General features: G+C 74.2%; 51 protein-coding genes and 2 tRNA genes (2 of these 53 only partly in view). 28 read left to right on the plus strand and 25 right to left on the minus strand.

Annotated elements, in window-relative coordinates; translation table 11 throughout:
* On the minus strand, positions 1 to 1,162 hold the beginning of the coding sequence (locus JN535_RS13475) for a DEAD/DEAH box helicase (protein ID WP_205206072.1). It extends 1,571 nt beyond the left edge of the window; the window shows 1,162 of its 2,733 coding nt (coding positions 1–1,162); it begins with the start codon at positions 1,160 to 1,162; its stop codon lies off the left edge, out of view.
* A 115-nt stretch (positions 1,163 to 1,277) separates the two neighbouring features.
* On the opposite strand from JN535_RS13475, the gene JN535_RS21590 reads away from it, so the two are divergent.
* Positions 1,278 to 1,871 carry a YdeI/OmpD-associated family protein gene (locus JN535_RS21590; RefSeq protein WP_307868708.1) on the plus strand — a complete coding sequence of 198 codons (594 nt, stop codon included), beginning with the start codon at positions 1,278 to 1,280 and terminating at the stop codon, positions 1,869 to 1,871.
* Positions 1,872 to 1,887: 16 nt separating this feature from the next.
* Here JN535_RS21590 and JN535_RS13485 read toward each other — a convergent pair whose 3' ends face one another.
* Both JN535_RS13485 and JN535_RS13490 read right to left on the minus strand, forming a co-directional pair.
* Complete coding sequence (locus tag JN535_RS13485; RefSeq protein WP_205206074.1) at positions 1,888 to 2,697, minus strand: aminoglycoside 3'-phosphotransferase; 810 nt, start codon at positions 2,695 to 2,697, stop codon at positions 1,888 to 1,890.
* Positions 2,698 to 2,744: 47 nt separating this feature from the next.
* Complete coding sequence (locus JN535_RS13490) at positions 2,745 to 3,755, minus strand: 3-methyladenine DNA glycosylase (protein WP_374100508.1); 1,011 nt, start codon at positions 3,753 to 3,755, stop codon at positions 2,745 to 2,747.
* 200 nt (positions 3,756 to 3,955) lie between these two features.
* Between JN535_RS13490 and JN535_RS13495 the strand changes: the two genes are divergently transcribed.
* The gene (locus JN535_RS13495; protein WP_205206075.1) at positions 3,956 to 4,951 is read left to right on the plus strand and encodes a DUF4190 domain-containing protein; all 996 of its coding nucleotides are present in this window, start codon (positions 3,956 to 3,958) and stop codon (positions 4,949 to 4,951) included.
* Between the two features lie 25 nt (positions 4,952 to 4,976).
* Positions 4,977 to 5,924, plus strand: a complete 948-nt coding sequence (locus JN535_RS13500; RefSeq protein ID WP_205206076.1) for a hypothetical protein — start codon at positions 4,977 to 4,979, stop codon at positions 5,922 to 5,924.
* 39 nt (positions 5,925 to 5,963) lie between these two features.
* On the opposite strand, the gene JN535_RS13505 is transcribed toward JN535_RS13500, so the two are convergent.
* Genes JN535_RS13505 through JN535_RS13515 form a run of 3 tightly spaced genes read right to left on the minus strand, consistent with a single transcriptional unit; the run spans position 5,964 to position 8,634 of the window.
* Positions 5,964 to 6,344 (minus strand): MmcQ/YjbR family DNA-binding protein, encoded by a 381-nt coding sequence (locus JN535_RS13505; RefSeq protein ID WP_205206077.1) that lies wholly within the window; start codon positions 6,342 to 6,344, stop codon positions 5,964 to 5,966.
* 55 nt (positions 6,345 to 6,399) lie between these two features.
* Positions 6,400 to 7,407, minus strand: coding sequence for an aldo/keto reductase (locus JN535_RS13510; protein ID WP_205206078.1), 1,008 nt, complete (start codon positions 7,405 to 7,407; stop codon positions 6,400 to 6,402).
* A gap of 9 nt (positions 7,408 to 7,416) precedes the next feature.
* Positions 7,417 to 8,634 carry a heparan-alpha-glucosaminide N-acetyltransferase domain-containing protein gene (locus JN535_RS13515; protein ID WP_205206079.1) on the minus strand — a complete coding sequence of 406 codons (1,218 nt, stop codon included), beginning with the start codon at positions 8,632 to 8,634 and terminating at the stop codon, positions 7,417 to 7,419.
* A gap of 140 nt (positions 8,635 to 8,774) precedes the next feature.
* On the opposite strand from JN535_RS13515, the gene JN535_RS13520 reads away from it, so the two are divergent.
* The 4 genes from JN535_RS13520 to JN535_RS13535 all read left to right on the plus strand — a co-directional run bounded on the left by JN535_RS13520 (position 8,775) and on the right by JN535_RS13535 (position 12,872).
* Positions 8,775 to 9,665 (plus strand): methyltransferase domain-containing protein, encoded by an 891-nt coding sequence (locus tag JN535_RS13520; protein ID WP_205206080.1) that lies wholly within the window; start codon positions 8,775 to 8,777, stop codon positions 9,663 to 9,665.
* A 59-nt stretch (positions 9,666 to 9,724) separates the two neighbouring features.
* Positions 9,725 to 10,507, plus strand: a complete 783-nt coding sequence (locus JN535_RS13525) for a fumarylacetoacetate hydrolase family protein (RefSeq protein WP_205206081.1) — start codon at positions 9,725 to 9,727, stop codon at positions 10,505 to 10,507.
* A gap of 65 nt (positions 10,508 to 10,572) precedes the next feature.
* Positions 10,573 to 12,075 (plus strand): glutamate--tRNA ligase, encoded by a 1,503-nt coding sequence (gene gltX / locus JN535_RS13530; protein WP_205206082.1) that lies wholly within the window; start codon positions 10,573 to 10,575, stop codon positions 12,073 to 12,075.
* Positions 12,072 to 12,872 carry an HAD family hydrolase gene (locus JN535_RS13535; RefSeq protein WP_205206083.1) on the plus strand — a complete coding sequence of 267 codons (801 nt, stop codon included), beginning with the start codon at positions 12,072 to 12,074 and terminating at the stop codon, positions 12,870 to 12,872. The genes gltX and JN535_RS13535 overlap by 4 nt, the downstream gene beginning before the upstream one ends.
* Positions 12,873 to 12,994: 122 nt before the next feature.
* On the opposite strand, the gene JN535_RS13540 is transcribed toward JN535_RS13535, so the two are convergent.
* The gene (locus tag JN535_RS13540; protein ID WP_205206084.1) at positions 12,995 to 14,182 is read right to left on the minus strand and encodes a YeiH family protein; all 1,188 of its coding nucleotides are present in this window, start codon (positions 14,180 to 14,182) and stop codon (positions 12,995 to 12,997) included.
* A 70-nt stretch (positions 14,183 to 14,252) separates the two neighbouring features.
* On the opposite strand from JN535_RS13540, the gene JN535_RS13545 reads away from it, so the two are divergent.
* Complete coding sequence (locus tag JN535_RS13545) at positions 14,253 to 15,179, plus strand: LysR family transcriptional regulator (RefSeq protein ID WP_205206085.1); 927 nt, start codon at positions 14,253 to 14,255, stop codon at positions 15,177 to 15,179.
* A gap of 29 nt (positions 15,180 to 15,208) precedes the next feature.
* Here JN535_RS13545 and JN535_RS13550 read toward each other — a convergent pair whose 3' ends face one another.
* The gene (locus JN535_RS13550) at positions 15,209 to 15,847 is read right to left on the minus strand and encodes a hypothetical protein (protein WP_205206086.1); all 639 of its coding nucleotides are present in this window, start codon (positions 15,845 to 15,847) and stop codon (positions 15,209 to 15,211) included.
* On the minus strand, positions 15,844 to 16,623 hold the full coding sequence (locus tag JN535_RS13555) for a class I SAM-dependent methyltransferase (RefSeq protein ID WP_205206087.1): 780 nt from the start codon (positions 16,621 to 16,623) through the stop codon (positions 15,844 to 15,846). Before JN535_RS13555 ends, JN535_RS13550 begins: the two co-directional genes overlap by 4 nt.
* 201 nt (positions 16,624 to 16,824) lie before the next feature.
* Between JN535_RS13555 and JN535_RS13560 the strand changes: the two genes are divergently transcribed.
* Together JN535_RS13560 and JN535_RS13565 are read left to right on the plus strand one after the other, a co-directional pair.
* Positions 16,825 to 16,896 (plus strand) — tRNA-Gln (locus JN535_RS13560).
* Between the two features lie 99 nt (positions 16,897 to 16,995).
* Positions 16,996 to 17,068: transfer RNA gene (locus tag JN535_RS13565), tRNA-Glu, on the plus strand.
* 237 nt (positions 17,069 to 17,305) lie between these two features.
* On the opposite strand, the gene JN535_RS13570 is transcribed toward JN535_RS13565, so the two are convergent.
* From JN535_RS13570 to JN535_RS13580, 3 genes are all read right to left on the minus strand, one after another.
* Positions 17,306 to 18,220, minus strand: a complete 915-nt coding sequence (locus JN535_RS13570) for a PH domain-containing protein (protein ID WP_205206088.1) — start codon at positions 18,218 to 18,220, stop codon at positions 17,306 to 17,308.
* Positions 18,221 to 18,288: 68 nt separating this feature from the next.
* Positions 18,289 to 18,456 carry a hypothetical protein gene (locus JN535_RS13575; protein ID WP_168731655.1) on the minus strand — a complete coding sequence of 56 codons (168 nt, stop codon included), beginning with the start codon at positions 18,454 to 18,456 and terminating at the stop codon, positions 18,289 to 18,291.
* Between the two features lie 222 nt (positions 18,457 to 18,678).
* Positions 18,679 to 19,398: an IclR family transcriptional regulator gene (locus tag JN535_RS13580; protein ID WP_024840729.1), complete on the minus strand. Its 720-nt coding sequence runs from the start codon at positions 19,396 to 19,398 to the stop codon at positions 18,679 to 18,681.
* A gap of 160 nt (positions 19,399 to 19,558) precedes the next feature.
* On the opposite strand from JN535_RS13580, the gene leuC reads away from it, so the two are divergent.
* Both leuC and leuD read left to right on the plus strand, forming a co-directional pair.
* Positions 19,559 to 21,040, plus strand: a complete 1,482-nt coding sequence (gene leuC, locus JN535_RS13585) for a 3-isopropylmalate dehydratase large subunit (RefSeq protein WP_205206234.1) — start codon at positions 19,559 to 19,561, stop codon at positions 21,038 to 21,040.
* Positions 21,041 to 21,092: 52 nt separating this feature from the next.
* Complete coding sequence (gene leuD, locus JN535_RS13590) at positions 21,093 to 21,731, plus strand: 3-isopropylmalate dehydratase small subunit (RefSeq protein ID WP_141391365.1); 639 nt, start codon at positions 21,093 to 21,095, stop codon at positions 21,729 to 21,731.
* Positions 21,732 to 21,913: 182 nt separating this feature from the next.
* On the opposite strand, the gene JN535_RS13595 is transcribed toward leuD, so the two are convergent.
* The 4 genes from JN535_RS13595 to JN535_RS13610 all read right to left on the minus strand — a co-directional run bounded on the left by JN535_RS13595 (position 21,914) and on the right by JN535_RS13610 (position 27,855).
* Entirely contained in the window at positions 21,914 to 22,825 is a 912-nt protein-coding gene (locus JN535_RS13595; protein ID WP_240201146.1) for an LLM class flavin-dependent oxidoreductase, read from the minus strand.
* A gap of 93 nt (positions 22,826 to 22,918) precedes the next feature.
* The gene (locus JN535_RS13600; protein WP_205206089.1) at positions 22,919 to 24,226 is read right to left on the minus strand and encodes a hemolysin family protein; all 1,308 of its coding nucleotides are present in this window, start codon (positions 24,224 to 24,226) and stop codon (positions 22,919 to 22,921) included.
* 36 nt (positions 24,227 to 24,262) lie between these two features.
* Positions 24,263 to 25,261 (minus strand): DUF808 domain-containing protein, encoded by a 999-nt coding sequence (locus JN535_RS13605; protein WP_205206090.1) that lies wholly within the window; start codon positions 25,259 to 25,261, stop codon positions 24,263 to 24,265.
* Positions 25,262 to 25,368: 107 nt separating this feature from the next.
* Positions 25,369 to 27,855 carry a leucine--tRNA ligase gene (locus tag JN535_RS13610; RefSeq protein ID WP_205206236.1) on the minus strand — a complete coding sequence of 829 codons (2,487 nt, stop codon included), beginning with the start codon at positions 27,853 to 27,855 and terminating at the stop codon, positions 25,369 to 25,371.
* 353 nt (positions 27,856 to 28,208) lie between these two features.
* Here JN535_RS13610 and lpdA point away from each other — a divergent pair, with 353 nt between their 5' ends.
* From lpdA to JN535_RS13635, 5 genes are all read left to right on the plus strand, one after another.
* A complete protein-coding gene (gene lpdA, locus JN535_RS13615) occupies positions 28,209 to 29,615 on the plus strand; it encodes a dihydrolipoyl dehydrogenase (RefSeq protein WP_205206091.1) in 1,407 nt (468 codons plus the stop codon).
* Positions 29,616 to 29,829: 214 nt separating this feature from the next.
* Positions 29,830 to 30,696, plus strand: a complete 867-nt coding sequence (locus JN535_RS13620) for a CPBP family intramembrane glutamic endopeptidase (protein WP_205206092.1) — start codon at positions 29,830 to 29,832, stop codon at positions 30,694 to 30,696.
* Positions 30,697 to 30,705: 9 nt separating this feature from the next.
* Positions 30,706 to 31,965 (plus strand): sensor histidine kinase, encoded by a 1,260-nt coding sequence (locus tag JN535_RS13625; protein WP_307868711.1) that lies wholly within the window; start codon positions 30,706 to 30,708, stop codon positions 31,963 to 31,965.
* Positions 31,962 to 32,666, plus strand: coding sequence for a response regulator (locus tag JN535_RS13630; RefSeq protein WP_205206093.1), 705 nt, complete (start codon positions 31,962 to 31,964; stop codon positions 32,664 to 32,666). Before JN535_RS13625 ends, JN535_RS13630 begins: the two co-directional genes overlap by 4 nt.
* Before the next feature lie 101 nt (positions 32,667 to 32,767).
* Positions 32,768 to 33,658, plus strand: a complete 891-nt coding sequence (locus tag JN535_RS13635; protein WP_205206094.1) for an SDR family oxidoreductase — start codon at positions 32,768 to 32,770, stop codon at positions 33,656 to 33,658.
* A gap of 72 nt (positions 33,659 to 33,730) precedes the next feature.
* Here JN535_RS13635 and JN535_RS13640 read toward each other — a convergent pair whose 3' ends face one another.
* The gene (locus JN535_RS13640) at positions 33,731 to 35,092 is read right to left on the minus strand and encodes a lytic polysaccharide monooxygenase (protein ID WP_205206095.1); all 1,362 of its coding nucleotides are present in this window, start codon (positions 35,090 to 35,092) and stop codon (positions 33,731 to 33,733) included.
* Between the two features lie 194 nt (positions 35,093 to 35,286).
* On the opposite strand from JN535_RS13640, the gene JN535_RS13645 reads away from it, so the two are divergent.
* From JN535_RS13645 to JN535_RS13670, 6 genes are all read left to right on the plus strand, one after another.
* Positions 35,287 to 36,327: an adenosine deaminase gene (locus JN535_RS13645; RefSeq protein WP_205206096.1), complete on the plus strand. Its 1,041-nt coding sequence runs from the start codon at positions 35,287 to 35,289 to the stop codon at positions 36,325 to 36,327.
* 351 nt (positions 36,328 to 36,678) lie between these two features.
* Positions 36,679 to 37,995, plus strand: coding sequence for a UDP-N-acetylglucosamine 1-carboxyvinyltransferase (murA, locus tag JN535_RS13650; RefSeq protein WP_205206097.1), 1,317 nt, complete (start codon positions 36,679 to 36,681; stop codon positions 37,993 to 37,995).
* 74 nt (positions 37,996 to 38,069) lie between these two features.
* Entirely contained in the window at positions 38,070 to 39,374 is a 1,305-nt protein-coding gene (locus JN535_RS21595) for a sensor histidine kinase (RefSeq protein WP_205206098.1), read from the plus strand.
* Positions 39,371 to 39,976, plus strand: coding sequence for a response regulator transcription factor (locus JN535_RS13660; protein WP_205206099.1), 606 nt, complete (start codon positions 39,371 to 39,373; stop codon positions 39,974 to 39,976). Before JN535_RS21595 ends, JN535_RS13660 begins: the two co-directional genes overlap by 4 nt.
* Positions 39,977 to 40,008: 32 nt before the next feature.
* Positions 40,009 to 40,734 carry a lysophospholipid acyltransferase family protein gene (locus JN535_RS13665; protein ID WP_205206100.1) on the plus strand — a complete coding sequence of 242 codons (726 nt, stop codon included), beginning with the start codon at positions 40,009 to 40,011 and terminating at the stop codon, positions 40,732 to 40,734.
* Between the two features lie 20 nt (positions 40,735 to 40,754).
* Positions 40,755 to 41,813 (plus strand): NAD(P)H-dependent glycerol-3-phosphate dehydrogenase, encoded by a 1,059-nt coding sequence (locus JN535_RS13670; RefSeq protein ID WP_205206238.1) that lies wholly within the window; start codon positions 40,755 to 40,757, stop codon positions 41,811 to 41,813.
* A 36-nt stretch (positions 41,814 to 41,849) separates the two neighbouring features.
* On the opposite strand, the gene JN535_RS13675 is transcribed toward JN535_RS13670, so the two are convergent.
* Positions 41,850 to 42,569 (minus strand): AMIN-like domain-containing (lipo)protein, encoded by a 720-nt coding sequence (locus tag JN535_RS13675; RefSeq protein WP_240201147.1) that lies wholly within the window; start codon positions 42,567 to 42,569, stop codon positions 41,850 to 41,852.
* Between the two features lie 174 nt (positions 42,570 to 42,743).
* Here JN535_RS13675 and JN535_RS13680 point away from each other — a divergent pair, with 174 nt between their 5' ends.
* Positions 42,744 to 43,103 (plus strand): DUF6191 domain-containing protein, encoded by a 360-nt coding sequence (locus JN535_RS13680; RefSeq protein ID WP_205206101.1) that lies wholly within the window; start codon positions 42,744 to 42,746, stop codon positions 43,101 to 43,103.
* A 16-nt stretch (positions 43,104 to 43,119) separates the two neighbouring features.
* On the opposite strand, the gene JN535_RS13685 is transcribed toward JN535_RS13680, so the two are convergent.
* The 4 genes from JN535_RS13685 to JN535_RS13700 form a co-directional block, all read right to left on the minus strand.
* Positions 43,120 to 44,271: a trans-sulfuration enzyme family protein gene (locus JN535_RS13685; RefSeq protein WP_205206102.1), complete on the minus strand. Its 1,152-nt coding sequence runs from the start codon at positions 44,269 to 44,271 to the stop codon at positions 43,120 to 43,122.
* Between the two features lie 152 nt (positions 44,272 to 44,423).
* Positions 44,424 to 45,638, minus strand: coding sequence for an acyl-CoA dehydrogenase family protein (locus JN535_RS13690; protein ID WP_205206103.1), 1,215 nt, complete (start codon positions 45,636 to 45,638; stop codon positions 44,424 to 44,426).
* 81 nt (positions 45,639 to 45,719) lie between these two features.
* Entirely contained in the window at positions 45,720 to 46,751 is a 1,032-nt protein-coding gene (locus JN535_RS13695; protein WP_205206104.1) for a CNNM domain-containing protein, read from the minus strand.
* Entirely contained in the window at positions 46,748 to 48,178 is a 1,431-nt protein-coding gene (locus JN535_RS13700) for a hemolysin family protein (RefSeq protein WP_205206105.1), read from the minus strand. Before JN535_RS13700 ends, JN535_RS13695 begins: the two co-directional genes overlap by 4 nt.
* A gap of 208 nt (positions 48,179 to 48,386) precedes the next feature.
* Here JN535_RS13700 and JN535_RS13705 point away from each other — a divergent pair, with 208 nt between their 5' ends.
* Positions 48,387 to 49,556, plus strand: a complete 1,170-nt coding sequence (locus tag JN535_RS13705) for a D-alanine--D-alanine ligase family protein (RefSeq protein WP_205206106.1) — start codon at positions 48,387 to 48,389, stop codon at positions 49,554 to 49,556.
* Positions 49,557 to 49,595: 39 nt separating this feature from the next.
* Here the strand turns inward: JN535_RS13705 and JN535_RS13710 are convergent, their stop codons facing one another.
* Complete coding sequence (locus tag JN535_RS13710; protein WP_307868715.1) at positions 49,596 to 50,156, minus strand: DUF3515 family protein; 561 nt, start codon at positions 50,154 to 50,156, stop codon at positions 49,596 to 49,598.
* 64 nt (positions 50,157 to 50,220) lie between these two features.
* Here JN535_RS13710 and JN535_RS13715 point away from each other — a divergent pair, with 64 nt between their 5' ends.
* The gene (locus JN535_RS13715) at positions 50,221 to 51,231 is read left to right on the plus strand and encodes a thiamine-phosphate kinase (protein ID WP_205206107.1); all 1,011 of its coding nucleotides are present in this window, start codon (positions 50,221 to 50,223) and stop codon (positions 51,229 to 51,231) included.
* Between the two features lie 9 nt (positions 51,232 to 51,240).
* Here the strand turns inward: JN535_RS13715 and JN535_RS13720 are convergent, their stop codons facing one another.
* Positions 51,241 to 51,756: a GNAT family N-acetyltransferase gene (locus JN535_RS13720; protein ID WP_205206108.1), complete on the minus strand. Its 516-nt coding sequence runs from the start codon at positions 51,754 to 51,756 to the stop codon at positions 51,241 to 51,243.
* A 168-nt stretch (positions 51,757 to 51,924) separates the two neighbouring features.
* Positions 51,925 to 52,116 (minus strand): 50S ribosomal protein L28, encoded by a 192-nt coding sequence (rpmB, locus tag JN535_RS13725; protein ID WP_024840757.1) that lies wholly within the window; start codon positions 52,114 to 52,116, stop codon positions 51,925 to 51,927.
* Between the two features lie 321 nt (positions 52,117 to 52,437).
* Here rpmB and JN535_RS13730 point away from each other — a divergent pair, with 321 nt between their 5' ends.
* Together JN535_RS13730 and JN535_RS13735 are read left to right on the plus strand one after the other, a co-directional pair.
* Complete coding sequence (locus tag JN535_RS13730) at positions 52,438 to 54,306, plus strand: DAK2 domain-containing protein (protein ID WP_205206109.1); 1,869 nt, start codon at positions 52,438 to 52,440, stop codon at positions 54,304 to 54,306.
* Positions 54,303 to 56,185 carry the 5' portion of an ATP-dependent DNA helicase RecG gene (locus JN535_RS13735; protein WP_205206110.1) on the plus strand. The gene runs 376 nt beyond the window's last position, so 1,883 of the gene's 2,259 nt are visible here — the first part of the coding sequence; the start codon lies at positions 54,303 to 54,305; the stop codon falls past the right edge of the window. Before JN535_RS13730 ends, JN535_RS13735 begins: the two co-directional genes overlap by 4 nt.

Raw genomic sequence — 56,185 nt, forward strand, 5'->3', positions numbered from 1 at the left:
CGTAGCCGGCGCGACCCGCGCGCCCGGCGATCTGGTGGAACTCGCGCGCCGTGAGGTGGCGCATGCGCTCGCCGTCGAACTTCACGAGGCTCGTGAGCAGCACGGTGCGGATCGGCACGTTGATGCCGACGCCGAGCGTGTCCGTGCCGCACACGACCTTGAGCAGGCCGGCCTGCGTGAGGCGTTCGACGACGCGCCGGTACTTGGGCAGCATGCCCGCGTGGTGCACGCCGACGCCGTGCCGCAGGAACTTGCTGAGCGTCTTGCCGAACCCGGTGCCGAAGCGGAAGTCGCCGAGCTCGGCGGCGATCGCCTCCTTCTCGGACTTCGTCGCGACGTTCATCGACAGCAGCGACTGCGCGCGCTCGACCGCGTCCTTCTGCGTGAAGTGCACGACGTACACGGGCGCGCGGCGCGTGCTGACGAGCTCCTCGATGACCTCCGTCAGCGGCTCGACGACGTAGCTGAAGTGCAGCGGGACGGGACGCTGGGCCGTGGTCACCTCGGCGACGGGACGGCCCGTGCGCTCCTCGAGCTCCTCGACGAACCGGGTCGTGTCGCCGAGCGTCGCGGACATGAGCAGGAACTGGGTGTTCGGCAGCTCGAGCAGCGGCACCTGCCACGCCCAGCCGCGCTGCGGGTCGGCGTAGAAGTGGAACTCGTCCATGACGACCTGCGAGATCGCGTCCTCGTCGTCGGCCGGGTTCTCACCGCCGCGGCGCAGGGCGATGTTCGCGAGGATCTCGGCGGTGCAGCAGATGATCGGGGCGTCGGGGTTCACGGCGGAGTCGCCCGTCGTCATGCCCACGTTCTTGGACCCGAACGCCGCGACGAGCGCGAAGAACTTCTCGCTGACGAGCGCCTTGAGCGGCGCCGTGTAGTAGGTGCGGCCGCCGCGGCCCGAGCGGTGCGCGGCGAGCGCGGCGAACTGCGCGCCCATCGCGACGAGCGACTTCCCCGAACCGGTGGGCGTCGACAGGATGACGTGCGAGCCGGTGACCAGCTCGATGAGCGCCTCGCTCTGGTGCGGGTAGAGCTCGAGGCCCTGCTCCGTCGCCCACGTGGTGAACCCCTCGTAGAGCGCGTCCGGGTCGGGGGCCTTGCCCGTCGGTGCGGGCACGTGCGCGAGGAGAGCCGGGGTGCGGCCGGTCGTGGTGGTCACGGGACGAGTCTGTCAGGTGTCGCGAGCGCTACCGCCGCATCGCGGTCTCGGCGGGCCCCTGGTCACCTCCGGGTCGACGCGGCACGCTGGTAGTCCACCGACGACGGAGGTGCACGTGACCGACGAGTTCCAGGGCAGGCCCGCCATCCACGCGGAGACGCCGCAGGAGTGGCGCGCATGGCTCGCCGCGCACCACGACGATCCCGAGCCCGGGGTGTGGCTGCTCACCTGGCGCCGTGAGAGCGGCCGGGTCACCTACGGGTACGAGCCCTGGATCGAGGAGGCGCTGTCCTACGGGTGGATCGACGGGCAGGCCAAGACGGTCGATGCCGACCGGCACGCGCTGTGGTTCACGCGCCGCCGGCGTGGCAGCCGCTGGACGCGGCTGAGCAAGGAGCGCGTCGCCCGCGTCGAGGCGGACGGGCGCATGACCGACGCGGGCCGCGCCGTCGTCGAGTCGGCGAAGGCCGACGGGTCGTGGACGCGGCACGACGACGCCGAGGCCCTCGTGGTGCCCGACGACCTCGCCGCGGCGCTCGCCGAGAGGCCGGGCGCGCGCGAGCGCTTCGACGCGTTCACGCCGGGTGTCCGGCGCTCCATCCTCGGCTGGATCGTCGAGGCGAAGCGGCCCGAGACCCGCGCGCGCCGGATCGCCGAGACCGCCGAGCAGGCCGAGAAGGGCGTCGCGGCGCACCAGCCGCGCCGCTAGGACACGTGGTGGGCCGTCAGGAGAGGTCCCAGAGCAGGCGGTAGTAGGCGATGCGCTCGGGGTCCGGGTCGATGCCGTAGCCCGCGTACACGTCGCCGTCGTACCCGGGACCGTAGTTCCACTCGGTGCTCCAGGCCGCGACGGCGAGGTCGGCCCAGCGGTCCGCGACCCCGAGCGAGCCGAGGTCGACGTGCGCGGCGAACGAGCCGTCGTCGTGCAGGAGCGTGTTGGGCACGCACGCGTCGCCGTGGCACACGACGAGCCGGTCGACGGCGGGCGGCTCGTCGAGGCGGGCCCTCGCCTCGGCGACGGTGAGGCCGCGGTGCTCGGGGAACCACTCGTGCGGGCCCGAGCCCTGGGCGAGGCGCGCGTCCGCGTTCGCCGCGCGGTCCTCGACGGCCCAGGTGAAGGGGCACGCCTCCACGGGCAGCGCGTCGTGCAGCGCGCGCAACCCTCTCCCGATCGCGACGGCGGCGGTCGCCGGGTCGGCGACCCAGCGCGGCTCGACGGCGGAGCGACCCGGGACGGCGCGCGTGACGAGCCAGGCGCCGTCGTCGTCGGAGCCCTGGGCGAGGACGTGCGGCACCCGGGCGCGGTCGCCGACCCAGGCGAGGCGTGCGGCCTCGCCGGGAAGGTCGATCTCGGGCGTGCCCGTGGGCACCCACTTGGCGAACCGGGTCCCGCCGGCGCCGTCGAGCCGGAACGTCAGCCCCCCGAGCACGTTGCGCCACACGGGGGTGAGGGCGTCGTCGCCCGCGAGCGCACGGACGGCGTCCGGCACGACGACCGGGCCGGTCGGGACGGCGGCGATCGGGGCGCGGCTCATGCGCGCGATCCTCGCACGACCTCGGGCAGCGACGTGACGGCACCGCGTCAGCGAGACGCCGGCGCACCGCCCTCGGACGCGTCCCGACCGCCGAGGAGCGCGTCGCACACGGTGAGCAGCCGTGCGCGCAGCGCCGCCCCGCGCTCTGCGAAGGCGCGCTGGTGGCGCACGTACTCGGCCTTGCCCTCGGGCGTCTCGATCGCGACGGGGTCCAGCCCGTACGACGACACGTCGTAGGGCGACGCCTGCATGTCGACGACGCGCACGTCGCGCGCGAGCTCGAAGCAGTCGAGCACGAGGTCGCCCGGGACGGCGGGGGTGAGCTTGAGGGCCCACTTGTAGAGGTCCATGGTCGCGTGCAGGCAGCCGGGCTGCTCCAGGGCGGGCTGGGTCTCGCGCGTCGGCTGCAGGCGGTTGAGCGGCCCGGCCTCGGGGGTGAAGAACCGGAACGCGTCGAAGTGCGAGCACTGCACGGGGTGGGACTCGACGACGCGGTCGGTGCCGTCGTGTCCGAGGCGCAGCGGCAGCGGGTGCCGGTGGTCGCGTCCGGCGGCCCGGTCGCGGTAGACCATCGCCCACTCGTGCAGCCCGAAGCACCCGAACCGGCCGGGACGCGAGGCCGTGGCGGAGAGCAGGGCGTGCAGGTAGCGCACCGTGTCGCCGCGCTCGGCGAGGAACGTCGCGGTGTCGAGCGTCAGGCCGTCGGGCGTCTCGCGGTACCACCGCCACGCGGCGCGCGCGGAGTACGGGTCGGCGGTCTCGGCGTCTGTGCGGGGCGCGGGCACGGCCGCGGGCGGGTGGTCCGCCGGCCGGGCGAGGACGACGTCGGGGCCCGGGTGCCAGCGGCGGAGCTGCGCGGGGCGCGTGGGGTAGTAGGTGAAGAGGAAGTCCTCGATCGCGTGCTTCTCGCCGCGCGGCTTGCGGTCCCGCCACCCCGCGGTGAACGCGTCCGCCCGCTCGGCGTGGGCGTGCTCGCGCGCGGCCCACTCCTCGGCCGCGAGCACGACGGCGCCGCCGACGGCGGTCGTGGGGGAGGCCGTGGCGGCGGTCGGGGGCACGGTTCCAGGGTACGAGAGTCGCTGCGGGGCTTCGTCGACTCGCTTTCACCCGGACGATATTTTCCCGATGTGGGCGCGAGCGGGAAGAATGCTCGTGAACGTGCTGTGAAGGCCCGGCACGCCCGACCGGGACGACCTCGTGTCGCCCCGTCACCCGACCCGTTTGGACCGATCTCGCGGCGACGCCGCGGAGGAGCACCATGTCGCAGCCGCCCACGGCACCGCAGGACCCGTACCAGTTCGACCCCTACCGGCCGCAGGGTGGCGACCCGGCGCAGCAGGCGCCGGTGCACGACGCCTGGGCGCCGCAGGGCGAGACGCCGACGCAGCCGTACGGCTCGGCCGACGCGTACGGCACCCCGGGCTACGGCGCGGCGTCGGACCAGCCTGCCTACGGCGCGGGTCAGGCGCCGGCGTACGGCGCGGACCAGCAGCAGGCGTACGGCCAGCCCTACGGCGACCCGGCGCAGCAGCCGTACCCGCAGGCGTACCCGGACCCGGCGCAGCAGCCGTACGGCAGCCCGTACGGGGGCGGCTACTCCGCGTACACCGCGCCTTCCTCGACGACGAGCACGGTCGCGATCATCGGCTTCGTCCTCGCGATCCTCGGTTTCCTGGGGAGCTGGATCCCGTTCGTCAACATCTTCGCGGCCCTGCTCGGCATCACCGGCGTGGTGCTCGGGTTCGTCGGGCTGTCCCAGGTGAAGCAGGGACGGTCGGGCAAGGGCTTCTCGATCACGGCGATCGTGCTCGGTGTGCTGTCCGTCCTGGCGACGATCCTCATGTGGGTGGTCTTCGTCGTCGCGGCCAACGAGGCGTCGACGCAGTACGAGCAGACGCTCTCCGAGATCCAGGAGGACTCCGACCGCGCGTTCGGCGAGGCCACCGAGGACATCCTCGCCAACGACCTCGGCGTCGAGTTCGGCACCTTCGAGGGCACCGCTGACGAGTTCGGCTGGGTCGAGTCCTCGCTGCCGGTCACGCTCACCAACACGTCCGACGAGCCCCTCACGTTCGACATCGATGTGGACGCGGTCGCCGCCGACGGCACCGTGATCGAGAGCGACTGGGCGTACTCCGAGACGCTGGAGCCGGGCGCCTCGGAGACGGTGGAGATCTTCGACTTCATCGACGCCGAGAACCTCGAGGCCATGAAGACGGCCACGTTCGAGGTGACCGAGGCGAGCGCGTACTGACGCCGCGCGGAACGGAGCATCGAGCGTGAAGGACCCCGAAGCACCGCCCGGGGCGAGCTCGAACGAGCCCGCCTGGGGCACGGCGCCCGGCACCGGTCGAGGCGACGCCGAGCGCGTCGCCGCGACCGGCCACGAGGACCCGGGCACGCCGCCCGGCTCCGGCGAGGACGACCGCGGGAAGGGCGACCCTGCACAGTCCTCCGCCCCGTCGCACGGAGGCGGGCGGTGGTCGTGGACCACGGCCGCGCTCGTGGCGGCGACCCTCGGTGTCCTCCTGGTCGTCGCCGTGCTCGCCACCGAGGCGGTGACGGCGCGGCGCGGCTGGGCGCACGTCGGAGGCCTCTATGCGGCGGCGGGCGCCGCGGTCGTCGCGGTGGGTGCGGTCGTGTGGCGGCGGGGCTCCCGTGGCGTGGCCGGGGCGACGCGTGCGCTCGTCGCGCTCCTGACCGGCACCGTGGTGCTCACCGCGTGGGTGACGGTCGACGTCATGACGGCTGGCGGGCCTGGGTACGGTCCCGGCAGCTCGCTGCGCGGGTACCCGCTCGGCGGAGGTCACGACGAGGGGCCCGAGATCGGCGCGGCGTCGGACCGGGTCTGGTACGGCGAGTCGGTGCGCTACACGGACGGCCTGGTCGTCTCCGTCGCGGCCCCGCAGCCGTACACCCCGACCGAGCACGCCGCGGGGCACGAGGACGGCCATCCGCACGTGGTCCGCCTGCGGGTGCGCGTCACCAACGGCACGGGCCGGGTGCTCGAGCCGGCCGGCCTCGACGTGCAGCCGGTGTCGGGCGGGCTCGTCGCCCGCAAGGTCTACGACTACGCGCCGGACGTGCTGCTCGACCGCCCGGACGAGATCGCTCGCGGGACGAGCGCCGAGTGGGACCTCGTGTACAGCGTGCACGACCCGGAGGACGTCATCGTCGGCGTCGACCCGACGTGGGCGAACTACGCCGTGGCCGTGTTCTCCTGGTGACCCCCGGGCGGTCCGTGGGTCGCCCCGCACCTGGCGGGGTCACTCCGTGCGGCCGAGGTACTCCTGCGCGAGCCACTTCGGGGCGCGGGCCAGCCACGCGTCCTGCAGCAGCTCCTCGAGCTGCGGCACGGCGACGTGGTCGAGGCGCGCGAGCACGATCGGGTAGCCGTCGAAATGGCTCGTCGTGAGGAAGACGTCCGGGGCGTCGCCGAGCAGCGCCGCCTTCTCCCCCTCGTCGGCGACGCGGAACGCGACCGGCGGCTCGGCGGGTGCGGCGTCGCCGAGCTCGTCGAGGTCCTTGGCCCGCAGGGGCCGCTCCCAGACGAACAGCTTGCCGTGCACGGTCCACTGCCGGGGCCCCTTGAGGTCCGTGCCCGGCAGCACCGCCACGATCCGCTCGACGTCGTCCCACGAGGCCATGCGTCCACGGTAGGCCGCCCGCCGACGGCGGACCACACGACCGGCCGCCGGGCCGTCAGAAGGGCGCGACCTTCCCGAGCGGCGGGAAGATCTCGTCGAGCTCGGCCAGGTCCTCGGCCGTCGGGGCCCAGGCCCCGGCCGCGGCGTTCTGCCGCACCTGCTCGGGCTTCGTCGCGCCGGCGATGACGCTCGACACCTGCGGGCGCGACAGCAACCACCCGAACGCGACCTGCACCTCGGTGATCCCCCGCACCTGGCAGAACGCGCCGAGGCGCGCGAGCGCCTCCCACGGCGCCGACTCCAGGAGGTGCGGCTTCGTCGTGACCAGGCGGCCGTCGTCGGGCCGCGCGCCGTGCGCGTACTTGCCCGTGAGCAGGCCGTTCGCGAGCGGGAAGTAGGGCAGCACCCCGAGCCCGTACGCGGACGCGGCGGGCAGCACCTCGAGCTCGGCCGCGCGGTCGACGAGGTTGTACTGGTTCTGCGCGGACACGAAGCGCACGGTCCCGGCGGCGCGGGCGGTGAACTCCGCCTCCGCGATCTGCCACCCGGCCCGGTTCGAGTGCCCGACGTAGAGCACCTTGCCCGCCCGCACGAGGTCGTCGAGCGCCGCGAGCGTCTCGTCGACCGGGGTCCGCGGGTCGGGCGTGTGGAACTGGTAGAGGTCGATCCGGTCGGTGCCCAGACGGCGCAGGGAGTCCTCCACGGCACGCACGACGTAGCGTCGCGACCCGCGCGCGTCGAAGTCGTCGCCGGCCGCGCCCCGCATCGACATGCCGAACTTCGTCGCGACCACGACGTCGTCGCGGCGCGACCCGAGTGCTTGGCCGAGCAGCTCCTCGCTCAGCCCCGGGCGGCCGCCGTACGTGTCGGCCGTGTCGAAAAACGTCACGCCGGCGTCGATCGCGGCGTCGACGACGGCGCGCGTGCCCTCGAGCGTCTCGGTCGCCGTGCGCGGGCGGCCGAAGTTGTTGCACCCCAGCCCGACGGCGGACACGGCCAGGCCGGACCGGCCGAGGCGGCGCAGGGCGGGGCGGGGTGCGGTTCCGTCGTTCGCAGTCGTCATGCCGCGACCCTACGACGGGACGCGCGCGCCCGTGACCGCGGACGCGCGCGTCGCCACCGCGGCGAAGACCCGTTCGAGCGGCCCGCGACCCAGCGCCCAGCGCCAGAGGGTCGCCACCGCGAGCGTGGCGAGGACGAGCGCGAGGAGGGGACCGTTCGTCGTCTGCTCGTAGGCCGCGTCGCCCCACGCCCAGAGCACCACGATCTGCGCCGCGTAGACCGTCAGCGCCATCGCGCCGACCGCGGCGACCGGGGCGAGCACCCAGCGACCGACCCGGCCCGCGAACAGGCACAGGCCCAGCAGCGCGACGGCGAACCCGCCGGACCCCACGACCTCCGGCAGGGTGTCGGTGTGCGGGCCGGCGAGCCACAGGTACGCGCTCGTCGGCCACGGGGCGGACCAGTCCAGCGGCTCGGGCCGGAAGCTGCTCGACCACACCGCCGCCACGTCCTCGACGGCCTGCGCCCCGCCGAGCTGGCCGGTCATCGTCGCCGAGACGCCGTACCCGATGCCCAGGGCGAGCAGCCCGCCGCCGACGAGCCCGATGCGCGTGGCGTTCGAGGACAGGTCGGAGCGCCCGATCGCGATCCCGACGAGCACGTACGCCATCCACACGACGGCGGGGTAGTGCCCGGAGACGAGGAAGTCCGTGAAGGCGCCCGAGCCGTCGTCGGGCAGGTGCAGCCGTGCGCGCGCGAGCACCTCGGGGAGCCAGTAGGCGAGCACCGGCCCGACCACCGCGACCGCACCCGCGAGCACGAGCAGGTCCCGGCGGCGCCAGCGCAGGAACGGCAGCGCGAGCACGAAGTAGGCGGCGTAGAAGCCGAGGATGAGCAGCACGCGCGTCCCCAGCAGGTCCAGCAGGCCCACGAGCCCGAGGAGCATCACGGCGCGCACGAGGATGCGCGTCCGGGTCTGCAGCGTGGGCAGCCCGTCGAGGGGCGTCCGGCCGCCCGAGACGATCGCGAGCGACACCCCCGCCACGAGCGCGAAGAGGATCGACGACCTGCCGTGCGCGAGCGAGAGCCAGCCGGAGACCTCGCCGAAGTTCTCGGAGGTGTAGCCGACGTGGGCGGTGAACATGCCGAGGACGGCGATCCCGCGCGCGACGTCGACCCCCGTGACGCGCCCGGGCCCGCCGAGCAGGCGGGCGGCGTGCCGCCGCGCGAAGCCGGGTGAGCGGGCGGGGTCGCCCGGGGACGAGGTCGTGCCGGTCGCGGCCGTCATGGGGGGATTGTCCGCGCGCGTGCGCGCTCGGACCGTGCCGCCACGCCGGTGCGGCCGGCGGCCGGACCCCGGCGCGGACCGCGCGACCAGAGTGTGAGAACGGGGTCGAGAACGGTGCACGTCCGGCCTACGGTGCGGGTATGACGCACACCCCCCACGGCGCCGACGCGGCCGCCGACCTCCACGCCGACGCCCCCACCGGGGCCGGCAGCGACCCCGCGCAGGAGTCCGAGTCGTACACGCACGGCCACCACGAGTCCGTGCTGCGCTCCCACCGGTGGCGCACCGCGGAGAACTCGGCCGGTTTCCTCCTGCCGCACCTGCGCGCGGGGATGAGCGTCCTCGACGTGGGCTGCGGCCCGGCGACGGTCACCGTGGACCTCGCCGACCGCGTGGCCGGGGGACGCGTCGTCGGGGTCGACGCGTCCGAGGCCGTCCTCGAGAGCGCGCGCGAGCTCGCCGCCCAGCGCGGCACCGCGAACATCACGTTCCAGCACGCGAACGCGTACGAGCTGCCGTTCGCGGACGGGACGTTCGACGTCGTCTACGCGCACCAGCTCCTGCAGCACCTCTCCGACCCGATCGCGGCGCTGCGTGAGATGAAGCGTGTCGCGAAGCCTGGCGGGCTCGTCGCCGTGCGCGACGCCGACTACGCGGCCATGACCTGGTACCCCGAGTCGCCGGGCCTGACCGAGTGGAACACGCTCTACCACGAGGTCACGCACGCGTACGGGTTCGAGGCCGACGCCGGGCGCCGCCTCTTCTCCTGGGTCCAGGACGCCGGGTTCGACCTCGACGGCATCGTGCCCAGCGCGAGCACGTGGTGCTACGCGACCCCCGCCGACCGCACCTGGTGGGGCGGGCTGTGGGCCGAGCGCTGCGTCGCCTCGAACTTCGCCGTGCAGGCGAAGGAGTCGGCGCTCGCGGACGACGTCGCGCTCGAGCAGCTCGCGCAGGACTGGCTGCGCTGGGCCGAGGAGCCCGCGGGCTGGTTCGCGGTGCTCAACGGCGAGGTCCTCGCTCGGGCGTGACCCTGCGTGCGGCACGGTCCCGCGCGGTCCCGCGGGCGCGGTGCGGATAGCCTGAGCCCGTGCGCATCGCGAGATTCACCACCGGAGACGACCCCCGCTACGCCCTCGTCCAGCAGGAGGGGGACCGCACGTACCTCGCGGTCCTCACGGGCGACCCGCTGTACATGCCCGTCACGCCGACGGGCGAGCGCATCGAGCTGGGCGACGGCGTCCGGCTCCTCGCGCCGGTGATCCCGCGCTCCAAGATCGTGGCGGTCGGTCGGAACTACGCCGACCACGCGAAGGAGATGGGCAACGACGTCCCGACCAGCCCGCTGCTGTTCCTCAAGCCGAACACGTCGGTCGTCGGCCCGGACGACCCGATCGTCCTGCCCGACTTCTCGCAGGAGGTCTCCTACGAGGCGGAGCTCGCGATCGTCATTGGCCGGCTCGCCAAGGACGTCTCGCCCGAGGCCGCGCCCGGCTACGTGCTCGGCTACACCGTCGCGAACGACGTCACCGCGCGCGACGCCCAGCGCACCGACGGGCAGTGGGCGCGTGCCAAGGGCTTCGACTCGTCGTGCCCGCTCGGCCCGTGGATCGACACCGACCTGAACCCCGAGGACGTCGGCGTCCGCAGTCGCGTCAACGGCGAGGTCAAGCAGGACGGTCGCACGAGCGACATGATCTTCGACATCCCCTTCCTCGTGTCGTACATCTCCGAGGCGATGACCCTGCTGCCCGGCGACGTCATCCTCACCGGCACGCCCGCGGGTGTCGGGCTGATCGACGTCGGCGACCGTGTCGAGTGCGAGGTCGAGGGCCTCGGCGTCCTGAGCAACCCGGTCGTCCGGCGCGGCTGAGACGAGGACGGGCCCGACGCCGGACGTCCGGGCGGCGGGCGGCGTCGGGCAACTACGCTGGGCACGTGATCCCCGCACCTGGTTCCTCGCCCGTCCGCGTCCGCTTCTGCCCGTCCCCGACCGGGACGCCGCACGTCGGGCTCATCCGCACCGCGCTGTTCAACTGGGCGTACGCGCGGCACACCGGCGGCACGTTCGTCTTCCGCATCGAGGACACCGACGCCGCGCGCGACAGCGAGGAGAGCTACCAGCAGCTCCTCGACGCGCTGCGCTGGCTCGGGCTCGACTGGGACGAGGGCGTCGAGGTCGGCGGCCCGCACGAGCCGTACCGGCAGTCGCAGCGCGCGGACATCTACCAGGACGTCATCGCGCGGCTCGTCGAGGGCGGGTACGTCTACGAGTCGTTCTCGACCCCGGAGGAGTCCGACGCGCGCAACGCCGCCGCGGGGCTCAAGACCAAGGGGTACGACAACTTCGACCGCACCCTCACGGACGAGCAGAAGGCCGCGTTCCGCGCCGAGGGCCGCGAGCCCGTGCTGCGCCTGCGCATGCCGGACGAGGACATCACGTTCACCGACCTCGTCCGCGGCGAGATCACGTTCAAGGCGGGCTCGGTCCCGGACTACGCGCTCGTGCGCGCCAACGGCCAGCCGCTCTACACGCTCGTCAACCCGGTCGACGACGCACTCATGGGCATCACGCACGTGCTGCGCGGCGAGGACCTGCTGTCGTCCACGCCGCGCCAGATCGCCCTGTACCGGGCGCTGCTGGAGATCGGCGTGGCCGACGTCATGCCGGAGTTCGGCCACCTCCCGTACGTCATGGGCGAGGGCAACAAGAAGCTCTCCAAGCGCGACCCCGAGTCCAACCTGTTCCTGCACCGCGAGCGCGGGTTCACGCCCGAGGGCCTGCTCAACTACCTCGCGCTGCTCGGCTGGTCCATCTCCCCGGACCACGACATCTTCACCGTCACGGAGATGGTCGAGGCGTTCGACGTGCACGACGTGCTGCCGAACCCGGCGCGCTTCGACCTGAAGAAGGCCGAGGCGATCAACGCGACGCACGTGCGCCTGCTCGCGCCCGAGGACTTCCGCGACCGCCTCGTCCCGTACCTGCACGCGGGCGGACTCGTCCCGGCGGACTCGTTCGCGGACCTGTCGCCGCGGAACCAGGAGATCCTCACGGCGGCGGCGCCGCTCGTGCAGGAGCGCATGGTCCTCCTGGGCGAGTCGGTCGGCATGCTCGGGTTCCTGTTCGCGGCCGACGACGCGGTGACGGTCGAGGACGACGCGCGCGGCGCGCTGCGCGAGGACGCGAAGGAGATCCTCGCCGCCGCGATCGCCGCGCTCGACGTGCTCCAGGACGGCGAGTTCGTCACCGCGGCGATCGAGGAGCGCCTGCGCGACGCGATTGTCGAGGGCATGGGCGTCAAGCCGCGCTTCGCGTTCACGCCGCTCCGAGTCGCGCTCACGGGCCGCCGCGTCTCCCCGCCGCTGTTCGAGTCCATGGAGCTGCTCGGCAAGGGCTCGACGCTGGAGCGACTCGTGCGCCTGCGGGACGCGCTGTGACGGACCTCGAAGCCTCGGCGGCCCCCGCGCCGCTCGAGGGCGTCCTGTTCGACGTCGACGACACGCTCGTCGACACGCGCGCCGCGTTCGCGGAGGCGATCGCCGCCGCGTCGCGCGTGTGGCTCCCGCACCTGCCCGAGGACCGGTATGGCGAGGTCCTCGCGCTGTGGCGCGCCGACCCGAACGGCCACTACCGCGCGTACACGCGCGGCGAGGTCGACTTCGACGCGCAGCGCATGGCGCGCGCCAACGAGCTCCAGGCGACGTTCGGGGGCGAGCTGCTCGACGACGCCGCGTACGTCGACTGGAAGGATCTCTTCTGGGGCACGTTCGAGGCCTCGTGGACGGGGTTCGAGGACGCCCGTCCGGTCGTCGACGCGCTCGTCGGTGCGGGGGTCCGCGTGGGGTCGCTCTCGAACGCGCGCGTCGAGCTCCAGACCCGCAAGCTCGCCGCGGCGGGCCTGCCCGACGTCCCGCTGCTCGTCGGCGTGGACACGCTCGGGTTCGGCAAGCCGGACCCGCGCGTGTTCGCCGAGGCGTGCGCGCGGCTCGGGACGGACCCGGCCCGCACGGCGTACGTCGGCGACGAGCTCGACGTCGACGCGCGCGCCGCGCGCGCGGCGGGGCTGGTCGGGGTCTGGCTCGACCGTCCCGGCGCGCGTCGCGGGGGCCCGCATCCCGAGGACCCGACGTCGGCCCGTGCGTCGGGCGTGCACGTCGTCCACGGTCTCGCGGAGCTGCCCGCGACGCTCGGCATCGACGTTCCCACCCCCACCGAGGTTCCCACGCCGAGCTAGAACCCCGGTCCGCCGAGGTACAGCCGTGGTCTGCCGAGGTAGAGCCGTGGTCACGAACAGGGTCTCCCTCGGGCGACCACGGTTCTCTCGCGTGGCCAGGGCTTCGTCTCGGCGGGGGCCGATCAGGTGAGGAGCAGCACCCCGACGAGGGCCGTCGCCGTGACGAGGAGCGCCGACAGCCCGCCGAGGACGAGCGCGCGCCGCCCCGTGCGCAGCAGACAGGGCACGTCCACGCCCAGGCCGAGCGCGAACATCGCGGCGACGAACGCGACGGTCGTCGCGGTCGCGAGCGCGGCGAGCAGGGGCGCCGGCACGACGCTCAGGCTGCGCAGCGCCACCGCCGCCACGAACCCGACGACGAACCACGGCACCGGCGCGACCCGCGGCGTGGCGGTGTCCGCCGTCGGGTTCGTGGCCGTGCCGGCGGCGCCGAGGTGGTCCGAACCGGCCGAGCCGACTCGGGCGAGGGTGGCGCGCCGCGCGCCGCGGGCGACGACGACGCCCGCCACGGCGACCAGCGGCGCGAGCAGCGCGACGCGCGCGAGCTTGGCGACCGTAGCGGTCGCCAGGGCGGGGTCGGAGATCGTCCCGGCGGCCGTGACGACCTGCGCGACCTCCTGCACGCTCGCGCCGATCCACAGCCCCGCCTGGTCGTCGGTGAACCCCACCAGCGACGCGAGCCAGGGGAGCGCGACGATCGCGAGCGTGCCGTAGACGGTGACGAGCGCGAGGGACGCGGCGATGCCGTCGTCGTCCTCGCGGACCTGCCCGGGGGTGCGCACGGGACCGGCGACGACGCCCTGCATGGCCGAGATCGCCGCGGCCCCGCAGACCGAGAACCCGGTCGCGACGAGCAGCGTGGTGATGCGCGGCACCCGCAGCGCGCGACCGAGCGCGAGCGTGCCGGTGAAGGTGACGAGGAGGGTCGTCGCGACGACGACGAGCCCCCGCCAGCCCAGCGCGAGAACCTCGGGTACCGAGAGCTGGAACCCGAGCAGCACGACGCCCGTGCGCAGGACGACGCGGGACGTCCAGGCGACCCCCGGCCGGGCCGTGGCGACCGCCGCCGCCCCACGCCGGGTCCGGCCCACCCGGCCCAGGACGGGCGCCACGAGAGCGCCGAGCACGAGCGCGACGACGAGCGGGGACACCGTCGGGAGCAGCCGCGCCCCGAGCAGCACGAGGAAGGTTGCCACGGCGACCAGCCCGAGACCGGGCAGCAGCGCACGGGAGCCCGCGGCGCGGCGGGTCGTGCTCGACGTCGCGAGGGGTCGTGCGGTGCGGGTCGTGCGTGGTGCGGGAGGGGCCATGCTCACGAGCCTGCTGCGCGCGGCGACGCCGCGGAAGGGCGACCTGCCTCGCAACCCATAGAGTGGACCTATGGCACCGACCTCCCGCGAGCGGACCTCGCTCTCCGCCCTGGAGCTGCTCGTCGCGACCGACTCGCACGGCTCGATCAGCGCCGCGGCGCGGGCGCTCGGGGTCGCGCAGCCGACCGCCTCGGCGGGCCTGCGGGCCCTGGAGCGTCGCCTGGGGCTGGACCTCCTCGAGCGCACGACGCGCGGCTCGCGCCTCACGGAGACGGGCCGCGCCACCGCCGCGTGGGCGCGCGAGGTGATCGAGGCGTCGGACCGCTTCGAGACGTCGGTCGCCGCGCTCCGCGACGCTCCCGCCGCCCGCGTGCGCGTCGCGGCGAGCCTCACGGTCGCCGAGTACCTCGCGCCGCGCTGGCTCGCGCGACTGGCGCTCGAGGGGCCCGGCCCGGGCGGGGGAGCGCCCGACGTCGAGCTCGTCGTGCGCAACTCGCGCGAGGTGACGGACCTCGTCCTCGACGGCGCCGTGGAGCTGGGCTTCGTGGAGAGCGCGACGCTGCGCCGCGGGCTGCGCAGCCGCACCGTCGCGCACGACCGGCTCGTCGTGGTCGTCGGGCCGGCGCACCCCTGGGCACGACGGAGCGCGCTACGGGTCGACGAGCTGCTCGCGGGCGGGCTGGTCGTGCGCGAGCGCGGCTCCGGGACGCGCGAGACGCTCGAGCGCGGCCTCGCGGCGCTCGGCGAGCGGCTGCCCGACCACCTGCCCTACCTCGGCTCGACGGCGGCGCTCAAGACCGCCGTGCAGCACGGCGGCGCCGTCGCGGTCCTGTCGAGCCTCGCCGTCGCCGACGACGTCGCGCGCGGTTCTCTGGTCCGCGTCGCCGTCCCGGGGCTCGAGCTCGACCGACGCCTGCGCATGGTCTGGAAGGACGGCACCGCGCTCTCCTCGGCCGCACGCCGCATCGCGGCCGCGGCGGCCGTCTCGTCGGGCTGACCGGTCCCGTCCGGGGTCGCCGCGGCGCCTCAGCGCACCGACGCGTCCCAGCGCCAGCGTGTGCGCTGCCGCCGGTCGGGCAGCTCGCCGCGCCCGGTCGCCCACAGGAGCAGGAGGTCCGGGTCGTCCTCCGGTCCGGGCTCGACGTCCGGGAAGAGCCGTGCGAGGACCCGCGGCGCGAGGCCCGCGGGAAACGGCACGTGCTCGCCCGCGAGCCCGAGCAGGACGTCGTGGCCGTGCACGAGGACCTCGACGACACCCATCGCCGCGAAGCCGGCGGCGTCGGAGGTCCCGTAGGGGTGGTAGGCGCGCGCGGCCGCCGGCCGGGTCTCGGCGAGGGTCGCGAGCAGCTCGCCGCTGCCGAGCAGCGCCTCGCACAGGCCCGCTGTCCCCGCCGCGCGGTCGACGTGCGCGATCTCGTCCTCCCCGCGCGGCCCGACGAGCGGGACGTACGCCAGGCGCGGGAGGGCAGCGAGCTGGAGGGCGTAGGCGAGCAGGTCGTCCACGACGTGCTCCGCCGTCGTCCAGCACGACCAGCGGACCGGGCCGGCCTGCGCGTCGAACGTGGCGACCGGGTGCTGCACCAGGTGATCCGCGAGCCAGCGCGTCGCCGTCCGGACGTCGTCGCCCGTGACGACGTCGGGGGAGCTCTCGGTGCGGGCGCTCACGCGTCGTCCGACGTCGTCGCGAGCGCGTCGGCCCGCCAGCACTCGGCGAGGTACGGCAGGTCCAGGTCGGTGCGCCCCGCGAGCGCCGGGTGCGTCGCGACGAGGTCGTCGATCTCGCTGAGCAGCTCCTCCCGGCGCTCGGCAGGGAGGGTCAGGAGGTAGCTGCGCGACGCCGCGAGCGGGCGCAGGGACGACGTCGGGACGCGGTCCGCCCAGGGCACCGTGCGGTGCTCCGGCGCGGTGAAGAGGTGGTCCGCCAGCTCCGGCTCGCGGTAGCTGTGCTCCAGGGTGTCGCCCCGGTGGATGACCTCCGTGAACCGGCCGACCCAGTCGACCGCGTTGTCCCGCACGTTCCACACGATGCCGAGCCGTCCGCCGGGGCGCAGCACGCGCGCGATCTCCGGCTGGGCGGCGGGGGAGAACCAGTGCCACGCCTGGGCGACGAGCACGGCGTCGACGCTCGCGTCGGGGAGCGGGATCGCCTCGGCCGAGCCGGGCAGGGCCCGCGCGCCCGGGACGGACGCCGCGAGGCGCGCGCGCATCGCGTCCGACGGCTCGACGGCGACGACGTCCAGCCCGCGCGCGACGAGCCGCTCGGTGAGCTTCCCCGTGCCCGCGGCGAGGTCCAGCACGCGGCGCGCTCCCTCCGGAAGGAGCCAGTCGACCGCCTCGTCCGGGTACGAGGGGCGCGTGGCGGCGTACTGGGCGGCACCCTGCTCGAACGACGCGGCGCGGTCGGCACGCGAGCCGGGGTCGGGGGAGTCTCCTGAGCTCATGCCCCGACGGTGCCAGACGGCGACGCCGCACGTCGACCCGTACGCGCGTCGCGGCGTCCGCCGCGGGTGGGGCACGGGCGCATTTGGTCCGCGTCGTCATGTCAGGTAATGTTCTCGGCCGGTGGGACCTCCACGGGAGGAAGCCAGGGGACGAGTCTCGACTCGTCGCAACGGCTTCCGGACAGTGGCTGGTTACCCCCTTGGGGTATGGTGTAATTGGCAGCACGAGTGATTCTGGTTCACTTAGTCTAGGTTCGAGTCCTGGTACCCCAGCGAAGAGCTCCTGCTCAGATCGAGTGGTCAGAACCGCTCGAAACATGAGGTAGAGTTCTCGACGGAGAAACGGACCGGGAACGGTCCGAAGATCCACAGGCCCCCATCGTCTAGCGGCCTAGGACGTCGCCCTCTCACGGCGGTAACACGGGTTCAAATCCCGTTGGGGGTACAGAGAAAGGCCCGGTCACCATCACGGTGGCCGGGCCTTTGTCGTGCCCGGCGATTTTCCCGAGAGCGCGGGGCGCTGTGTCGTGCGCCGCCGTGTGCCCTGTGCCGTGCGCTCGCTCTGGGGCGTACGCCCCGTGACATGGCCCCGGTGACGGACGCGGAGCGGCGTCTGCCGTCGGCGCGGGGTCGCGCGGGCGCGACCGGGCCGTTCACCTCGCCCCGCTCGGGCCCCGGGTCGTCAGGGCGCGCCGTCGCGTCCGCGGCCGGGCTCGTAGGGCTTCGGGATCGGCGTCGGCGTGGGCCGCGGGTGGATGACGGGGACGTACGTCGCGCGGTGCTCCCCGGAGACCGCCCAGCCGGGCTCGTCGTCGTGAGGCTCCGCGGGGTGCTCGCCCACGGACCGTCCGTCCCGCCGTCCGGCAGCGCCCTGTGCCGCCTGCGACGGGCCCGCGACCGGGATGGGCTGCGTCGGTCCGCTCGACTCGCCGGCCGCGCGCCCGGGGACCACGACGACGCGCTGGTCCGCGGGTGGCGGCGCGGGGATCGGCGGCAGGGTCTCGGCCGGGCTACGGCCGTCCCACGCCGGCGCGGGCGCGACGGGCGCCGGCTCGGCCGGCTGGGGAGGGCGCGGGCCGGGCGGGGGGATCGATGCGGGGGCGCCCTGTGTCCCGCCCTGGGGCATGCCGGGGCCGCTCGACGGTGCCGCGCCAGGTCGGCTGCCCGGTGTGAAGAGCGTGTCGCACAGGAGCCGGTAGGTCGCGTCGGGGTGGGAGACCCAGTCGATCTGGCGCAGCGCCTGGTCCTGCCCGGCGGACTCGAGGAGGAACTGTCCGTAGCCGAACACGCGCCCGACGGGCGAGCGGCCGTAGTTCATGTCGGTGACCTTGGTGAGCGGCATCATCGCGACCTTGTGCGTGATGAGGCCGTAGAGCAGGAGCAGGCGCTTGTCGGTGGCGACGAACCACTCGTTGCGCCACTCGAAGACCTTCCACACCAGGCGCCCGGCGAGGATCAGCCACAGCCACCACAGGAGCAGCACGCCGTCCCCGACGGCGGGCCCGGCCTGCACGACGAGCCAGGCGACGACGACCGCCCCCGCGACGGTGGTGACGACCGGCTCGAGCAGCATCCCCCAGTGGTGGCGCGTGGCCACCACGACCCGCTCACCGCTCAGCACGTAGCGGTCGAGGATCCTGCTCCGGGGACGGCCGCGGGCCACCGTCAGTCCAGGAGCGAGTTGAAGAACTGGCCGATGGAGCTGAAGGCGCCGACGATGACGTCCCAGATGCCCTCGACGATGTCGGCGGCGCGGTCGGGGCTCCTGATGACCGCGTAGACGGCGAAGATCACGAGCACCCAGATCAGGGTCATCTTCACCTTCGGATGCATCGGGACTCCTCGTGTCTCGGGTTCGGACGGTCAGGCTCGCCCCCTGCCGCCACCGAGCCGTCCGGCGCCGGGGCACGCACAGCATGGCAGCGGCCGGTGACATTTTGACAGGGCACGTCCCGTTTGCGGCCCGCGGCACGCCGAACCCGACGTGCCGAACCCGGGGATGACGCCGGGCTCGGCGGCCGAACCCGGCCGTGTCCCCGGGTTCGGCGCGTCGTGCTACTCGCCGGCGCGGCGCAGCACCTCGGTGAGGCGGTTCGCTGCGGCCACGACCGACCCGGAGTGCAGACGGCCGGGCTGACGGCTCAGGCGCTCCACCGGGCCGGAGATGGAGACGGCGGCGACGACGCGGCCGGACGGCCCGCGCACCGGGGCGGACACCGAGGCGACGCCGAGCTCGCGCTCGGAGACGGACTGGGCCCAGCCCCGGCGTCGGACGCCCGAGAGGATCGTGGCCGTGAAGACGGCCTCGCGCAACCCGCGATGGAGGCGGTCCGGCTCCTCCCACGCGAGCAGGATCTGCGCCGCGGAGCCGGCGTTCATCGTCAGGGTCGCGCCGACGGGGATCGAGTCGCGCAGGCCCACCGGGCGCTCGGCGGCGGCGACGCAGATGCGGTGGTCGCCCTGGCGGCGGTAGAGCTGGGCGCTCTCGCCTGTGTGGTCGCGCAGCGCGGTCAGCACGGGGTTCGCGGCGGCGAGCAGGCGGTCCTCGCCGGCGGCCGTCGCGAGCTCGTTGAGCCGCGGACCGAGGACGAAGCGACCCTGCATGTCGCGCGCGACCATGCGGTGGTGCTCGAGCGCGACGGCGAGGCGGTGCGCCGTCGGGCGGGCCAGGCCGGTGGCCGTGACGAGCTGGGCGAGCGTGGCAGGTCCGGACTCCAGGGCGCCCAGGACCGAGGCCGCCTTGTCCAGCACTCCGACTCCGCTAGTATTGTCCATAGGTCGATATTGACGTCTCACGCACTGAGATGCAAGTCCGGCACGGATGTTCCACCCGCTGGACGTTCTCCCCGGCAGGCTGCCGGACGGCGGACGATCGACCCAGACGGCTCTCCGTACCCCCAGGAGGACCGTGACAGACGACGAGGAGATGAGCTACATGGCCGGCACGCTGGCGGAGAAGGTCTGGGACGCGCACCTGGTGCGACGAGGCACCGACGGGTCGCCCGACCTCCTCTACATCGACCTCCACCTCGTGCACGAGGTCACCAGCCCCCAGGCGTTCGAGGGCCTGCGCCTCGCGGGCCGCCCGGTCCGCCGTCCCGACCTCACGATCGCGACCGAGGACCACAACACCCCGACGCTCGACATCGACCTGCCGATCGCGGACCTCACGAGCCGCACGCAGATCGACACGCTGCGCAACAACGCGCGCGAGTTCGGCGTCCGCATCCACTCGCTCGGCGACGCCGACCAGGGCATCGTGCACCAGGTGGGGCCGCAGCTCGGGCTCACCATGCCCGGCCTGACGGTCGTGTGCGGCGACTCGCACACCTCGACGCACGGTGCGTTCGGTGCGCTCGCGTTCGGCATCGGCACGTCCGAGGTCGAGCACGTCCTGGCCACGCAGACGCTGCCGCTCGCCCCGTTCAAGACCATGGCGATCAACGTCGAGGGCGAGCTGCCGCCGGGCGCGACGAGCAAGGACATCATCCTCGCGATCATCGCCAAGATCGGCACCGGTGGTGGCCAGGGCTACGTCCTGGAGTACCGCGGCGAGGCCATCCGCAAGCTCTCCATGGAGGCGCGGATGACGATCTGCAACATGTCGATCGAGGCGGGCGCCCGCGCCGGCATGATCGCGCCGGACGAGACGACGTTCGAGTACCTCAAGGGCCGCCCGCACGCGCCCGAGGGCGCGGACTGGGACGCGGCCGTCGAGTACTGGCGCACGCTGCGCTCCGACGACGACGCCGTCTTCGACACCGAGGTCACGCTCCGCGCGTCCGACCTCGAGCCCTTCGTCACCTGGGGCACCAACCCCGGCCAGGGCCTGCCGATCTCCGCGACCGTGCCCGTCCCCGAGCAGATCGCGGACGAGAACGAGCGCGTCGCCGCCGAGCGCGCGATCGAGTACATGGGCCTCACGCCGGGCCAGCCGCTGCGCGAGATCCCGGTCGACACCGTGTTCATCGGCTCGTGCACCAACGGCCGCATCGAGGACCTGCGCTCCGTCGCCAAGGTCGTGCAGGGCAAGAAGAAGGCCGACGGCGTGCGCGTGCTCGTCGTCCCGGCCTCCGCGCGCGTGCGCCTCCAGGCCGAGGCCGAGGGTCTCGACAAGATCTTCCTCGACTTCGGCGCGGAGTGGCGCAACGCGGGCTGCTCCATGTGCCTCGGCATGAACCCCGACCAGCTCCAGCCGGGGGAGCGCGCGGCGTCCACCTCGAACCGCAACTTCGAGGGTCGCCAGGGCAAGGGCGGGCGCACGCACCTCGTGTCGCCGCTCGTCGCCGCGGCCACCGCGCTCCGCGGGACGCTCTCCTCGCTCAGCGACCTCGACCTGCCCGAGGGCACCGACATCACGTCGTTCGACGGCACGCCGCTCGCGCCGCTCGACCCGCGCGTCCTCGTGCAGGTCTGAGCCACCCGCCGTCGCCCATCCGTCGCCCCGAAGACTCGAAGAGGTTCCTCGCATGGAGAAGTTCACGACCCACACCGGTGTCGGCGTCCCGCTGCGTCGCAGCAATGTCGACACCGACCAGATCATCCCCGCCGTCTACCTCAAGCGCGTGACGCGCACGGGGTTCGAGGACGCGCTGTTCGCCGCCTGGCGCGGTGACCCCACGTTCGTCCTCAACCAGGACGCCTACCGCGCGGGCTCCGTCCTCGTGGCCGGGCCCGACTTCGGCACCGGCTCGTCGCGCGAGCATGCCGTGTGGGCGCTCAAGGACTACGGCTTCCGCGTCGTCCTCGCGTCGCGCTTCGCCGACATCTTCCGCGGCAACTCCGGCAAGCAGGGCCTCGTCGCCGGCATCGTCGCGCAGGAGGACATCGAGCTCCTCTGGAAGATCCTCGAGACCAACCCGGGCACCGAGGTGACCGTCGACCTGGTCAACCGCACCGCGTCCGCGCAGGACGTCACCGTGCCGTTCCAGATCGACGACTACACGCGCTGGCGCCTCATGGAGGGGCTCGACGACATCGGCCTGACCCTCCAGCACGAGGACGAGATCTCCGCGTTCGAGGCGACGCGCGCATCGTGGCGCCCGAAGACGCTGCCGGCGAAGACGCTGCCCAAGGTCGAGATCGAGGCGGCGCGGCCGGTCGGCTGACGGTCCGCCCGTGCCATGGGGCGGGGGCGGGCTCTGGGGTGTTGACGACGGGTCTACCATCCGCAGGGCCCGTTCCTCGCCCTGCTCCCGCCAGGCCCGCCACGACCCGTCGTCACCACCCCAGAGCCCGCCCGTGATCGCGTCGCCGACACGTCGTGCCGATCCCCGCCCGGATGATGACGTCAGGGGCGGGGCGGGCCCTCGTTGATCGCGGCCAGGAGCGAGTCGGGGGTCGCGGTCTCGGGGTTCCAGCGGGACTCGACCCACCACGTGGCGCCCGCGTCGGCGAGGCCGGCGAGCTGGTCCGCCGCCGCGGAACGGTCGGACGGGAGCTCGCCCTGGACGACGACGTCGAACGGCCGACCCGCGTCGAGGCCGAGTTCTGCGCGGCGCCCGGTGAGCCACGCGACCAGCGCGGAGACGTCGTCGGGCGTGGGCACGTCGAAGCCGCGCTCGCCGCGGAGCTGGAGCACGATCCCGTCGGCCCGCAGCGCGCGGTCGAGGGAGCGCAGCGGCGGTCGCTCGGCGTCCCAGACGCCCACCGGCCACACCGGCACGTGGTGCCCGACGACCGGGCGCTCCACGGGCCGCGGGAGGAACAGCATCTCGCCCGCGTGCACGTGCGTGCCGTCGAAGGCGAACGTCTCCCCGGTCCAGGCCCGGTCGAGGTAGGCGATCGCGTCGTCGAGCAGCTCCGCGCGCTCGCGCAGCGACTGCAGCTGGCCCGGGACGGCGGAGAACCCGCCGTCGTCGAGCACGCCCACGCCCACGGGCAGGACGAGGCGCCCGCCCGAGAGGTGGTCGACGGTCAGCGCCTGCCGCGCGACCTCCCACGGCCGGCGGCGGGGAAGGGCGAAGACCATCGCCCCGAGCGCGATGCGCTCCGTCCGCACGGCCGCCGCGGCGAGCACCGCCCACGGGTCGAACGTGTCGACCGGCATGGACAGCAGACTCAGCCCGTCCCACGAGAAGAACCCGTCCCAGCCGGACTCCTCGGCCCCGACCGCCATGTCCAGCACCTGTGCCGCGGAGCCGAAGCTCCCGACCACCCCGACCTTGATCCCCGACCCTGTCTCCGTCGTCGTTGCGCTCATCCGCCAGACGCTACGCCCCGCCACCCACACCGCTGAGTGCATGAGATGGTCGCGTCCGCGTGCCTCGCCCGCGGCTGTTCCATCACTCGGCGATCAGGGGAGCGGGGTGACGTCGAGGCGGACGATGCGGCGGCGGGCGACGTCGGTCACGGTGAGGCGGCGGTCGTCGACGTCGACGTGGTCGCCCACGACCGCCAGCCGTCCGAGCTGCGCGACGACGTACCCCGCGACGGTCTCGTACGGGCCGTCGGGCAGCTCGACGCCGGTGCGCCGCGCGAACTCCTCGATCGTCTGACCGGCGTCGACGCTCGTCGCGGTGCCGTGCTCGCGCGCCGGTGACGGCTCGTCGGCGTCGTACTCGTCGCGGATGTCGCCCACGAGCTCCTCGACGAGGTCCTCGAGCGTGACGATCCCGTCGGTCCCGCCGTACTCGTCCACGACGACGGCGATGTGCACGCCCTCGCGGCGCATCTGCGACATCGCGGGGAGCACGGTGTTCGTCGCGGGCAGCGCGAGGATCGGGCGGACGACGTCGCGCACCACGAGGGCGCGCCCGGTCTCCGGGTCGGTGGCCGGGTGGTCGGGGCATTCGCGCCCGAGGAGGTCGCGCACGTGGAGGAAGCCGACGACGTCGTCGAAGTCGTCGCCGGTCACGGGATAGCGCGAGTACGGGCCGGCGGCCACGGTCTCGGCCGCGGCCGCGAGCGGGGTGTCGGCGGTGAGGAACGCGACCTCCCCGCGCGGTGTCATGGCCTCGGCGAGCGAGCGGTCGCCCGCCTGGAAGACGTCGTCGAGGATGCGGCGCTCGTCCTCGGGCAGAGACTCGTGGGCGAGCACGATCTCGCGCAGCTCCTCCTCGCTCATCTCCTCGCTGCGCGCGGACGGGTCGCCGCCCAGCAACCGCACGACGCCGTCGGTCGAGCGCGAGAGCAGCCAGATGACGGGCCGCATGAGCGTCGCGAAGCGGTCGAGCGGCGGTGCCACGACGAGCGCGACCCCGGCCGAGCGCTGCAGCGCGATGCGCTTGGGGACGAGCTCGCCGAGCACCAGGGAGAGGTACGCGATGACGAGCGTCAGCCCGACGAGCGCGACCGTGTCCGCGAGCGTCGCCGACAGCCCGAGGTCCTCGAGCGCGGGCGAGAGGTCAGGGGCGAGCGTCGAGGCGCCGTACGCCGCGGAGAAGAAGCCCGCGACGGTGACCCCGATCTGCACGGCGGCGAGGAACCGGTTGGGGTCGCGCGCGACCGCCGCGACCCGGGCGCCACGCGCCGACTGCTTCTCGAGCCGCGAGACCTGGCTCTCGCGCAGGGACACGAGCGCGATCTCGGTGCCGGCGAACACGCCGCCGACGAGGATGAAGAGCAGGACGAGGCCGATGTTCGTCCAGGTGCCGGAGTCCATGCCTCATCCAAGCAGGCTGCTCGGCCCGCCGCGGGATCAGCGGTCGGTGGGCTCCGGGTCCGGTCCCGTGGCCTCCGGGTCCGTCGCTGCCTCGGCGGCGGGCTCGGCGTGCTTGCGGCGGGGGATGAGGTGCGCCACGAGGACCACGACGCCACCCACGAGGATGCCGACGACGGCCGAGCAGGCCGTGTTGACGAGCCAGCCGAGGAACCCGCCCACCCCCGCGACGCCGGTGACGGCGTGCTCGAGGTGGTGCACGACGTCGTACGGGCCGTGCCAGCCGAGGTCGTAGGCGCCCTGGAGCAGGATGTGACCGCCCACCCACAGCATCGCGATGATCCCGACGAACGAGATGACGGCCATGACCTTGGGCATCGCGCCGACGAGCCCGCGTCCGAACGACTGGACCCACGGCGTCTCGCGCTTGGCGAGGTGCAGACCGATGTCGTCCATCTTCACGATGAGCGCCACGACCCCGTACACGAGCACCGTGATGAGCACCGCGACGATCACGAGGATGACGAGGCGCGACCAGAATGCCTCCGACGCGACCTCGTTGAGCGCGATCACCATGATCTCCGCGCTGAGGATGAAGTCGGTGCGCACCGCGCTCGAGACCACCGAGTCCTCGTCGACGGCCTTCTTCTCGGCCTTCGTCTCGACCTCGGCGTGGTGCTTGCCCGAGACGAGCTCCCACACCTTCTCGGCGCCCTCGAACGCGAGGTACGTCCCGCCGAGCATGAGCAGCGGCGTGAGCAGCTGGGGCAGGAACTGGCTCAGCAGCAGGATCGCCGGGAGGATGAACAGCAGCTTGTTGCGCAGCGACCCGGTCGCGATCCGCTTGACGACGGGCAGCTCGCGCTTGGCGGCCAGACCCTCGACGTAGCGGGGCGTGACGGCGGTGTCGTCGATGACGACGCCCGTCGCCTTGGCGCTCGCGCGCCCGGCGGCGGCGCCGACGTCGTCGATCGACGCCGCGGCGAGCTTGGCGAACGCCGCGATGTCGTCCAGGAGGGCAGCGAGTCCGAAGGCCATGGGGAGGTGCTCCGTGCGCCGGCCCGCGTCGCCGCGCACGGGCCCGCTGGTCGAGTGGACGCGGCGGCAGCATCGTAGCGACTTCACCCCCCGCTCGCGTCGGCGGGTCAGGACGTCGCGGCGCGGGTCACCACGTTCACCACGTGCGGCTCGCGCACGACGACGCGCACGACCTCGCGCCCGGCCGTCGCCCGCGCGACGCCGGTCGTCGCGAGCGCGAGGTCGTGCAGCGCACGCTCGTCGACGTCCGCGGGCACACGCACCCGGTCGCGGACCTTCCCGTCGACCTGCACGGCCGCCTCGACCTCGTCCGCGGCGAGCAGCCCCGGGTCGACGACGGGCCAGGTCGCGTCAGCCACCGACGGCTCGCGACCCAGCCGGTGCCAGGCCTCCTCGGCCGTGTGCGGCGCGAACAGGCTCAGGAGGACCGCGACCACCTCGACGGCCTCGCGCACGGCGGCGGCGTGGGCGACGCCGTCCTCGTCCGGTGCCGGGCCGACCTCGGACGCCCGGCGCGCGGCGGTGACGAGCTCCATGACGCGCGCGACGACCACGTTGAACCGGCTGCGGTCGAGCAGGTCCTGCGACTCGTGCACGGTCCGGTGCGTGGCACGGCGCAGCGCGTGCGCGCGCGAGCCGAACCTGACGACATCCCGCGCCCCGGGGCCGGACGTGCCGTGCCCGGTGTCCGGGCCGACGGCATCCGAGAGCCGCAGCACGCGCGCGCAGAACCGCCGCATGGCGTCCGGGTCGACGTCGGCCCAGTCCACGTCGTCCTCCGGCGGCCCCGCGAACACCATCGCGAGGCGCACCGCGTCGGCGCCGTGCCGGTCGAGCTGCTCGCCCAGGTCGACGCCGTTGCCGAGCGACTTGCTCATGGCCCGCCCGCCGCCCAGGACCTGTCCCTGGTTGAGCAAGGTCGCGAACGGCTCGACGACGTCCACCCACCCCTCGTCGTGCAGGAACTTCGTGACGAACCGGCTGTACAGCAGGTGCAGGATCGCGTGCTCGACGCCACCCACGTACTGCGCCGCGGGCATCCACCGCCGCGCGTCCTCGGGACGGAACGGCACGTCGTCGGTCACGCCGTCGCCTACCGAGCAGTACCGCAGGAAGTACCAGGACGAGTCCACGAACGTGTCGAGCGTGTCCGGGTCGCGCTCGGAGGCCGCGCCGCAGCGCGGGCACGGCACGCACCGCCACGCGTCGGCGGCGGGGGAGGCGAGCGGCGAGCGTCCGCGAGGCAGCAGGTCGTCGCCGGCCAGGTCGGGCAGCCGCACGGGCAGCTCGTCGTCGGGGACGGGCACGACGCCGCAGCCGGGGCAGTGCACGACCGGCACCGGGGCGCCCCAGTAGCGCTGGCGCGAGACGAGCCAGTCGCGCAGCCGGTACGACGTCGCGCGCTCGCCCGCGCCGTCGGCCTCCAGCCGCGTGATCGCCTCCTCGACGCCGGGCCACGTCTCGCCCGACCCGGTGGGCAGGCCGTGCGCGGCGGCGAAGCGCGCGTCGCGGTCGTCGTGCGCGGGCACGCCCATGACAGCGCCCGTCCCGTAGCGGGGCAGCACGTGGTCGGCGGCCCACACTGGCAGTCGCTCGCCGGTGCCGGGGTGGCGGACCCAGGCACCCAGGAACGTCCCGGCGCTCGGGCGCTGCGCGTTCGTGCGCTCGATCTCCCCGGAGGCCAGCGCGGCCTCGCGGTGCCGGGCGAGGGCGTCCGCGTGCTCGGGCGCGCACAGCGCCGCCGCGAGCGGCCCGTCCGGCGCGACGGCGACGAACGTCGCGCCGGGCAGGGTGTCGGGGCGCGTGGTGAAGACCTCGACGTGCTCCGGGCGAGCGCCCGCACCGGGTGAGGCGCTCGCGGTGGCGCGCGGACCGCCGTCGGGCACGACCGCGAAGCGCACGCGTGCGCCCGCGCTCCGCCCGATCCAGTTCCGCTGCATCGTCAGGACGCGCGCGGGCCACGCGCCCGCGAGCGCGTCCATGTCGTCGAGCAGCCGGTCCGCGTAGGCGGTGACGCGCACGAACCACTGCGTGAGCTCGCGTTGCACCACGGCCGCCCCGCACCGCTCGCACCGTCCGCCCACGACCTGCTCGTTGGCGAGCACCGTCCGGTCGGCGGGGCACCAGTTGACCGGGGCCGTCGCGCGGTAGGCGAGGCCGCGCTCCAGCAGGCGCAGGAACAGCCACTGGGTCCACCGGTAGTACTCCGGGCGGTGGGTCTCCAGGCGGCGCGACCAGTCGAACGACACCCCGTACCGGTGTGCCGTCGCGGCCTGTGCCGCGATGTTGGTCTCGGTGAAGACGGCGGGGTTCTCGCCCCGGCGGATGGCCGCGTTCTCGGCGGACAGCCCGAACGAGTCCCAGCCGATCGGGTTGAGCACGTCGTACCCGCGCAGGCGCCAGTACCGCGCGACGACGTCCTCCAGGGCGAACACCTCGGCGTGACCCATGTGCAGGTCGCCTGAGGGGTACGGGAACATCGTCAGCAGGTACCGGCGGGGCCGCGCGCCGTCGTCGCGCGCGCGGAACGTGCCGTGCTCGGCCCAGTACCGCTGCCAGCGGACCTCGACCTCGCGCGTCGACCCGCCGAGCATGCGGTCGTCGCCCGAGACCGGCCCGGCACGGTCGCTACCCGCATGGTCGGCGGGGTGGGAGGGGTGGGTGGGGTGGGGTGGGGGTGCGGCGTCCACGGGAAGGCTCCTCGAGACGGTGGGCTTCGTCGTCGGGCACTCGCCCGGTCCCGTGAGGACGCGCGGGCATCGCCGCGCTGAGCGTGCCCGCCCGGCGGGCTCAGCGCGGCCGGCGAAGGAGGAGCCGCAGGTGTCGCATCCCGGACATTGTGACCCGCCCGACGGCGCAGGGTCAACCCTGGCGGGCCTCTCGGGTGTGGCGGACGTCGCGCGCAACGGCGCGCCACGGCCGATCCCGCGCCAGTAGGCTTGACGCCATGGCATCCCACTACGACGTCGTCGTCCTCGGTGCAGGTCCCGGTGGTTACGTGGCCGCGATCCGTGCAGCCCAGCTGGGCCTGTCGGTCGCGGTCGTGGAGGAGAAGTACTGGGGTGGGGTGTGCCTCAACGTGGGCTGCATCCCGTCCAAGGCGCTCCTGCGCAACGCCGAGCTCGCGCACATCTTCACCCACGACGCGAAGACCTTCGGCATCTCCGGAGACGTCAGCTTCGACTTCGGTGCGGCGTTCGACCGTTCGCGCACCGTGGCGGAGGGGCGCGTCAAGGGCGTGCACTTCCTCATGAAGAAGAACAAGATCACCGAGTACGACGGCCGCGGCACGTTCCGCGACGCGCACACGCTCGACGTGAAGCTCGCCGACGGCTCGACCGACCAGGTGACGTTCGACAACGTCATCATCGCGACCGGCTCGAAGGTGCGCCTGCTCCCGGGCGTCGAGCTGTCCGAGAACGTCGTCACGTACGAGAAGCAGATCCTCACGCGCGACCTGCCGAAGTCGATCGCCATCGTCGGCGCCGGCGCGATCGGCATGGAGTTCGGCTACGTCCTCAAGAACTACGGCGTGGACGTCACGATCATCGAGTTCCTCGACCGGGCGCTGCCCAACGAGGACGCCGACGTGTCGAAGGAGATCGCCAAGCAGTACAAGAAGCTCGGCGTCAACCTCCTCACGTCGACCGCCGTCCAGACGGTCAAGGACAACGGCACGGACGGCGTCACGGTCACCTACAAGGGCGTCAAGGACGACAAGCCGGGCGAGCTCGTCGTCGACAAGGTGCTCATGGCCGTCGGCTTCGCGCCCAACGTCGAGGGCTTCGGCCTCGAGAACACCGGCGTCCAGCTCACCGAGCGCGGCGCCATCGCGATCGACGACGTCATGCGCACCAACGTCGAGCACATCTACGCGATCGGCGACGTCACCGCGAAGCTCATGCTCGCGCACGTCGCGGAGGCGCAGGGCGTCGTCGCGGCAGAGACCATCGGTGGCGCCGAGACCCTCACGCTCGGCGACTACCGCATGATGCCGCGCGCGACGTTCTGCCAGCCGCAGGTCGCGAGCTTCGGCCTCACCGAGCAGCAGGCCCGCGACGAGGGCTACAAGGTCAAGGTCGCGACCTTCCCGTTCATGGCGAACGGCAAGGCCCACGGCCTCGGCGACCCGACCGGCTTCGTCAAGCTCATCTCCGACGAGACCTACGGCGAGCTCCTCGGCGGCCACCTCATCGGCCCCGACGTCTCCGAGATGCTGCCCGAGCTCACCCTCGCGCAGAAGTGGGACCTCACCGTCAACGAGGTGGCGCGCAACGTGCACACCCACCCGACGCTGTCCGAGGCCGTCCAGGAGTCGATCCACGGCCTCGCGGGGCACATGATCAACTTCTGATCCGTCCGAGGGCGGTCGCCCGGGCGGGCGACCACCGGTGCCGAGGCCCGGACCTGCGTCCCGCAGGTCCGGGCCTTCGTCGTCGAACGGGGCCTCGGGTCCCCCGGGAGAGCTACCCGGGCTGCTCGCCTGCGGGCGATTCGCTCGCGGTCGCGACTTCCTAGCGTTGCTGCTGGTCGCCGATCCGGGCGGCCGCGCAGCGACGGAGGCGATCATGAGCACGACGACCACGGAACCCCGACCGGACACCCTCGACACCGGCGGCGGCCCGGTAGCCCGCCTCCTGCGGCACCCCCTGACCTGGATGCTGATCGGCGTGGTCGGCGTCGGCGTCGTCGCCGGCCCGACGGCGTCGGCCGAGCCGTTCCTGCTGCTCCCCGTGCTGGGCGCGGCGCTCGCGGTCGTCGTCTACCGGGTGGTCATGCGGTTCGTCGCCCGACGCCGCACGCCTGAGATCGCGGCCCGCCGCGCCGTGCCGGAGGCCCTGCTGGGCGCGGCGCTCGGGCTCGGCTTCGTGGCGGTGTCCGCGGCCGTCGTCACGGCCCTCGGCGGCTACACGTTCCGCATCGCCGACGTCGACCTCCTCGCGGTCGTGGCTCCCATCCTCGCGGTCACCGTGGGCGCGGCCGTGACGGAGGAGCTCATGTTCCGCGGCTTCGCGCTCCAGGCGCTGGAGCGTGTGCTCGGCAGCTGGGCCGCGCTCGCGGTCACGGCCCTGTTCTTCGGCCTGACGCACCTGTTCAACCCGGGCGCGACCCCGTGGAGCGCGCTGGCGATCGCGATCGAGGCCGGCGGGCTGCTGGGCGCCGCGTTCCTCTGGCGCCGCAACCTCTGGTTCGTCATCGGCCTGCACCTCGCCTGGAACGCCACGGTGGCGCTGCTCGGCATCCCCGTCTCGGGCCACGCGGCCCCGGGCCTGCTGGTCGCGGACGTCGCAGGGCCGAGCATCCTGACGGGCGGCGCCTTCGGCATCGAGGGTTCGCTGGTGACCGTGACGATCGGTGCGCTGATCGCCGTCCCGATGCTCGTCCTCGCGCGCCGCCGTGGGACGCTGCTCCCCGCCCGCGGCCGTCGCCCGTAGGCTCGGGCCGTGCCCGTCAACCTCGTCCTCGACCGGGCCTCGCTCACCGGCCGGACGCCTGGACGGTGGCGAGCGAGCCGGCAGGACGCCCTGGACGCCTCGCTCGCGGTCGCGCTCGCCGTGCTCGGGTTCGTCCCGACGCTCTCGGCGATCGGCGTCGAGCTCGGGGACCTGCCGGAGCGGCCGACGGACGCGCTGGCCGTGACGCTGGTCCTCGCGCAGTGCCTGCCCCTCGCGGTCCGCCGTCGCAGTCCCGCGACGTGCCTCGCCGTCGTCGGGGCGGCGTTCGCGGCGGACCAGGTCCTGTCGTACCCGCCGTCGTTCGCGAGCGTGGGCCTCTACGTCGCGCTGTACACCGCCGGAGCGCACCTGGTGCGATTCCGACGGAGCGTCGCCACCCTGGCGACCGGGGGCTACGTCATCCTCGCGACGGCGCTGACCGGTCTGGGTTCGCCCAACCGGCTGCCGGTGTTCCTCGCCTTCTACCTCGTCCTGGTGGTGATCTGGTTGGCCGGCACGGGAGTGCGCCGCCGGCGTGCCGAGGAGGCCGAGCGCCGACGTCTGGCCGCCGCCGTGGCGACGTCCCAGGAGCGCGCTCGGATCGCCCGGGAGCTGCACGACGTCGTGACGCACCACGTGACGGCGATGGTCGTACAGGCCGACGCCGCGCAGTTCCTCCTGTCCGCGGCGCCCGACCGCGCGGCCGAGGGGCTCGTCGCGATCAGCGGCACCGGGCGGCGCGCCCTGATCGAGCTCCGGCACCTGCTGGGCGTGCTCGAGGCCACGGGAGAGTCGGCACCCGCGGAGCGGGCACCCGTGCTCGGCCGCGTGGGCGACCTCGTCGAGCAGGCCCGCCGGTCGGGTCAGCCGGTGGAGTGGGCCGAGGAGGAGGGCGGACGGCGTGACCTGCCCGACGCCGTCGGGCTCGCCGCCTACCGGGTCGTGCAGGAGGGTCTCACCAACGCGCTCAAGCACGCCCCCCGGCGGCCGACCACCGTCCGCGTACGGCACGACACCGAGCACCTCGTGGCCGAGGTGACCACCGGCGGACCCGCCCCGTCGGACGGTCCGTCGGTCGCGACGTCGGGCAGCTCGGCGCCGGGGGTGCCCGCGACCGCGGGGGTGGCGGCACCGGCCGGCCGGGGGCTCGCCGGCCTGCGCGAACGTGTCCGCGTCCTCGACGGCGACCTGGAGACCGGCCCGACGCCCGACGGGGGCTTCCGCGTGCGGGCCCGGATCCCCACCGCCCCGACCAGGAGCCGTTCATGACCGTCTCGCCGGCGCCGTCACGACCCCCGATCCGCGTCCTGGTCTGCGAGGACCAAGAGCTGGTCCGGGTCGGCTACGTCACGATCTTCTCCGCGCAGTCCGACATGGAGGTCGTCGGTGAGGCGGAGGACGGCCGAGCAGCCGTCGAGGCCGCGCGACGGCTGCGACCCGACGTCGTGGTCATGGACGTCCGGATGCCCGTGCTCGACGGCATCGAGGCGACGCGGCAGATCGCGGGGCCCGGCGTCGAGACACCGGCCAAGGTGCTCATGGTGACCACCTTCAACGTCGACGAGTACGTCTACGAGGCGCTGCGCGCCGGGGCGAGCGGGTTCCTGCTCAAGGACGCCCCTCCCGCCGAGCTGGTCGACGGCATCCGGACGATCGCGCGGGGCGAGTCCTTGCTGGCCCCGACCGTCACGCGCGCCCTCATCGGCCGCTACGCCGAGCGTGTGCGGCCGACCGACACCTCCCGCCCCGCGAGGGACGAGGTCGTGCGCAGCCTGACCCCGCGCGAGCTCGAGGTGCTCGAGCAGCTCGCTGCCGGGCTGTCCAACGCCGAGATCGCGCGAGAGCTCGTCATCACACCGGAGACGGTCAAGACCTACGTGTCCCGGATCCTGGCCAAGCTGGGTCTGCGGGACAGGGTGCAGGCGGTCGTGCTCGCCCACCGGGTGGGTCTGGTGTCGGCGGGGGAGTAGGTGGAGCCGCGGCGCGAGGCGTTGCGCGACGGCGCGCTGCGAGCGGGCGGCACCGCGCTCATGCTGGACGTTCCGCCGAAACGTCGACAGGGGAGCCGTACATGTCCGACCAGACCACGCCCCAGGACCCGACCACGCAGCAGCCGCAGCCCGAGCAGCCCGCGGACCAGCTGGAGCCGCCCGGCCGCACGGGCGACATGTCCCAGGAGCCCGACCACGGGGAGTCCACGTACCGAGGATCGGGCCGGCTCGAGGGCAAGCGCGCACTGATCACCGGGGGCGACTCCGGCATCGGCCGCGCGGTCGCCATCGCGTTCGCGCGCGAGGGCGCCGACGTGGCGATCTCGTACCTCCCGGACGAGGAGGAGGACGCCCGGACGACCGCCCGGTGGGTCGAGGACGCGGGCCGCACGGCCGTCCTGCTGCCGGGCGACATCCGCGACGAGGAGTTCTGCCGGCAGCTCGTCTCCGACGCCGTCGCGGGCCTGGGCGGCCTCGACGTCCTCGTGAACAACGCCGCGTACCAGATGTCGCAGGACGAGGGCCTGCGGGGGATCACGACCGACCAGCTCGACCGCGTCCTGAAGACCAACGTCTACGCGCTGTTCTGGATCACGAAGGCCGCGCTCGACCACCTGCCGCGCGGCGGGGCGATCGTCAACACCACGTCCGTGCAGGCGTTCGAGCCGAGCCCGCAGCTGCTCGACTACGCCACCACCAAGGCCGCGATCCTCAACTTCACCAAGGGCCTGGCGCAGCAGCTCGCGCCGGAAGGCATCCGCGTCAACGCGGTGGCGCCCGGACCGATCTGGACGCCCCTCATCCCGGCCACGATGCCGGAGGAGAAGGTCGAGCAGTTCGGCGCCGACACGCCGCTGGGCCGCGCCGGGCAGCCCGCCGAGCTCGCGCCGGCGTACGTGTTCTTCGCGTCGCAGGAGTCCAGCTACATCACCGGCGACCGCATCGGCGTGACCGGCGGCAGGCTGCTGTAGAGCCTCGACGGATCACCGGGCACGACCGCGGGCCGGCGGCACGTCTACCGCCGGCCCGCCGTCGTGGAACGGTCAGCCGCAGGCGACGCCGTTGAGCGCGAAGCCGGTCGGTGCCGGGTGGGTTCCTGCCGTCGCGGTCGCGCCGTTGAAGCCGAACGTGACCGACTGCCCCGGCGCGATGCTCGACTGCCACGCCGGGTGCGCCGCCGTGACGGTGCTCCCGTCCTGGCTCACCACGGCGCTCCAGCCGGGCTCGTCCACCGTCTGTCCGCCCGGGTAGGCGAACGTGACCGACCAGCCGTTCACCGGGGCGGTCGACGTGTTGGTCACGGTGACCGACGCGGTGAACCCGGTGCTGTTGCCGCCCCACGAGGACGCGGAGTAGTCGACCTCGCAGGCGCCGGGCGGCTCCGGCGTCACGTCGTCCTCCAGGGTGGTGAACGTGACGGAACGCGTGGTCGAGACGGCGCCGGAGTGGTCGTTGCGCGACCGGACGTCGACCGTGTAGGCGGTGCCGGGTTCCAGGCCGGTGAGGTCGACCATGGGCGACCCGTCGGTGCTCGCGATCACCTCGCCGGTCGCGGGATCGAGCACGTCGTACCCGGTGACGCACCCGGACTCGGCCGCGCCCCACATGACGTGCGCGCTGCTCGAGGTGACGGACATGGCCATGACGGACCCCGGGGCACCCGGCGCCTCGTCCGGGCACGCGGGCTCGGTCGGCTCGCCGCCGTCGTCGCCGATCCCCGTGACCTCGCCGTCGCCGCCGTCGAACGCGACGTCGGAGCACGAGTAGAAGTTCTCGTTGCTGTCCGAGCGGACCCAGTGGGTGAAGATCATGTGGTCGCCGCTGCGGTCGGCGGGAAGCGTGACGTCCCAGTAGTAGTAGTTCAGCCCGCCGGGCCCACCGTTGGCGGGCGGATCGGTCACGGAGTCGACGAGCTCGAGATCGCTCCACGCGAGCGGGCTGCCGGGGTCCCAGCCCTCCTTGGTGACGTACACGTCGAACCGACCCGGGTGCGCGGCCCAGTTGTTGTGCTGGAACTGGTACGTCTCCCCGGCGGTCAGGTGGGTCCGCGGCCAGTCGTCCCGCACGGCGTTGAACCCGCTGAAGTCGTACGGGCCGCGACCCCCGCCGTCGCAGATCTGACCGTCGGGGATGTAGCCCGCGGTCCGTCCCGCGCCGTTCGAGTCGAGGTTCCCGAACCAGTTGTAGAAGGCCGAGGTCCCGCTGACGGCGTAGGCGTTCGCGCACGCCGGGTTCTGCGGGTCCACCTGACCGTTGCCCGTCTGGCCGTCCACCCAGCACAGGTACTGACGGCTCCCCGGGAACACCTCCGCCCCGTGCGCCGCGGCGGGGGAAGGTGGCGAGGCCGCCACGAGGCCTGCCGCGCCGAGGACCACCGCGGCGGCCCACGCTGCAATGCGTCGCATCTCTCCAGCTCCTTTGCTCTCGGACGTCGAACACGGCGACGATGCCCGACGACGAGCCGCTGCGGTACCGACCTAATCGATTCGGTTCGGCCGGGTCCCGCCCGACGCCGCGTCACGACCTCGCGCGCGGGCGGCCCTCCGCCGTCGGGCAGGGGAGGATAGGGAGGGGGGACACCGACCCGAGAAGGAGACCCATGCCCGCGCCCACGACGCCCACCCGCGAGTTCGTCACCGGCCTGCCGAAGGCGGAGCTGCACCTGCACCTGGAGGGCACGCTGGAGCCCGACCTCAAGCTGCGCCTCGCGCAGCGGAACGGCATCGACATCGGCCAGTCGACGGTCGAGGAGGTGCGCGCGACGTACGCGTTCGACTCCCTGACGAGCTTTCTCGCCGTGTACTACCCGGCGATGGAGGTGCTGCAGACCGCGGACGACTTCTACGAGCTCGCGGACGCCTACCTCGCCCGCGCGGCCGCCGACGGGGTGAAGCACGCCGAGATGTTCTTCGACCCGCAGGCGCACACGTCGCGCGGCGTGCCGTTCGAGGCCGTCGTCACCGGCTACCACCGCGCCGCGGCCGAGGCGCCGAGCAAGCACGGCGTCGACGCGCACCTCGTCCTGTGCTTCCTGCGCGACCACTCCGCCGAGAGCGCGGCCGAGACGCTCGAGGCGTCGTTGCCGTTCCGGGACAAGATCCTGGGCGTCGGGCTCGACTCGGACGAGCGCGACAACCCGCCGCAGAAGTTCGCCGACGTGTTCGCGCGCGCCCGCGAGCTCGGGTACCGGCTGACGATGCACTGCGACATCGACCAGGTCGGCAGCATCGACAACATCCGGACCGTGCTCGACGAGATCGGCGTGGACCGCGTGGACCACGGGACGAACGTCGTGGAGGACCCGGCGCTCGTCGACGTCGTGCGCGAGCGCGGGCTGGGCCTCACGACGTGCCCGATCTCGAACTCGTTCGTCACCGACGACATGAAGGCGACCGAGATCGCGGGCCTGCTGCGCTCGGGCGTGCGCGTCACCGTGAACTCCGACGACCCGGCGTACTTCGGCGGCTACGTGGCCGACAACTACGTGGCGCTCGCGGAGGCGGCAGGGCTGACGACGCAGGAGGTCGTGCAGCTCGCGAAGAACTCGTTCGAGGCGTCGTGGCTGGGCGACTCGCAGCGTGCGGCCTACCTCGCCGAGATCGACAGGTACGTCGCCGCGTTCGACGCGACCGCCGTCTGACCCGGTCTCCCGGACCGCCGAGGCAGAGCCCTGGACCGCCGAGGGAGAGGCGTGGTCGTGACCAGGGCTCTACCTCGCGGGACCAGGGCTCTACCTCGCGCGGCCAGGGTTGTCCCTCGCGGTCCCGGACTCCCGTCCCGTGAAGGGGTACCGGGGAGTAACGTGTCGGGGACGGCCGCCGCCGTCGTCTCGGCGGCGAGCACCCCCGCAGGGGGTGAATAATCTCCGGGTGCCGCACGTTGGCACGCACGGGACCCGCGCGCGCGGAAACGGCCGTCCGCGGCCCCGCACGCGGGCCCCTGCCCGCAGGGGCACCACGATCATCGGCTGGCGAGAGGGCGACCAGAGCTCATGAAGGATGTGCTGTACGTCGACGGCGGGACCCCGCTGGACGGGACGATCACCGTGCGCGGCGCGAAGAACTTCGTGTCCAAGGCCATGGTGGCGTCGTTGCTGGGGGAGTCGCCGAGCGTGCTGCGCAACGTGCCGCAGATCCGCGACGTCGGCGTCGTGACGGGGCTCCTGGAGCTGCACGGCGTGGCGGTGAAGTCCGACCCGGACGCGGGGATCCTCGACCTGGACCCGTCCAACGTCGAGTCGGCGCACGTCGCGGACATCGACGCGCACGCGGGCTCCAGCCGCATCCCGATCCTGTTCTGCGGCCCGCTGCTGCACCGCCTCGGCGAGGCGTTCATCCCCGACCTCGGCGGGTGCCGGATCGGCGACCGGCCGATCAACTACCACCTGGACATCCTGCGCCAGTTCGGTGCCGTCGTGGACAAGCGCGAGAACGGGATCCACATCCGCGCCCCGCGACGCCTCCAGGGCACCAAGATCGCGCTGCCGTACCCGTCGGTGGGTGCCACGGAGCAGCTCCTGCTCACGGCCGTGCGCGCCGAGGGCATCACGGAGCTGGCGAACGCCGCGATCGAGCCCGAGATCATGGACCTCATCGCGGTGCTCCAGAAGATGGGCGCGATCATCTCGGTCGACACCGACCGCGTGATCCGCATCGAGGGCGTGGACCGCCTCGACGGGTACACGCACACCGCGCTGGGCGACCGCATCGAGGCCGCCTCGTGGGCGTCGGCCGCGCTCGCCACCGGCGGCGACATCACCGTCAAGGGCGCGACGCAGCCCGAGATGATGACGTTCCTCAACACCTTCCGCAAGGTCGGCGGCCGGTTCGACGTGCAGGACGACGGCATCCGGTTCTGGCACCCGGGCGGGGACCTGGACCCCATCGTGCTCGAGACCGACGTGCACCCGGGCTTCATGACGGACTGGCAGCAGCCGCTCGTCGTCGCGCTCACCCAGGCCAAGGGCCTGTCGATCGTGCACGAGACCGTCTACGAGAACCGCTTCGGCTTCACCGACGCGCTGCGCGGCATGGGCGCGACCATCCAGGTCTACAAGGAGTGCCTAGGCGGGCGCGACTGCCGGTTCGGGCAGCGCAACTTCCACCACTCGGCGGTCGTCTCCGGTCCGACGCCGCTCGCCGCGGCCGACATCGAGGTGCCCGACCTGCGCGGCGGCTTCTCCCACCTCATCGCGGCGCTCGCCGCGAAGGGCACGTCGACGGTGCGCGGCATCAGCCTCATCGACCGCGGCTACGAGAACTTCCAGGAGAAGCTGGTCGCGCTCGGCGCCGACGTCCGCCGGGACTGACCGGACCGCCCGTCGCCGCGGGTCATGACGCCTGTCACGGCGGTGCGGCGCGCGTGCGTGGGACGCTGGTCCGCGTGATCACCCGACCGCGCACGTTCCTCGACGTGTGGAGTCGTCGGACCGCCCCTGAGCGGTTCGACGCCTACACGCGCTGGTCGCTGTACCTGCTCTCGCTGTTCGAGCCGTTCCTCGCACTCGTGCTCGTCGGTTCCGACCCGACGTTCCGACCGGGGGTCGTCAGCGCGTGGCTGCTGCTCGTCCTCGCGCACACCGTCACGTGCCTCGCCCTGCTCCGGGCCGGGGTGGTGCACTTCCTCGGGGGCCCGGTCGTGCGCCCGTGGCTGCTCGCGCTCCACGGGGCCGTGTCCCTCGCGGTCGCGATGGTCGGTCTCTGGACCTTCCCCGTCGAGTCGGCGGACGACGTCGCAGCGAGCGCCCGGTACTACGCGCTCCTGGTGGGGTTCGGCTTCGGCACGCTCGCCGTCGTGCCGCTCCTCACGTTCCGTCGCCTCGCGCTGCTCGCCGTCCTGTTCGGCGCCGTCACGGGGTGCGCGGTGTGGGTCGGGACGGGGCCGATCACCCCGACGACCGCCGGCGCGGCGCTCGCCCTCGGCCTCTCCGGCACGGTCATGCTCGTCGCGGTCTTCGGGTCCTACCGGGTGTCGGTGTGGATGCTCGGCATCGTGTGGGAGCAGGAGCGCACGCGCGTGCTGCACGCGCGGCTGGCCGTCGCCGAGGAGCGGCTGCGGTTCTCGCGCGACCTGCACGACGTCTTCGGGCGCACCCTGTCCGTGGTCGCCGTGAAGAGCGAGCTCGCCGCGGAGCTCGCGGCCCGCGGCCGGCCCGGCGCGGAGGAGCAGATGCTCGAGGTACGCCGCATCGCGCAGGACGCGCTGCGCGAGGTGCGCGCCGTCGTCGCGGGCTACCGCACCGCCGACCTCGGCGCCGAGCTCGTGGGCGCGCGCTCGGTGCTGCGCTCGGCGGGCATCGAGACCACCGTGCACGGCGAGGAGACACCGGTCGGCGCCGCGGCGCAGGAGGCGCTCGCGTGGGCGGTCCGGGAGGCGGTGACGAACGTCGTGCGGCACTCGACCGCACGCACCTGCACGATCACCGTCCACCGGGACGGTGCGTCGAGCGTCGTGGAGATCGTCAACGACGGCGCACCTGCGGGCGCAGGCGACGGGCGCGGCTCGGGGCTGGTCGGGCTCCGCGAGCGGTTGGAGGAGGCTGGGGGGAGCCTGCGGACGTGGTTCGACGGCGGGCGGTTCGGCCTCGTCGCGCGCGTGCCGGACGACGGCGCTGCCCGCGGCGCGCCGGCGCGGCAGCCCGACCACGACCTCCCCTCTCCTGCGCCCGAAAGGTCCACGCGCGCGTGATCCGCATCCTGCTCGCCGACGACGAGAACCTCATCCGCGACGCCGTCGCGTCGCTCCTGGCGCTCGAGGACGACCTCGACGTCGTCGCCCAGGCCGCCTCCGGGCCCGAGGCCGTGGCGGCGGCGCTCAAGCACGAGCCCGACGTCGCGGTGCTCGACCTCCAGATGCCCGGCCTGGACGGGGTCGAGGTCGCGCAGCGGCTCGCGCGCGACCTGCCGTCCTGCGGTGTGGTGATCGTCACGAGCCACGGGCGGCCCGGCTACCTCAAGCGGGCGCTGGAGGCGGGCGCGCGCGGGTTCCTCCCCAAGACGGTCTCCTCGCGCGTGCTCGCGGACGTCGTGCGCCAGGTGCGCGACGGCGGCCGGTACGTCGACCCCGAGCTCGCCGCCGAGGCGATCGCGGCGGGTGCGAGCCCGCTCACCGCGCGCGAGGCGGACGTGCTCGAGCTCGCCGCCGACGGCGCGCCCGTCGAGGAGATCGCGACGCGCGCCCACCTGGCTCCCGGCACGGTGCGCAACTACCTGTCGTCGGCGGCGGCCAAGCTCGGGGCGGCGAACCGCCACGAGGCCGCGCACGTCGCCCGGCGGCACGGCTGGATCTGAGCGCGGGGTCGCGCCCGGTAGGCTCGGTGACCGTGCCGAGCCTGCCCGAGACCCCGCGCGCGTACAAGACCCTCGCGTTCTTCCTGCGCCCGATCCTCTTCGCGATCACCCGCCGCGACTGGCGCGGCGCGGAGAACCTGCCCCCGACCGGCTTCATCGCCGCGGCGAACCACGTCACGGAGGTCGACCCCGTGACGCTCGCGCACTTCCTTTACGACCAGGGACGCGCACCCAAGATCACGGCCAAGGCGTCGCTGTGGAAGGTGCCGGTCCTCGGCCGGATCCTCACGAGCACGGGCATGATCCCGGTGCACCGCGGCACGGCGGGTGCGGCGCAGTCGCTCGTCGACTCGACGGCGCGCCTCGCCGAGGGCCAGTGCGTCGTGTTCTTCCCCGAGGGGACGCTGACGCGCGACCCCGACGGCTGGCCCATGGTCGGCAAGACGGGCGTCGCGCGCCTCGCCCTGACGAGCCGCGCCCCGGTGGTGCCCATCGCGCAGTGGGGCGCGGAGCAGCTCCTGGCGCCGTACGGCAAGGTGTTCAAGCCGATCCCGCCCAAGCGGGTCGCCGTCCACGCCGGACCGCCCGTCGACCTGTCCGACCTCTACGACCGCCCGCAGGACACCGCGACGCTGCGCGAGGCGACCGAGCGCATCATGGCGGCGATCACGCGCCAGCTCGAGGAGATCCGCGGCGCGAAGGCGCCCGCGGAGCGCTTCGACCTGCGTCAGCACCCGGGCTCGGAGCGCCGCCGGTGAGCGGGGACCAGACCGTCGAGATCAGCCCCGCGCCGCTCGGCACGGACGACGCGTCCACCGAGGAGCGCGTCGTCGCCGCGGTCCTCGGGTCGGGGAGCTGGGGCACGACGTTCGCCGCCGTGCTCGCCGACGCCGGCTGCGAGGTCCGCCTGTGGGGTCGCGACCCCGAGGTCGCCGCGCAGGTGAACGTCGAGCGACGCAACGAGAAGCGGCTGCCGGGCATCGAGCTGCCCACGGGCATCCGGGCCACGACCGACGCGCGCGACGCGCTCGCCGGGGCGGGCCTGGTGGTCGTCGCGATCCCCTCGCAGGTCGCGCGCACGACGCTCGCCGAGCTGCGTCCGCACCTGGAGCCCGACGCCGTCGCGGTCTCGCTCATGAAGGGCGTCGAGCTGAGCACCGACCGCCGCATGAGCGAGGTCGTCGCGGAGTCCCTCGGACTGCCGCCGGAGCGCGTCGCCGTGGTGTCCGGACCCAACCTGGCGCGGGAGATCGCGCACCGTCAGCCGACGGCGACCGTGGTGTCGTGCGTCGACGAGGACGTGGCGCGGTACGTCGCGCGCGCCTGCTCGTCGTCGTACTTCCGCCCCTACACCAACCGCGACGTGGTCGGGGTCGAGCTGTGCGGGGCGGTGAAGAACGTCATCGCGCTCGCCGTGGGGATCGCCCAGGGCCGGGGGTTCGGCTACAACACGACGGCCACCGTCATCACGCGCGGCCTCGTGGAGATCACGCGGCTCGGGCTCGCGCTCGGGGCGGACGCCGAGACGTTCCCCGGCCTCGCGGGCATGGGGGACCTCGTCGCGACGTGCTCGTCGCCGCTCTCGCGCAACCACACGCTGGGCAAGCACGTCGGCCAGGGGCTGAGCCTCGACGACGCCATCGCGGCGACCGGCGGCACGGCCGAGGGGGTCAAGTCGTGCCGCTCGGTCCTTGAGCTCGCCCAGAAGGTGGGGGTCGAGATGCCGATCACGGCCGGCGTCGTCGCGGTGCTCCACGAGGGGATGCCGGTCGACGAGATGGCGCGCGGCCTCCTCGCCCGCCCCCAGAAGGCCGAGGGGATCTCGGCGGAGCGCTGAGGGGGTCGCCGACCCTCGGGTGGGGCCGCGCGCGCGTCAGTCGTCGTCGCGCACGTCGACGACCACGCGTGTCGGGTCCTCGAGCGAGAACACCCGGAACGGGCGCCGCTCGTCGTCGACCCCGACGAACGCCTGGGTGTACCCCTCGAACACGCCGCGGAGCAGGACCTCCTCGACCTCGCCGTCGTCGCCGGCACGCACCGGGTTGGGCTCGGTGTACTCCTCGACGCCGGTGTCCATGGGGTAGCCCGAGCCGGAGATCATGACCTGCAGGTAGGCGTCGCCGTCGACCGTCGCGACGTTGCCGCTGCCGTCGTCGACCGGCTGGTCGACGTACTCCACGCGCCACCCGGGCGTCCCGGTGCCGCCGAGCTCGAGGACGACCCGGTCGTACCCGTCGTGGTGCCCGATCCGGATGTCCGTCACGGTGAGCGCCGCGTCCGCGGAGGGGTCCTGCGTGTCCGGGTCGGTGTTCGCGGGGAACGGGAGCGGTGCTTCGGTCGCGTCGTCGGCCGGTGCCGTGGAGCCGTCCGTCGGGCTCTCGCCCGGGCCGTCGGTCGGTGAGTCGGTGGGGCTGGGGGAGCCGCTCGTCGCGGTGCCCGACGGCGACGGGGAGTCGTCCGTGCCGCCGGGGGAGCATGCGGCGAGCGAGAGCGCCAGCAGCCCGACGACGGCCGTCGCGACCCGCGGTGACGTCACGGTCGCGCGTCGCCCCCGGTCGCCACGGTCCGTGCGCATCGTTCCTCGTGCGTCCATGGGACCGATCGTAGAAACCGCAGGTCACGCTCGCGCGACGGCCAGAGCACGGTCCGGTCCCGGTCCGGTCACGGAGGCGTCTCGACGGGACCTCGCCCGCGTCTCGTAGACCGTGCGCGCCGGGGGTCTGCGGACCCGTGGCCCCGCCCACGTGGTCGACGCTAGGCTCGGAGGATGCTGCAGGGGACCGGCGCAGACGTGGTGGGTGTGCTCGTCGCGATCGCGCTCACGGTGCTGCTCGTGGCTGGGATCGCGCGGTTCACCTCGGGCGCCGAGGCGCGCGCCCGCCGCGACGCGGGCGGGGGCGAGAGCGCGTCGTCTGGCATGTTCGGCGAGATCGTCGAGATCTTCCAGCCCAGCCGCACGCACCTCACCGAGGAGAAGGAGCGCCAGCGCCTCGACATCGTGCAGCGCCCCGCCGAGGGCCGCCCGTTCGACGTCGACCTCGACGGCGGCGTCTTCTACGTCCCGACGGACTCGACGGACTCGACGGACCCGACGCGGTCCCGGCGCCCGGGCACCGGCGCGCGGTAGCGGACCCCGCGCGAGGTCAGCCGGCGGACGCCCGCAGCGCCTGGTCGAGGTCCCGCCAGAGGTCCTCGACGTCCTCGATGCCCACGGAGAGCCGCAGCAGGTCCTCGGGGACCGTGAGCGACTCGGTCGCGAACCGGCGACGACGCTCCAGGCTCGACTCCACGCCCCCGAGGCTCGTCGCAGGCACCCACAGGCGCACGGCACCGACGACGGCGTCAGCGCCTGCGGCGCCGCCGCGCGGCCGAAGCCCGAGGATCGACCCGTAGCCCGTCATGAGGCGCGACGCGCGATCATGCCCGGGATCGGCGGGCAGGCTCGGGTGGCGCACCTCGACGACGTCGGGGTGGTCCGCGAGACGCTGGGCGAGCTCCGCCGCGTTCGCCTGCGAGCGTTCCACGCGCAGCGCGAGCGTGCGCAGCCCGCGCAGCGCGAGCCACACCTCGAACGGGCCGGGGATCGACCCGTGGAGCGTCCGGTAGGCCCGCAGCGTCGCGGTGAGCTCGGCCGTGCGCGCGACGGCGGCCCCGAGGACGACGTCGGAGTGCCCGGCGAGGTACTTCGTCACCGAGTGCACGACGACGTCCGCGCCGTGGGAGAGCGGCTGCTGCCCCAGAGGCGTCGCGAACGTGTTGTCGACGGCGGTGAGGACGCCGCGCTCGCGCGCGGCCGCGAGCAGCACGGGCAGGTCGGCGACCTCGAGCATGGGGTTCGTCGGGGACTCGACGAGCAGGAGCGAGGCCCCGTCGAGCGCGGCGACGACCTGGTCGGTGTCCGCGACGTCGACGCGGACGACCTCGACCCCCGCGCGCGCGGCGAGGTCGTCGGCGAAGCCGAGCGTCACCTGGTACGCGTGCCGGGGGAGCACGACCTTGCCACCGGCCGGGACGACCGAGAAGACCGCCGCGATCGCCGCCATCCCGGAACCGAAGACCACGCCGGCCTGCTCGCCGCCCTCGAGCGCGGCGAGCGCCTCCTCGAACGGGTGCCACGTCTCGGTGTCCATGCGGGTGTACAGGAGCTCTCCGGGCTGCTGGACGCCTTGCGAGACGTACGTCGAGGACAGGACGATCGGCGGGTTCACGGGCGCGCCCTGCGCCCGCTCGGGCCGTCCCGCGGCGACGGCGACGGTAGCGGGGGAGAGGGCGGCGGGGACGTGCGGGTCGCTCATGGCGGCAGCGTACGCCCGGGGCCGTGACGCGTGCCCCGGGCGATCACCTCCCGGTCACGCCTCCCGTCCCCGGCTTCCGCCGAGCATGCGGTCGTGGCCCGTCCGGTGCTCAGGACGGGCCGCAGCCACATGCTCGGCGGGCGACGCGCCGCTCAGTCGAGCGGGCCCAGCAGGGACTGCGCGACCGTGGAGTGCGCGGACTCGTCGTCGGACGGGTGGAAGATCCCGGCGAGCACGTCGCGGTACAGGCGGCCCAGCTCGTTCCCGGCGAAGTAGCTGGACCCGCCGGCGACGCGCACCATCTGGTCGACGACCGTCTTCGCGGTCTCCGTGGCGCGCACCTTGAGCCCCGCGGTCGCGCGGAACCAGCCCGCGCCGCGGTCGACGAGCGCGTCGAGCTCGCCCGCGACGGTGTCGATCTGCGGCCACACCGCGTCGAGCGCGAGAGCCGCGTCCGCGAGGCGCCAGCGGATGTCGGGATCCTGCGCGAGCGACGCGCCGTCGTTCTTCATCGACGTCCGGCGACGCGCCGCGGCGACGCCCAGCTCGAGCGCGCGCTCCGCGATCCCGGTGTAGACGGACGCGAGGAGGGTCTCGAACGTCGTGAAGATCCCGACGACGAGCGGGTCGAGCGTGGGGCCGGGCGCAAGGCGCCGGACGACCCGGTCGGCCGGCGCGTGGGCGCCGTCGAGCACCGTGGATCGGGACTGCGACGCGCGCATGCCCATCGTGTCCCAGTCGTCGAGGACCTCGACGCCGGCGTCCCGGGGGACGAACGCGTGCACGAGGCGCGGGGCGTCGTCGGACGTCGTGTCCAGGCCGAGGACGCCGAGGCGCGTCCACGCGGGCGAGTTGGACGTGAAGATCTTGCGGCCGTGGAACGTGTAGCCGCCCGCGCCGTCCGGACGTGCCTCGGTGCGCGAGCCGAGCAGGACGAGGTCGTTGCCGCCCTCGGAGTACCCGAAGCCGAACACCTCGCCGCGACCGGCCTCCTCGAGCAGCCAGTCGAGCGAGTCGTCGCCGCGCTCGTGCAGGTAGCGCGCGACGCCGGTCCACACGTGGTGCATGTTCACCGCGAGTGCCGTCGCGGGCGCCGCGCCCGCGAGCCGCGCCTGCTCGTGCGCGACCTCGCGCAGGCCGAGGCCGGCGCCGCCGAACGACGTGGGCACGAGCGCGCGCAGGTATCCCGCCTCGATCAGGGCGGCGAGGTCCTCGTCGAAGAACGCGTTGTCGCGGTCGTAGCCCCCGGCGCGGCCGCGGACGGCGTCGAGGAGGTCGTCCGTGAGGAGCGTGCGCGGGGCGGGGAAGGGCGGAGCGAACGGCGTGGCGAGGGGCGCGGCGGACGGCGGGGGGACGGGCGTGGACATGGCCTGCCTTCGGTCGGTGCGGACGGCGAGGGGCCCCGGCGACGTGCGTCACCGAGGCTCCTCCACCGTACGCCGGACCGGTCAGCCGACGAGCACCGGCGTCGGCTCCTCCGGGGACGGCAGGATGCGGCGCAGCACGTCGGCGAGCGTCACGACGCCGACGAACCGCTCGCCGTCCATGACGATCGCGAGCTGCTCGCTCGACTCGCGCATGCGCGCGAGCGCGGCGTGCACGGTCGTCCCCGACGCGAGCACGAACCCGGGGCGCGCGAGCTCCCCGGCGGGCCGGTCGTCCGGCTCCAGGAGCGTGTCGCGCACGTGCACGACCTTCGGGACGACGCTCCCGTTCTGGACGAGGATGCGCAGGTGCCCCGACCGGGCGGAGGCCGCGCGGACGTCCGCCGCCGTGGCCGTCGCGGGGACCGACGTCGGGCGGCCCTCGGCCGGCACGAGCGCGTCGACCGTGAGGGTCTCGAGCTCGATGACGCCCGAGATCTGGACGCGGTACGACGCCTCGAGCGCGCCGACGTTCGCCGAGTGCTCCACGAGGTGCCGCAGGGTCGCGGGGTCCTGCCCGCCGCCCTCGACGTTCTCGACGGGCTCGACGCCCACGGCCCGCACGCAGCGGTTCGCGAGCGCGTTGAGCCAGCGCAGGAGCGGGCGGAAGGCCCACATGAACCCGCGCATCGGCAGCGCCAGCAGGGTGGCCGAGCGCTCCGGGTGCGCGATCGCCCAGGACTTGGGCGCCATCTCGCCGATGACGAGGTGGAGGAACGTCACGACGACGAGCGCGAGCACGAAGCCCGCGACGTCGGCGGCCCACAGCGGTGCGCCCCAGGTCTCGAAGACCGGGGTGAGCCAGTGGTGCACCGCGGGCTTGGTGATGGCGCCCAGCGCGAGCGTGCACGCCGTGATGCCGAGCTGCGCACCGGCCATGAGCAGCGTGAGCTCGTTCGAGCTGCGCAGCGCGGCGCGCGCCGCGCGGCTCGCCGGCGCGGCGTCCTCGAGCCGGTGCCGCTTGGCGCCGAGGAGCGCGAACTCCACGGCGACGAAGAACGCGCTGAGCGCGATGATGGCGACGGTCGCCACGACGACGACCCAGGGGTTGCTCATCGGGTCTCCTCCGCTGCGTCCGTCGGGCGGGCAGTCTCGTGCGTGGTGGGGTGCGCGTCGTCGTCCGCCGGGGCGTCGCCCCGCTGCTCGACGAGCCGGACGCGCACGAGGCGCGGCACGTGCCGCTCGACCGACAGGACGTCGACGACGAGCGTGCGGTGCACGGGCTCGTCGTGGACGAGGTCGGCCGGGTCGTCCGGGAGCGGGACCTCGATCGTGTCGCCCGCGCGCGGCAGGGCGCCGTGCTGGGCGATGAGGAGCCCGGAGACCGTCTCGTGGTCGCCGCGGGGCAGGTCGTGGCCGAGCGCGCGCTCCGCCTCGTCGACGTGGACGTCGCCGCCCATGACCCACACGCCGTCCTCCTCGGCCGTGACCGTGACGGGCTGCTCCGGGTCGTGCTCGTCGGTGATCTCGCCCACGAGCTCCTCGGCGAGGTCCTCGACGGTCAGCACGCCGGTGAAACCGCCGTACTCGTCGATGACGCACGCGAGCTGGTTGCGCGTGGAGTTGAGCTGCGCGAGCGCGTCGGGCAGCGTCATCGCCGTCGGCAGCACGACGGCCGGGCGCATGAGGTCGGTCACGGCAGCGTCGTCGGGCAGGTCGGTCGCGAGGACGTCGGCGAGCTGGACGACGCCGAGCGGCTGGTCGGTCTCGTCGACCACCGGGTAGCGCGTGTGCGCGCGGGCCATGAGCTCGCGCACCTCGGCGACCGTGGCCTCGGGGCGCACCGTGCCGACGCGCGAGCGGGGGATCATCGCGTGCTCGACGTCCTGCTGGGGGAAGTCGAGGATGCGGTCGAGCAGCACGGACAGCTCGTCGGGCAGGTCCCCGCTCTCACGCGAGTCGGCCACGATGTGCTCGAGGTCGCGCGCGGTCGCGGTGTTGTCGACGTCGTGCACTGGCTCGATCTTCAGCAGGCGCAGCAGGGCGTTGGACGCCTTGTCGAACACCGCGATGAGCCAGCCGAACACCGTGAGGTACGCGGACGTGGAGCGCGCCAGGCCCTTCGCGAGCGGCTCGGGCCGGGCGATGGCGAGGTTCTTGGGGAACAGCTCGCCGAAGAGCATCTGGACGATCGTCGAGAGCACGAGGGCGAGGACGGTGCCCACCGCCACGCCGACGCCCGTGGGGACGCCGACGCCGCCGAGCATCGTGCCCAGCGACTCGCCGATGAGGGGCTCGGCCACGTAGCCGACGAGGAGTCCCGTCACGGTGATGCCGAGCTGGGCCCCGGACAGGACGAAGGACGTGCGCCGGGTGACGGCGAGCGCGCGCCGGGCCGACTCGTCGCCGGCCTCCGCCTTGGCCCCCAGGCGGGAGCGGTCGACGGTCATGTAGGCGAACTCCTGGGCGACGAAGTAGGCCGTCGCCGCCGTGATCGCGAGAACCACGAGGAGCCCGAGCAGGAGGGAGAGGAAGGTCGTCATCGTGCCCGCACCGCCCTCCGGTCGTCGGGGACGCGTTCGCGCGTCCGCTCGCTGCCGGGGCCGGTGCGGCCGGGACTATGGTCGGGGTCGTCGGCCGCGGGGGCCTCGAGAGTCGTGTCTTCCACGGCACTCCCAACGCAGGACGTCCCCGGATCGTTCCCGGTGACGCGTCGGGTACGCGAGCAGGCGTCCGGTAGGGTCGTCCGCGATGTCCAGCCAGAGCCCCGACCGGTCCGTGCCGTCCACCGACGAGCACCCCACCGGCGCGCCCCGCAAGCCCCGCGTCCTCGTGCTGTTCGGGGGGCGCTCCGGTGAGCACGCCATCTCCGCGGCGACCGCCGCGGGCGTCCTGCGCGCGATCGACCGGTCGCGCTACGACGTCGTCCCCGTCGGGATCACGACGACGGGGGAGTGGGTCCTCGCGGCCGACGAGCCCGCACGCTGGGAGATCACGGAAGGGCGCCTGCCGCAGGTCGAGCCGACGGGCGAGGAGGTCATCCTCCCCCTGTCGACCGGGCGGCGGGAGCTGCGCGTCCTCACCCCGGGCGACGTCCCGCGCGTGCTCGGCGAGGTGGACGTCGTCTTCCCGCTGCTGCACGGCCCGTACGGCGAGGACGGCACGCTCCAGGGGATGCTCGAGCTCGCCGACGTCCGCTACGTCGGCGCGGGCGTCCTGGCGTCCGCCGTCGGCATGGACAAGCACTTCATGAAGCTCGTGCTCGCGGGCGAGGGTCTGCCCGTCTCGCCGTACACCGTGATCCGCCCGGGCGAGTTCGAGCGCGACCCGGAGGCGTGGACGCAGACCGTGGCGGCTCTCGGCCTGCCCGTCTTCGTCAAGCCCGCGCGCGCCGGGTCGAGCCTCGGCATCTCCAAGGTCGACGACCTCGCGGACCTCCCCGCGGCCGTCGCCGCCGCGCAGGAGCACGACCCCAAGGTGATCGTCGAGGCGGGCGTCGTCGGACGGGAGATCGAGTGCGCCGTCCTCGGGGGCCGCGGGGGCGCGCGTCCGCGCGCGTCGCTGCCCGGCGAGATCGTCGTCACGGGCGAGGCGCACGACTTCTACGACTTCGAGGCCAAGTACCTCGACGAGGCCGGGGTCGAGCTGTCGTGCCCGGCCGACCTGCCCGAGCACCTCGTCGAGCGCGTGCGCGAGATCGCGATCCGCACGTTCGAGGCGGTCGGCGCCGAGGGCCTCTCGCGCGTCGACGTCTTCGTCACGCCCGACGAGCAGGTCGTCGTCAACGAGATCAACACGATGCCCGGCTTCACGCCGTTCTCGATGTACCCGCGCATGTGGGAGAAGTCGGGGCTGAGCTACCCCGAGCTCATCGACGAGCTCGTCGCGCTCGCGCTCGAGCGGCCCACCGGCCTGCGCTGACCGCCCGGCCGCGGTCGGACCCGCGGCCGCGCCCCCGGCTCACCCCACGTCGGCCACGCCGACGCACGCGCGCGTCTGCGGGACCTCCATGACCGCGCGGCCGAGGTCCGCGATGAACGACGTCGAGTGGCCCTCGGTGACGGCGGGCGGCACGACGACCTGCACCGCGGGGTCGCGACCGTAGGTCGTGAACGTCCACGTGCCGGCGTCCTCGACGACGAGCCAGTCCACGCTGCCGCCCTCGGACTCGACGCTCTGGCACGCGGTCGTCGTGGGCCCGGGCACCTCGACGCCGCACCGCAGCGTCACCGCAGCACCGGGCTCGCCCCACGCCGCCGTGGCCTGGCTCGTCGTGCCGACCTTCGGCAGGTCCTCGCCCAGCGACTCGGGCAGCGCGAGCACGACGTCCGCGCACAGCGGGTTCTGCGCGTCGTCCGCCACCGGGACACCGATCCGCGGCGCGCACGCGGCGGTCGCGACGACCGCGCCGAGGAGCGCGGGCACGGCGAGCCGGCGGGCCAGGGGACGCCGCGACGAGCGGCGAGGCCGGGACGCGCGGTGGCGGGAGGACGGCGAGGCGGGAGGGACGACGTCGGGCACGCGACCACCGTAGCGGCCCGCGGCGGGTGCCCGTGACCGCCCGGGCGACGACTAGGGTGGCGCCGTGAGCGAGACGCCCCTGCTGGTCCGCGACGTGCCCGAGGAGGCGCTCCTCGCCCGGATCTTCCCCCTGCTGCCCACCGCGCCGACCACCCTCGTCGGGCCGGGGGACGACTGCGCCGTCGTCGCGGCGCCCGACGGCCGCTACGTCGTGTCGACCGACGTCCTCGTCGAGGACCGGCACTTCCGCCGGCGCTGGTCGTCCGGGTACGACGTCGGCTGGCGGGCCGCGGTGCAGAACCTCGCGGACGTCGTGTCCATGGGCGCGCGCCCCGCGGCGCTCGTGGTGTCGCTCGTCATGCCGGGCGACCTGCCCGTCGACTGGGTCATCGGCCTCGCGCGCGGCCTCGCCGACGCGTGCACGCCGCTGGGTGCCGCCGTCGTCGGCGGGGACCTGTCCGGGGGCGACCAGGTCGTCGTCGCGGTCACCGTCCACGGCGACCTCGAGGGCCGCGAGCCCGTCCTGCGCTCCGGCGCGCGCCCGGACGACGTCGTGGCCCTCGCCGGGACGCTCGGGAGGTCCGCCGCGGGTCTCGCGCTGCTCGACGCCGACCGGGCCGACGTCGACGACGCGCTCGTCCTCGCGCACCTGCGCCCCGACCCCCCGCTCGCCGCGGGTCCCGCGGCCGCCGACGCCGGCGCGACCGCGATGATGGACGTGTCCGACGGGCTGCTGCGGGACGCGGGCCGGATGGCGCGGGCGAGCGGCGTCGTCGTGGACCTCGAGCTCGCCGCTCTGGGTGTGGACCGCGACCGGCTGCGCGCGGCGGGCGCGGCGCTCGACGGCGCGAGCGGGGACGGTGCCGGGGCGAGCGACGGCGACCGCGCCGACGGCTGGGTGCTGTCGGGAGGCGAGGACCACGCGCTGCTCGCGACGTTCCCCGCGGACGTCGACCTGCCGGACGGGTTCCGCGCGATCGGCACCGTCCGACGTACGGGGTGCGGCGACCCCGGTGTCCGGGTCGACGGCCGCGTCGCGCGCCGCGCGACCGGCTGGGACCACTTCCGCGCCTGAGCGCGACGGTCAGCTCCGGCGGTAGCGCACCGCGGTGAGGTCCTTGCCGCCGATGTCGTCGCGGCGCTCGACGCCGTCGGGCGTGAAGCCGTGGCGGCGGTAGAAGCGGCGCGCGCGCTCCGCGTCCTCGAGGACCCAGAGCGTGACGGTCGTGCCGGGGCGAACCTCGCCCAGCATGGTCCGCATGAGGTCGCGCGCGACGCCCCGCCCCCAGGACTCGGGGTCGAGGTAGATGGCGTAGATCTCGAGGTCGCCGGGCTCGGCGTCCTCGTCACGGCTCGGGCCGAGCGTCGCGAAGCCGATCGTGCGGCCGTCGGCGTCGGCGAGCCAGGTGCGGGCCCCGGCGGTGGCGAGGCTCTGGACCCAGTGCTTCTCGCGCTGGTCGTGGTCGAGCGAGGCCAGGTACTCGTCGGGGACGATGCCCGCGTAGGCACCCCGCCACGACGCGATGTGCACGGCCGCGATGGCGCTCGCGTCCGCGGGAGCGGCCGGGCGGATGGTTACCTCGCTCAGTTCCGTCACCATGCACAAAGACTGCCACCCGGGTGGCGATCCACCAAACCGCTTTGTCCCGATCTCCAGGAGATCTCCGCATCTGCCGGTGGCCAGGGAGCCACCGCCGCGACCAGCGCACAGACGACGAGAGCGCCTGCCGGGACCGGCAGACGCTCTCGTGCGGAGTCTCGCGATTGCTCAGGCGGGGCGGGTGACCTTCCCGGCCTTGAGGCAGGAGGTGCACACGTTGAGACGCTTGGGCGTCCCCGCGACCACGGCGCGCACACGCTGGATGTTCGGGTTCCAGCGGCGCTTCGTGCGGATGTGGGAGTGCGAGATGCTGTGCCCGAAGCCCGGGCCCTTGCCGCAGACGTCGCAGTTGGCAGCCACGGTTTCTCCTGATCGTCGTGCACGTCGCGCACGCAGCGGCGACGTCCTGAATGGTCTGTAGGGTGTCGCGCCCGGTGTTCCTCGGCGGCTCCTCGACGGTGTCGAGGGCGCGCGAAGCACCCGGGCAACCTCGTCAGGGTAGCCGATCCGAGGGCCTGAGCTCAAACCGGGTGCTCGTCACACCCGCCGGCCGCCCCTCGTGGCCCGCCGTGCGCCTCGACGGCCCGCACGGTTGACTACCGTGGTCCCGACGGCCCGCCGTGCCGTCCGACCGTCAGGCCGCCCGGCCGGGTCGCCCCGAGCGCGAGGAGCCGGTCCGACGTGAGCCCCGGAGCCGACGTGGTCGACGCCGCCGTCGTCGTCGCGTGGGGCCGCGGGGGCGTCCGGGCGCTCGGCGCCGCACGCGAGGCGCTCGACCGCGTGAACGTCTTCCCGGTCGCGGACGCGGACACCGGCACCAACATGTACCTCACGCTCCTCGACGCGGTCCGCGCGCTGCCCGCCGACGTCGGACCGGGGGCCCGTCCCGACGAGGGTACGCCCGGCGGTGCCGGCGACCTGCTCGTGCGCCTGGCTCGCGGCGCGCTCGTCGGCGCCCGCGGCAACTCGGGCGTCATCCTCAGCGAGTACCTGCGCGGGCTGGCCCTGGAGCTCGCGGAGCACCGGACCGTCACCGGGCCGGCGCTCGCCGCGGGCCTCGACCGCGCCGCCCGCACCGCGCGCGGGGCGGTCGCCCGGCCCGCACCCGGCACGATCCTGACGGCCGCCGACGCCGCGGCGCGAGCGGCTGCGACCGCGTCGGAGCAGGGCGAGGTCTCGCCCGTCGTCGTCGCCTCCGCGGCCCGCGACGGGGCGCGCGCCGCGGCACGGCGCAGCACCGGCGAGCTGGACGCGCTCGCCCGGGCGCAGGTGCTGGACGCCGGGGCCCTCGGTCTGGTGCTCGTCCTCGGCGCCCTCGTCGCGGCGCTCGACGCGCGCGGCACGGGTGCGGCCGACGTCGCGGTCCCCGCACCGGCCGCCGGGCAGGTCGCGCGCGACGACGCCGGGGCTGCGGGGACGGGCGTGTCGGAGGTGCTCGGCATGATGGCGGGCATGGTGCCGGTCCCGGGCTCGCCCCGGGAGTCGGGCACCGGATCGCAGGCCGGGGACGAGGGGGGCGAGTTCGAGGTGATGTACGTCGTCGACGTCCCCGTGGACGGCGGGGCGCACCCCGCCGGGGGTCGGCTGGTCGAGGACCCCGCCGAGCTGCTCCGAGCGCAGCTCGCACGGGTCGGCGACTCCGTCGTCGTGGTGGGCGGGCCGGGCGACCGGGGCTCGGGTCTCTGGCAGGCGCACGTCCACACGGACGACCCGATGGCGGCGGTCTCGGTCGGCCGCGACGCGCTCGCGACGGTGCGGTCTGAGCGGGACGACCACGAGGGCGCCGCGCGGACCTCGACGCGGGACGACGTCGCGCTGCGCCAGGTGCGGGTCCGGCACCTTCCCGGGCCCCACGAGCACGGTCACGCGCCGGACGCCACGGGGCACGGCACCGGACCGGTCGCGAACTCGGCCACCGAGGGCCCGGGACTGGTCGCGGTGACGGCGGCGCCCGGGCTCGTCGCCGACCTCGCCCGGGCGGGCGCCGTCGTGCTGCTGCGCGAGGAGCCACGGCCCCTCGACCTGTCCGCCCTGCACCGCGTCGCCGTCGACGCCCGCGCGACGCACGTCGCGCTCCTGCCTGGAGCCGAGCTCCCGGAGGACGCCGTCGCCGCGCTCCGGGCGACGCTGCGCGACGACGGTGTCGAGACGCTCGAGGTGCTGCCGGCACCGACCGACCTGCACGTCGCGGTCGCGCTCGCCGCCGCCCAGCTCGTGGAGCCGGGCGCCGCCCACCGGCTCGAGGCGGCCCGGTCGGCGCTCGCGGGCGTGCGGGTCGCCCGGGCGGACACGGCGGACGGCCCTGCGCCGGAGGTCGCGCGCCTCCTCCTCGACGCGCTCTCCCCGCTCCTCCTCCCGACTCCGGCGCTCGTGACCGTCCTGGCCGACGACGACGTGCCGCGCCCGGCCGTCGACGCGCTCGCGGCCGGCGCGACCCGGACCGGTGCGGAGGTCGTCCTCCTGCGCTCGGGCCGCGACGGCGGTGCCGTCACGCTCGCGGTCGAGGGGCCGGACGCCGTGGACGACGACACCGTGGAGGGCCGAGCATGAGCGACCGACTGGCCGAGCCGCTGACCCGTGCGGTCGGCACGCGCAGCGCGGGCCCGCTCGCGAAGCTGGGCCTCGAGACCGTCGGGGACCTCCTGCGGCACTACCCGCGGCGGTACGGGGACCCGGGCCGGCTCACGGACCTGGGGGGCCTCGCGCTGGGTGAGCACGTGACGATCGTCGCCCAGGTCCGCAGCGCGACGGTCCGACGCATGCGCAACCGTGCCGGGGCGATCCTCGAGGCCGTCGTCACCGACGGCCCGCAGCAGCTCTCGCTCACCTTCTTCGCCAAGAGCCCCAACGTGCTGCGCTACCACGAGCAGCGGCTCGCCCCGGGTCGCCACGGGCTCTTCACCGGGGTCGTCGGGCTGTACCGCGGTACGCGCCAGCTCACGCACCCGGACTACAAGATCATCGGGGTCGACGACGACGCCGAGGACGCCGAGAGCGCCGTGCTCGAGGCGAGCCGGCCCATCCCCATCTACCCCGCGAGCGCGAGCATCCCGAGCTGGAAGATCCAGCCCGCGGTGCGCACGGTGCTCGACCCCCTGCGCGAGGAGGACGTCCCCGACCCGCTCCCGGACGCCGTCCGCGAGCGGCACGGGCTCGGGACGCGGCTCGAGGCGCTGCGCGACGTGCACGAGCCCTACGACGAGAAGCAGTGGCGGCGCGGGCGCGACCGGCTGCGGTACGAGGAGGCGTTCGTCCTCCAGGCGGCGCTCGCCCAGCGCCGGGCTCGGGCCGCGGCCGAGCCCGCGACGGCCCGCCCTCCCCGCGAGCCGGGGGAGCCGAGCCTCCTCGCCGACTTCGACGCCGCCCTCCCGTTCACGCTCACGACGGGTCAGCGGGAGGTCGGGGAGGAGATCGCGGCGGACCTCGCGCTCGCGCGCCCCATGCAGCGGCTCCTGCAGGGCGAGGTGGGCTCCGGCAAGACGGTCGTCGCGCTGCGCGCCATGCTCCAGGTGATCGACGCCGGAGGCCAGGCGGCGCTCCTCGCCCCGACCGAGGTGCTTGCCGCGCAGCACGCGCGCACCCTGCGCGCGCTGCTCGGGCCGCTGGCCGAGGGCGGGTTCCTCGGCGGCGCGGAGCACGGGACGCGTGTCGCGCTCCTCACCGGGTCGCTCGGCGCCGCCGCGCGCAAGGAGGCGCTCCTGGACGCCGCGAGCGGTGCAGCCGGGATCGTCGTCGGCACGCACGCGCTGCTGTCCGAGACCGTGCAGTTCGCCGACCTCGGCCTCGTCGTCGTGGACGAGCAGCACCGGTTCGGGGTCGAGCAGCGCGACGCGCTGCGGGCCAAGGCGCGGACGGCCCCGCACCTGCTCGTCATGACGGCCACCCCGATCCCGCGCACCGTCGCGATGACCGTGTTCGGCGACCTCGAGACGTCGTCGCTCACCGAGATCCCGGCGGGGCGCGCGGGGATCACGACCCACGTCGTGCCCGCCGGCAACGAGGCGTGGATGGAGCGCACCTGGGCGCGCGTGCGCGAGGAGGTCGACGCCGGGCACCGCGCGTACGTGGTGTGCGCGCGAATCCACCCGGACGAGCCGGACGCGGACGGGCCGCCGCGGGGGAGCGACGACTTCGACGAGGTGCCCGACTTCCTCCTCGACCCCGACGCGCCGGACGCCGCGGACCGCGCGCCGCTGCGGGCCGTGCTCGAGGTCGCGGAGGAGCTGCGCGCCCACCCGCGCCTGGCGGGGCTCGACGTCGGCGTGCTGCACGGGCAGATGGCCCCGGCGGACAAGGACGCCGTGATGGCCGACTTCGCGTCGGGCGCGGTCCAGGTGCTCGTCTCGACGACGGTCGTCGAGGTCGGTGTGGACGTGCCCGAGGCCACGGTCATGGTGGTCCTCGACGCGGACCGGTTCGGCATCTCCCA

The organism is Cellulosimicrobium cellulans, assembly GCF_016921195.1.
GTDB lineage: Bacteria > Actinomycetota > Actinomycetes > Actinomycetales > Cellulomonadaceae > Cellulosimicrobium > Cellulosimicrobium cellulans_F.

What these genes read in the sequence shown, in the direction of transcription:
- JN535_RS13485 (WP_205206074.1), bottom strand. Translation starts at nt 2,697, where the DNA reads ATGAGCCGCGCCCCGATCGCCGCCGTCCCGACCGGCCCGGTCGTCGTG.
- JN535_RS13495 (WP_205206075.1), top strand. Translation starts at nt 3,956, where the DNA reads ATGTCGCAGCCGCCCACGGCACCGCAGGACCCGTACCAGTTCGACCCC.
- JN535_RS13505 (WP_205206077.1), bottom strand. Translation starts at nt 6,344, where the DNA reads ATGGCCTCGTGGGACGACGTCGAGCGGATCGTGGCGGTGCTGCCGGGC.
- JN535_RS13510 (WP_205206078.1), bottom strand. Translation starts at nt 7,407, where the DNA reads ATGACGACTGCGAACGACGGAACCGCACCCCGCCCCGCCCTGCGCCGC.
- JN535_RS13515 (WP_205206079.1), bottom strand. Translation starts at nt 8,634, where the DNA reads ATGACGGCCGCGACCGGCACGACCTCGTCCCCGGGCGACCCCGCCCGC.
- JN535_RS13520 (WP_205206080.1), top strand. Translation starts at nt 8,775, where the DNA reads ATGACGCACACCCCCCACGGCGCCGACGCGGCCGCCGACCTCCACGCC.
- JN535_RS13540 (WP_205206084.1), bottom strand. Translation starts at nt 14,182, where the DNA reads ATGGCCCCTCCCGCACCACGCACGACCCGCACCGCACGACCCCTCGCG.
- JN535_RS13545 (WP_205206085.1), top strand. Translation starts at nt 14,253, where the DNA reads ATGGCACCGACCTCCCGCGAGCGGACCTCGCTCTCCGCCCTGGAGCTG.
- JN535_RS13555 (WP_205206087.1), bottom strand. Translation starts at nt 16,623, where the DNA reads ATGAGCTCAGGAGACTCCCCCGACCCCGGCTCGCGTGCCGACCGCGCC.
- JN535_RS13575 (WP_168731655.1), bottom strand. Translation starts at nt 18,456, where the DNA reads ATGCATCCGAAGGTGAAGATGACCCTGATCTGGGTGCTCGTGATCTTC.
- JN535_RS13580 (WP_024840729.1), bottom strand. Translation starts at nt 19,398, where the DNA reads ATGGACAATACTAGCGGAGTCGGAGTGCTGGACAAGGCGGCCTCGGTC.
- leuC (WP_205206234.1), top strand. Translation starts at nt 19,559, where the DNA reads ATGGCCGGCACGCTGGCGGAGAAGGTCTGGGACGCGCACCTGGTGCGA.
- leuD (WP_141391365.1), top strand. Translation starts at nt 21,093, where the DNA reads ATGGAGAAGTTCACGACCCACACCGGTGTCGGCGTCCCGCTGCGTCGC.
- JN535_RS13595 (WP_240201146.1), bottom strand. Translation starts at nt 22,825, where the DNA reads ATGAGCGCAACGACGACGGAGACAGGGTCGGGGATCAAGGTCGGGGTG.
- JN535_RS13600 (WP_205206089.1), bottom strand. Translation starts at nt 24,226, where the DNA reads ATGGACTCCGGCACCTGGACGAACATCGGCCTCGTCCTGCTCTTCATC.
- JN535_RS13605 (WP_205206090.1), bottom strand. Translation starts at nt 25,261, where the DNA reads ATGGCCTTCGGACTCGCTGCCCTCCTGGACGACATCGCGGCGTTCGCC.
- JN535_RS13610 (WP_205206236.1), bottom strand. Translation starts at nt 27,855, where the DNA reads ATGCTCGGCGGGTCGACGCGCGAGGTCGAGGTCCGCTGGCAGCGGTAC.
- lpdA (WP_205206091.1), top strand. Translation starts at nt 28,209, where the DNA reads ATGGCATCCCACTACGACGTCGTCGTCCTCGGTGCAGGTCCCGGTGGT.
- JN535_RS13620 (WP_205206092.1), top strand. Translation starts at nt 29,830, where the DNA reads ATGAGCACGACGACCACGGAACCCCGACCGGACACCCTCGACACCGGC.
- JN535_RS13630 (WP_205206093.1), top strand. Translation starts at nt 31,962, where the DNA reads ATGACCGTCTCGCCGGCGCCGTCACGACCCCCGATCCGCGTCCTGGTC.
- JN535_RS13635 (WP_205206094.1), top strand. Translation starts at nt 32,768, where the DNA reads ATGTCCGACCAGACCACGCCCCAGGACCCGACCACGCAGCAGCCGCAG.
- JN535_RS13640 (WP_205206095.1), bottom strand. Translation starts at nt 35,092, where the DNA reads ATGCGACGCATTGCAGCGTGGGCCGCCGCGGTGGTCCTCGGCGCGGCA.
- JN535_RS13645 (WP_205206096.1), top strand. Translation starts at nt 35,287, where the DNA reads ATGCCCGCGCCCACGACGCCCACCCGCGAGTTCGTCACCGGCCTGCCG.
- murA (WP_205206097.1), top strand. Translation starts at nt 36,679, where the DNA reads ATGAAGGATGTGCTGTACGTCGACGGCGGGACCCCGCTGGACGGGACG.
- JN535_RS13675 (WP_240201147.1), bottom strand. Translation starts at nt 42,569, where the DNA reads ATGGACGCACGAGGAACGATGCGCACGGACCGTGGCGACCGGGGGCGA.
- JN535_RS13680 (WP_205206101.1), top strand. Translation starts at nt 42,744, where the DNA reads ATGCTGCAGGGGACCGGCGCAGACGTGGTGGGTGTGCTCGTCGCGATC.
- JN535_RS13685 (WP_205206102.1), bottom strand. Translation starts at nt 44,271, where the DNA reads ATGAGCGACCCGCACGTCCCCGCCGCCCTCTCCCCCGCTACCGTCGCC.
- JN535_RS13690 (WP_205206103.1), bottom strand. Translation starts at nt 45,638, where the DNA reads ATGTCCACGCCCGTCCCCCCGCCGTCCGCCGCGCCCCTCGCCACGCCG.
- JN535_RS13695 (WP_205206104.1), bottom strand. Translation starts at nt 46,751, where the DNA reads ATGAGCAACCCCTGGGTCGTCGTCGTGGCGACCGTCGCCATCATCGCG.
- JN535_RS13700 (WP_205206105.1), bottom strand. Translation starts at nt 48,178, where the DNA reads ATGACGACCTTCCTCTCCCTCCTGCTCGGGCTCCTCGTGGTTCTCGCG.
- JN535_RS13705 (WP_205206106.1), top strand. Translation starts at nt 48,387, where the DNA reads ATGTCCAGCCAGAGCCCCGACCGGTCCGTGCCGTCCACCGACGAGCAC.
- JN535_RS13720 (WP_205206108.1), bottom strand. Translation starts at nt 51,756, where the DNA reads ATGGTGACGGAACTGAGCGAGGTAACCATCCGCCCGGCCGCTCCCGCG.